52 protein-coding genes and 1 pseudogene (1 of these 53 running past the window's edge) are annotated in these 56,438 nt (G+C 62.1%); 26 read left to right on the top strand and 27 right to left on the bottom strand.

The window, feature by feature from the left end:
* The 6 genes from QD408_RS15530 to QD408_RS15505 all read right to left on the bottom strand — a co-directional run.
* A protein-coding gene (locus QD408_RS15530) for a gamma-aminobutyraldehyde dehydrogenase (protein WP_414139930.1) crosses the window boundary here: on the bottom strand, positions 1 to 1,364 show its 5' portion. 64 nt of this gene lie to the left of the window's left edge; the window shows 1,364 of its 1,428 coding nt (coding positions 1–1,364); it begins with the start codon at positions 1,362 to 1,364; the stop codon falls past the left edge of the window.
* Positions 1,365 to 1,377: 13 nt separating this feature from the next.
* A complete protein-coding gene (locus tag QD408_RS15525; protein WP_088681638.1) occupies positions 1,378 to 2,190 on the bottom strand; it encodes an ABC transporter permease in 813 nt (270 codons plus the stop codon).
* The gene (locus tag QD408_RS15520) at positions 2,180 to 3,142 is read right to left on the bottom strand and encodes an ABC transporter permease (protein ID WP_414139929.1); all 963 of its coding nucleotides are present in this window, start codon (positions 3,140 to 3,142) and stop codon (positions 2,180 to 2,182) included. Before QD408_RS15520 ends, QD408_RS15525 begins: the two co-directional genes overlap by 11 nt.
* On the bottom strand, positions 3,139 to 4,125 hold the full coding sequence (locus QD408_RS15515; protein ID WP_414139928.1) for an ABC transporter ATP-binding protein: 987 nt from the start codon (positions 4,123 to 4,125) through the stop codon (positions 3,139 to 3,141). The genes QD408_RS15520 and QD408_RS15515 overlap by 4 nt, the downstream gene beginning before the upstream one ends.
* Before the next feature lie 216 nt (positions 4,126 to 4,341).
* On the bottom strand, positions 4,342 to 5,502 hold the full coding sequence (locus QD408_RS15510; protein WP_414139927.1) for an ABC transporter substrate-binding protein: 1,161 nt from the start codon (positions 5,500 to 5,502) through the stop codon (positions 4,342 to 4,344).
* Positions 5,503 to 5,621: 119 nt separating this feature from the next.
* A complete protein-coding gene (locus QD408_RS15505) occupies positions 5,622 to 6,530 on the bottom strand; it encodes a LysR family transcriptional regulator (RefSeq protein WP_088681642.1) in 909 nt (302 codons plus the stop codon).
* 180 nt (positions 6,531 to 6,710) lie between these two features.
* Here QD408_RS15505 and QD408_RS15500 point away from each other — a divergent pair, with 180 nt between their 5' ends.
* Entirely contained in the window at positions 6,711 to 7,457 is a 747-nt protein-coding gene (locus QD408_RS15500; RefSeq protein ID WP_088681643.1) for a hypothetical protein, read from the top strand.
* A 67-nt stretch (positions 7,458 to 7,524) separates the two neighbouring features.
* Here QD408_RS15500 and lysS read toward each other — a convergent pair whose 3' ends face one another.
* The 5 genes from lysS to QD408_RS15475 all read right to left on the bottom strand — a co-directional run bounded on the left by lysS (position 7,525) and on the right by QD408_RS15475 (position 13,432).
* Positions 7,525 to 9,018, bottom strand: a complete 1,494-nt coding sequence (gene lysS / locus QD408_RS15495; protein WP_414139926.1) for a lysine--tRNA ligase — start codon at positions 9,016 to 9,018, stop codon at positions 7,525 to 7,527.
* A 110-nt stretch (positions 9,019 to 9,128) separates the two neighbouring features.
* Positions 9,129 to 10,595, bottom strand: coding sequence for a glutamate--tRNA ligase (gltX, locus tag QD408_RS15490; protein WP_414139925.1), 1,467 nt, complete (start codon positions 10,593 to 10,595; stop codon positions 9,129 to 9,131).
* 243 nt (positions 10,596 to 10,838) lie between these two features.
* On the bottom strand, positions 10,839 to 11,588 hold the full coding sequence (locus QD408_RS15485) for a TerC family protein (protein ID WP_088681646.1): 750 nt from the start codon (positions 11,586 to 11,588) through the stop codon (positions 10,839 to 10,841).
* A gap of 218 nt (positions 11,589 to 11,806) precedes the next feature.
* A complete protein-coding gene (locus QD408_RS15480; protein ID WP_414139924.1) occupies positions 11,807 to 12,646 on the bottom strand; it encodes an AraC family transcriptional regulator in 840 nt (279 codons plus the stop codon).
* A gap of 105 nt (positions 12,647 to 12,751) precedes the next feature.
* On the bottom strand, positions 12,752 to 13,432 hold the full coding sequence (locus tag QD408_RS15475) for a TetR/AcrR family transcriptional regulator (RefSeq protein WP_414139923.1): 681 nt from the start codon (positions 13,430 to 13,432) through the stop codon (positions 12,752 to 12,754).
* 150 nt (positions 13,433 to 13,582) lie between these two features.
* On the opposite strand from QD408_RS15475, the gene QD408_RS15470 reads away from it, so the two are divergent.
* From QD408_RS15470 to xylA, 5 genes are all read left to right on the top strand, one after another.
* The gene (locus tag QD408_RS15470) at positions 13,583 to 14,791 is read left to right on the top strand and encodes an HlyD family secretion protein (RefSeq protein ID WP_088681649.1); all 1,209 of its coding nucleotides are present in this window, start codon (positions 13,583 to 13,585) and stop codon (positions 14,789 to 14,791) included.
* A gap of 87 nt (positions 14,792 to 14,878) precedes the next feature.
* A complete protein-coding gene (locus tag QD408_RS15465) occupies positions 14,879 to 16,480 on the top strand; it encodes a DHA2 family efflux MFS transporter permease subunit (RefSeq protein ID WP_414139922.1) in 1,602 nt (533 codons plus the stop codon).
* Between the two features lie 207 nt (positions 16,481 to 16,687).
* Positions 16,688 to 17,713: a LacI family DNA-binding transcriptional regulator gene (locus QD408_RS15460; RefSeq protein WP_088681651.1), complete on the top strand. Its 1,026-nt coding sequence runs from the start codon at positions 16,688 to 16,690 to the stop codon at positions 17,711 to 17,713.
* Between the two features lie 19 nt (positions 17,714 to 17,732).
* The gene (gene xylB, locus QD408_RS15455; protein WP_414139921.1) at positions 17,733 to 19,187 is read left to right on the top strand and encodes a xylulokinase; all 1,455 of its coding nucleotides are present in this window, start codon (positions 17,733 to 17,735) and stop codon (positions 19,185 to 19,187) included.
* A gap of 203 nt (positions 19,188 to 19,390) precedes the next feature.
* Positions 19,391 to 20,701: a xylose isomerase gene (gene xylA / locus QD408_RS15450; protein WP_414139920.1), complete on the top strand. Its 1,311-nt coding sequence runs from the start codon at positions 19,391 to 19,393 to the stop codon at positions 20,699 to 20,701.
* Positions 20,702 to 20,763: 62 nt separating this feature from the next.
* Here the strand turns inward: xylA and QD408_RS15445 are convergent, their stop codons facing one another.
* Positions 20,764 to 21,795, bottom strand: a complete 1,032-nt coding sequence (locus QD408_RS15445; RefSeq protein WP_088681654.1) for a LacI family DNA-binding transcriptional regulator — start codon at positions 21,793 to 21,795, stop codon at positions 20,764 to 20,766.
* A 272-nt stretch (positions 21,796 to 22,067) separates the two neighbouring features.
* Between QD408_RS15445 and QD408_RS15440 the strand changes: the two genes are divergently transcribed.
* The 5 genes from QD408_RS15440 (at position 22,068) to QD408_RS15420 (ending at position 28,409) form a co-directional block, all read left to right on the top strand.
* Positions 22,068 to 23,594 (top strand): sugar ABC transporter ATP-binding protein, encoded by a 1,527-nt coding sequence (locus QD408_RS15440; RefSeq protein WP_088681726.1) that lies wholly within the window; start codon positions 22,068 to 22,070, stop codon positions 23,592 to 23,594.
* Between the two features lie 77 nt (positions 23,595 to 23,671).
* Positions 23,672 to 24,676 carry an ABC transporter permease gene (locus QD408_RS15435; RefSeq protein WP_088681655.1) on the top strand — a complete coding sequence of 335 codons (1,005 nt, stop codon included), beginning with the start codon at positions 23,672 to 23,674 and terminating at the stop codon, positions 24,674 to 24,676.
* An 85-nt stretch (positions 24,677 to 24,761) separates the two neighbouring features.
* Complete coding sequence (locus tag QD408_RS15430) at positions 24,762 to 25,709, top strand: substrate-binding domain-containing protein (RefSeq protein ID WP_414139919.1); 948 nt, start codon at positions 24,762 to 24,764, stop codon at positions 25,707 to 25,709.
* Positions 25,710 to 25,945: 236 nt separating this feature from the next.
* Positions 25,946 to 26,998, top strand: a complete 1,053-nt coding sequence (locus tag QD408_RS15425) for a sugar phosphate isomerase/epimerase family protein (RefSeq protein WP_414139918.1) — start codon at positions 25,946 to 25,948, stop codon at positions 26,996 to 26,998.
* A gap of 223 nt (positions 26,999 to 27,221) precedes the next feature.
* On the top strand, positions 27,222 to 28,409 hold the full coding sequence (locus tag QD408_RS15420) for a Gfo/Idh/MocA family protein (protein ID WP_414139917.1): 1,188 nt from the start codon (positions 27,222 to 27,224) through the stop codon (positions 28,407 to 28,409).
* Positions 28,410 to 28,493: 84 nt separating this feature from the next.
* On the opposite strand, the gene QD408_RS15415 is transcribed toward QD408_RS15420, so the two are convergent.
* The gene (locus QD408_RS15415) at positions 28,494 to 28,895 is read right to left on the bottom strand and encodes a DoxX family protein (protein ID WP_088681658.1); all 402 of its coding nucleotides are present in this window, start codon (positions 28,893 to 28,895) and stop codon (positions 28,494 to 28,496) included.
* Positions 28,896 to 29,146: 251 nt separating this feature from the next.
* On the opposite strand from QD408_RS15415, the gene QD408_RS15410 reads away from it, so the two are divergent.
* Together QD408_RS15410 and QD408_RS15405 are read left to right on the top strand one after the other, a co-directional pair.
* On the top strand, positions 29,147 to 30,520 hold the full coding sequence (locus tag QD408_RS15410; RefSeq protein ID WP_414139916.1) for a GH1 family beta-glucosidase: 1,374 nt from the start codon (positions 29,147 to 29,149) through the stop codon (positions 30,518 to 30,520).
* A 96-nt stretch (positions 30,521 to 30,616) separates the two neighbouring features.
* Positions 30,617 to 32,830: a putative bifunctional diguanylate cyclase/phosphodiesterase gene (locus tag QD408_RS15405; RefSeq protein WP_414139915.1), complete on the top strand. Its 2,214-nt coding sequence runs from the start codon at positions 30,617 to 30,619 to the stop codon at positions 32,828 to 32,830.
* Between the two features lie 12 nt (positions 32,831 to 32,842).
* Here QD408_RS15405 and QD408_RS15400 read toward each other — a convergent pair whose 3' ends face one another.
* The 4 genes from QD408_RS15400 to QD408_RS15385 all read right to left on the bottom strand — a co-directional run bounded on the left by QD408_RS15400 (position 32,843) and on the right by QD408_RS15385 (position 35,799).
* Positions 32,843 to 33,772 (bottom strand): rhodanese-related sulfurtransferase, encoded by a 930-nt coding sequence (locus tag QD408_RS15400; protein WP_414139914.1) that lies wholly within the window; start codon positions 33,770 to 33,772, stop codon positions 32,843 to 32,845.
* A 69-nt stretch (positions 33,773 to 33,841) separates the two neighbouring features.
* Entirely contained in the window at positions 33,842 to 34,318 is a 477-nt protein-coding gene (locus QD408_RS15395; RefSeq protein WP_414139913.1) for a VOC family protein, read from the bottom strand.
* A gap of 106 nt (positions 34,319 to 34,424) precedes the next feature.
* Positions 34,425 to 35,333, bottom strand: a complete 909-nt coding sequence (locus QD408_RS15390) for a CHAD domain-containing protein (RefSeq protein ID WP_088681663.1) — start codon at positions 35,331 to 35,333, stop codon at positions 34,425 to 34,427.
* Complete coding sequence (locus QD408_RS15385; protein ID WP_414139912.1) at positions 35,311 to 35,799, bottom strand: CYTH domain-containing protein; 489 nt, start codon at positions 35,797 to 35,799, stop codon at positions 35,311 to 35,313. The genes QD408_RS15390 and QD408_RS15385 overlap by 23 nt, the downstream gene beginning before the upstream one ends.
* A 153-nt stretch (positions 35,800 to 35,952) precedes the next feature.
* Between QD408_RS15385 and QD408_RS15380 the strand changes: the two genes are divergently transcribed.
* The 4 genes from QD408_RS15380 (at position 35,953) to QD408_RS15365 (ending at position 38,399) form a co-directional block, all read left to right on the top strand.
* On the top strand, positions 35,953 to 36,591 hold the full coding sequence (locus QD408_RS15380) for a 2-dehydro-3-deoxy-phosphogluconate aldolase (RefSeq protein ID WP_414139911.1): 639 nt from the start codon (positions 35,953 to 35,955) through the stop codon (positions 36,589 to 36,591).
* Positions 36,592 to 36,704: 113 nt separating this feature from the next.
* Positions 36,705 to 37,424, top strand: coding sequence for a tellurite resistance TerB family protein (locus tag QD408_RS15375; protein ID WP_414139910.1), 720 nt, complete (start codon positions 36,705 to 36,707; stop codon positions 37,422 to 37,424).
* 76 nt (positions 37,425 to 37,500) lie between these two features.
* The gene (locus QD408_RS15370) at positions 37,501 to 38,196 is read left to right on the top strand and encodes a GNAT family N-acetyltransferase (RefSeq protein ID WP_414139909.1); all 696 of its coding nucleotides are present in this window, start codon (positions 37,501 to 37,503) and stop codon (positions 38,194 to 38,196) included.
* Positions 38,193 to 38,399, top strand: a complete 207-nt coding sequence (locus tag QD408_RS15365) for a hypothetical protein (RefSeq protein ID WP_088681667.1) — start codon at positions 38,193 to 38,195, stop codon at positions 38,397 to 38,399. Before QD408_RS15370 ends, QD408_RS15365 begins: the two co-directional genes overlap by 4 nt.
* A gap of 1 nt (position 38,400) precedes the next feature.
* Here QD408_RS15365 and QD408_RS15360 read toward each other — a convergent pair whose 3' ends face one another.
* The 3 genes from QD408_RS15360 to QD408_RS15350 form a co-directional block, all read right to left on the bottom strand.
* On the bottom strand, positions 38,401 to 39,477 hold the full coding sequence (locus QD408_RS15360) for a nickel/cobalt transporter (RefSeq protein WP_414139908.1): 1,077 nt from the start codon (positions 39,475 to 39,477) through the stop codon (positions 38,401 to 38,403).
* The gene (locus tag QD408_RS15355; protein WP_414139907.1) at positions 39,471 to 40,112 is read right to left on the bottom strand and encodes a DUF1007 family protein; all 642 of its coding nucleotides are present in this window, start codon (positions 40,110 to 40,112) and stop codon (positions 39,471 to 39,473) included. The genes QD408_RS15360 and QD408_RS15355 overlap by 7 nt, the downstream gene beginning before the upstream one ends.
* A gap of 90 nt (positions 40,113 to 40,202) precedes the next feature.
* Positions 40,203 to 41,096 (bottom strand): LysR family transcriptional regulator, encoded by an 894-nt coding sequence (locus QD408_RS15350; protein WP_414139906.1) that lies wholly within the window; start codon positions 41,094 to 41,096, stop codon positions 40,203 to 40,205.
* Between the two features lie 529 nt (positions 41,097 to 41,625).
* Between QD408_RS15350 and odc2 the strand changes: the two genes are divergently transcribed.
* The 5 genes from odc2 to QD408_RS15325 all read left to right on the top strand — a co-directional run bounded on the left by odc2 (position 41,626) and on the right by QD408_RS15325 (position 47,081).
* A complete protein-coding gene (odc2, locus tag QD408_RS15345; RefSeq protein ID WP_088681671.1) occupies positions 41,626 to 42,759 on the top strand; it encodes an ornithine/lysine decarboxylase in 1,134 nt (377 codons plus the stop codon).
* 94 nt (positions 42,760 to 42,853) lie between these two features.
* Positions 42,854 to 43,444 carry a GNAT family N-acetyltransferase gene (locus QD408_RS15340; RefSeq protein WP_414139905.1) on the top strand — a complete coding sequence of 197 codons (591 nt, stop codon included), beginning with the start codon at positions 42,854 to 42,856 and terminating at the stop codon, positions 43,442 to 43,444.
* Positions 43,445 to 43,657: 213 nt separating this feature from the next.
* A complete protein-coding gene (locus QD408_RS15335) occupies positions 43,658 to 44,683 on the top strand; it encodes a serine hydrolase domain-containing protein (RefSeq protein ID WP_414139989.1) in 1,026 nt (341 codons plus the stop codon).
* Positions 44,684 to 44,804: 121 nt separating this feature from the next.
* Positions 44,805 to 45,959: a GGDEF domain-containing protein gene (locus tag QD408_RS15330; protein WP_414139904.1), complete on the top strand. Its 1,155-nt coding sequence runs from the start codon at positions 44,805 to 44,807 to the stop codon at positions 45,957 to 45,959.
* Between the two features lie 144 nt (positions 45,960 to 46,103).
* A complete protein-coding gene (locus tag QD408_RS15325; protein WP_414139903.1) occupies positions 46,104 to 47,081 on the top strand; it encodes a phosphodiester glycosidase family protein in 978 nt (325 codons plus the stop codon).
* Between the two features lie 96 nt (positions 47,082 to 47,177).
* On the opposite strand, the gene cysE is transcribed toward QD408_RS15325, so the two are convergent.
* From cysE to QD408_RS15300, 5 genes and pseudogenes are all read right to left on the bottom strand, one after another.
* A complete protein-coding gene (cysE, locus tag QD408_RS15320) occupies positions 47,178 to 47,996 on the bottom strand; it encodes a serine O-acetyltransferase (RefSeq protein ID WP_414139902.1) in 819 nt (272 codons plus the stop codon).
* Between the two features lie 86 nt (positions 47,997 to 48,082).
* Positions 48,083 to 48,178: pseudogene (locus QD408_RS15315) on the bottom strand (GNAT family N-acetyltransferase); the annotation flags it as partial.
* Between the two features lie 49 nt (positions 48,179 to 48,227).
* A complete protein-coding gene (locus QD408_RS15310) occupies positions 48,228 to 49,217 on the bottom strand; it encodes a WD40 repeat domain-containing protein (RefSeq protein ID WP_414139901.1) in 990 nt (329 codons plus the stop codon).
* Positions 49,217 to 50,317 (bottom strand): CobW family GTP-binding protein, encoded by a 1,101-nt coding sequence (locus tag QD408_RS15305; RefSeq protein WP_088681678.1) that lies wholly within the window; start codon positions 50,315 to 50,317, stop codon positions 49,217 to 49,219. The genes QD408_RS15310 and QD408_RS15305 overlap by 1 nt, the downstream gene beginning before the upstream one ends.
* A 146-nt stretch (positions 50,318 to 50,463) precedes the next feature.
* Complete coding sequence (locus QD408_RS15300) at positions 50,464 to 51,246, bottom strand: creatininase family protein (protein WP_414139900.1); 783 nt, start codon at positions 51,244 to 51,246, stop codon at positions 50,464 to 50,466.
* A gap of 85 nt (positions 51,247 to 51,331) precedes the next feature.
* Here QD408_RS15300 and QD408_RS15295 point away from each other — a divergent pair, with 85 nt between their 5' ends.
* The 3 genes from QD408_RS15295 (at position 51,332) to QD408_RS15285 (ending at position 53,973) form a co-directional block, all read left to right on the top strand.
* Entirely contained in the window at positions 51,332 to 51,844 is a 513-nt protein-coding gene (locus tag QD408_RS15295; RefSeq protein ID WP_414139988.1) for a MarR family winged helix-turn-helix transcriptional regulator, read from the top strand.
* A gap of 120 nt (positions 51,845 to 51,964) precedes the next feature.
* Positions 51,965 to 52,987 (top strand): LacI family DNA-binding transcriptional regulator, encoded by a 1,023-nt coding sequence (locus tag QD408_RS15290; RefSeq protein ID WP_088681681.1) that lies wholly within the window; start codon positions 51,965 to 51,967, stop codon positions 52,985 to 52,987.
* 29 nt (positions 52,988 to 53,016) lie between these two features.
* A complete protein-coding gene (locus tag QD408_RS15285; RefSeq protein ID WP_414139899.1) occupies positions 53,017 to 53,973 on the top strand; it encodes a 2-hydroxyacid dehydrogenase in 957 nt (318 codons plus the stop codon).
* A gap of 36 nt (positions 53,974 to 54,009) precedes the next feature.
* Here QD408_RS15285 and QD408_RS15280 read toward each other — a convergent pair whose 3' ends face one another.
* Positions 54,010 to 54,789, bottom strand: coding sequence for a gamma-glutamyl-gamma-aminobutyrate hydrolase family protein (locus QD408_RS15280; protein ID WP_088681683.1), 780 nt, complete (start codon positions 54,787 to 54,789; stop codon positions 54,010 to 54,012).
* A 292-nt stretch (positions 54,790 to 55,081) separates the two neighbouring features.
* Between QD408_RS15280 and QD408_RS15275 the strand changes: the two genes are divergently transcribed.
* Positions 55,082 to 56,188, top strand: coding sequence for a TRAP transporter substrate-binding protein (locus QD408_RS15275; protein WP_088681684.1), 1,107 nt, complete (start codon positions 55,082 to 55,084; stop codon positions 56,186 to 56,188).
* A 74-nt stretch (positions 56,189 to 56,262) separates the two neighbouring features.
* Here the strand turns inward: QD408_RS15275 and QD408_RS15270 are convergent.
* The coding region (locus QD408_RS15270; RefSeq protein ID WP_414139987.1) for an IS3 family transposase at positions 56,263 to 56,438 on the bottom strand (176 nt) is incomplete at its 5' end.

The raw sequence follows: 56,438 nt of genomic DNA, 5'->3' as shown, positions 1-56,438 counted from the left end.
TCCTTGCCGTAGCCCGATTGCTTGAGGCCGCCATGCGGCATCTCGTTGACCAGCATGAAATGCGTGTTGATCCAGGTGCAGCCATATTGCAGGCGGGCGGCGGTCTTCATGCCGCGGCCGATATCCTTGGTCCAGACCGAGGATGCGAGACCGTAATCGCTGTCATTCGCCCAGGCGATGGCTTCATCGGCTTGGGAGAAGCGGGTGACCGAGACGACGGGGCCGAAGACCTCGCGGCGGACGATCTCGTCGTCCTGAAGAGCGCCCGCAATGACGGTCGGGGTGAAGAAGAAGCCCTTGTCGCCGGAGACCGAGCCGCCGGTGGTGATTTCCATGTGCTTGTGTTCGGAAGCACGGGCGACGAAGCTTTCGACGCGGTCGCGCTGGCGCCTGGAGATCAGCGGGCCGATCTCGTTTTCGGTATCGTCGGCTTGGTTGAAGCGGATGCTCGATACGGCAGAGGAGAGATCGGCGACGAAATTGTCATAGACCTTGGCGTCGGCATAGATGCGGCAGGCGGCGGTGCAGTCCTGGCCGGCATTGTAGTAGCCGAAGGTGCGGATGCCTGACACGACGGCGTCGATATCGGCATCGTCGAAGACGATGACCGGGGCCTTGCCGCCGAGTTCGAGATGGGTGCGCTTGACGGTCTTGGCGGCGGCTTGGAGCACCTTCTTGCCGGTCGCGACGTCGCCTGTGATCGAGACCATGCCGATCTTGGCATGATTGATGAGCGCGTTGCCGACGCTTTCGCCGCGGCCGAGGATGACGTTGACGACGCCTTCGGGAAGAATGTCGGAAAGCAGTTTCGCCATCTTCAGCGCCGTCAGCGGCGTCTGTTCCGACGGCTTGAAGACGACGGTATTGCCGCCGGCGATCGCCGGCGCAAGCTTCCAGGCCATCATCATCAGCGGATAGTTCCAAGGCGCGATCGAGCCGACGACGCCGATCGGATCGCGGCGGATCATCGAGGTATGGCCGGGCAGGTATTCGCCCGCGGCCGGTCCGTGCAGGTTGCGCACCGCGCCCGCGAAAAAGCGATAACAATCGACGATCGCCGGGATTTCGTCGTTCAGCACTGAATTGATCGGCTTGCCGCAGTTCAGCGCCTCCAGCGCGGCGAAACCGGCGGCATCTTTTTCGATGGAGTCGGCAATCTTCAGGAGATAGCCGGAGCGCTCGGCGGGCGTCGTCTGCGACCAGCTTGCAAAGGCCTTTTCGGCGGCATCGACGGCGGCGTCGACCTGGGAGAGCGAAGCTTCGGGAAGGTCGACTACCGTCTCGCCGGTCTTCGGGTTCAGGATGTGCTCCTCCGTCTCCGTGCCCTTTTCGAAGCGGGAACCGATCAGCATTTGGGTGTCCATGATGTTCTCCCTGTTATTTGCCGGCGCCGGCGATCTGGTCGCCGTCGCGGGTAAGGTAGTAGGCTGCCAGGATCGGCAGGAAGGTGACGAGCACCACGACCATGGCCACTACATTGGTGACGGGGCGCTGGCGCGGGCGGATGAGTTCTTCGAGCATCCAGATCGGCAGGGTCGATTGCTGGCCGCCGGTGAAGGTGGTGACGATGACCTCGTCGAAGGAAAGGGCGAAAGCCAGCATGCCGCCGGCCAGGAGGGCGGTGCCGATATTCGGCAGGATGACATGGCGGAAGGTCTGGAAGCCGTCGGCGCCGAGATCCATCGAAGCCTCGATCAGCGAGCCTGACGTGCGGCGGAAGCGGGCGACCGCATTGTTGTAGACGACGACCACGCAGAAGGTGGCGTGGCCGAGCACGATCGTCCAGACCGAAAAGGGAATGTCGAAAAGGCTGAAGGCGGAGCGCAGCGCAATGCCGGTGATGATGCCGGGAAGGGCGATCGGCAGGATGACCAGCAATGAGATCGCTTCGCGGCCGAAGAATTTGGTCTGGCTGACGGCGGCTGCGCAGAGCGTGCCGAGGACGAGCGCGATCGCGGTGGCGATGACGGCGACCTGCACGGAAAGGCCGAGCGCCGACCAGACATCCGGCCGGTTCCAGGCGACGGCGAACCATTGCAGCGTCAGCCCCGGTGGTGGCCACTGGTAGCTCTTCTCTTCCGTCGTGAAGGCATAGACGAAGATCAGCAGGATCGGCAGGTGCAGGAAGAGCAGGCCGATTCCGGCGGCGATCTTCAGGGGCAGCGGCGCCGTCTTGAGGTCAGAGCGCATCGAAGGCTCCCTGTTTCTTGGCGATCCACAGATAGAGCGCCATGATGACGATCGGCACGACCGAGAAAGCGGCCGCCAGCGGCACGTTGCCGGCCGTTCCCTGCTGGGCATAGACGGCCTGGCCGATGAAGAGCCTGGAGGAGCCGATGATCTGCGGGATGATGTAATCGCCCAATGTCAGCGAGAAGGTGAAGATCGAACCGGCGACGATGCCGGGGAGCGCCAGCGGCAGCAGCACGGTGCGGAAGGTCTGGCGCGGCGTGGCGCCGAGATCCGCCGAAGCTTCGATCAGGTTGCCGGGCACGCGCTCGAGCGCCGCCTGGGTCGGCAGGATCATATAAGGCAGCCAGATATAGACGAAGACGATGAAGGTGCCGAGGTAGCTCACCGAGAGCGAATTGCCGCCGACGACGGGCAGGTTCAGGATGCCGTCGAGCAGCCAGGAGAGATGGAGCTTCTCGAAGATCCAGGTGAGGATGCCTTCCTTGGCGAGGATCAGCTTCCAGGCGTAGATCTTGACGAGATAGCTCGACCACAGCGGCAGCATGACGCCGAGATAAAACAATGCCTTCCATTTGCCCTGCGCATACCGCGCCGCGTAATAGGCGATCGGGAAAGCGATCAGCGCCGAGGCGATGGTGACGAGGGCTGCCATCACGACGGTGCGGACGATGATGTCGAAATTCGTCGGGCTCAGGAGCTGGGCATAGGTCGCGAGCGTGAATTCGTAATTCACCAGCCCGGAAAAATCGTCGATCGAGAAAAAGCTCTGCAGAAGCAGGGCGATCAGCGAGCCGATATAGATGATGCCGAGCCAGAGCAGTGGCGGCGTCAGCATCAGGAAGAGTAGGAGCTTCGGATGCCGCCAGAAGGCGTCGGACATCAGGCCGAAGAACCCGCCGCGTCGCGGAAGGATCGATGTCTTGCCGCCTGACATGGTGAGCGCCGTCATGCCGCGTCGTCCATGTAGTGGATATCGGCAGGCTGCCAGGCAAGCCGGATGCCGGCGCCGACATCGGGCACGGATGCGCCGGCCGGCAGCATGACATGCAGCCGGCTGCCCTTGAGATCAACGCTGAGGCGCGTCGCCGCACCGAGGAAACTTGCATTTTCGACTTTCGCCTCGATGCCGTCGCTTGCGAGCCGGATCGCTTCGGGGCGCAGGCTCGCCCAGCGCTTCTCGCCGCCGAGTGACGCCATCAGATCAGGCGCGATCACGTTGGACGAGCCGACGAAATCGGCGACGAAGCGGGTCTTCGGGCAGCGGTAGATATCCTGCGGCGTGCCGTGCTGGACGATGTTGCCATTGTTGAAGACGGCGACGCGATCGGCCATGGACAGCGCCTCGCCCTGATCATGGGTGACGAAGACGAAGGTTATGCCGAGCGCCCGCTGCAGGCTCTTCAACTCCTCCTGCATCTGCTCGCGCAGCTTCAGGTCCAATGCTCCAAGAGGTTCGTCGAGCAGCAGCACTTTCGGCTTGTTGACGAGCGCGCGGGCGAGCGCCACGCGCTGGCGCTGGCCGCCCGACAGCTGGCCGGGGCGGCGGGCGCCGTAACCCGGCAGCTTGACGAGTTCGAGAGCGTCATTCGCGGCCTTCATCCGTTCCGTCTTGCCGACGCCCTTGACCATCAGCCCGTAGGCGACATTGTCGAGGATGTTGAGGTGCGGGAAGAGCGCATAGTCCTGGAACACCGTGTTGACGTTGCGCCGATAGGGCGGAACACCATCGGCCGTCTCACCGAAGATCTGGATATGGCCCGCGGTCGGCTGCTCGAATCCGGCGATCAGCCTGAGGCAGGTCGTCTTGCCGGAGCCGGACGGGCCAAGCATGGCGAAGAATTCGCCCGGCGCGATGTCTAGATCGACACCATCGACGGCGCGAACCTGGCCGAAATGGCGTGATACCTGCTGGAAACGGACGGCTGACGTCATGGAAGGGCTCCGGGTCTTGCATGTTAGAGAGGGCTTTGGTCCTGGCCAATAAAGACCCCGCCCCAAACCCCTCCCCACAAGGGGGAGGGGCTTAACTTGCCGTACCCTTTCGCAAATACCTTGGTGTTTCGGCAGGATTCGGCGGCGCCACTCTTAGCCCCTCCCCCTTGTGGGGAGGGGTTGGGGAGGGGATTTTACGCATAGGAGCGGATCGGCTCACCGCCCGCCGATCACGCCGATATAATCCGAGACCCAGCGGTGATAGGGTACGCATTCGCCCTGCGTCGTGCATTTGGCGACCGGGGTCTTCCAGAACTTGATCTTGTCGAAGTGATCGAAGCCGTTTGTGGTGCAGCCGGCGTCGCCCATCAGTTCATTGCCCTTGCAGGCAGCGGGAACGGAGGGCACGGCGCCGAACCAGGCGGCGGCATCACCCTGGACCTTGGCCTTCAGCGAATGTTCCATCCACATATAGGCGCAGTTCGGATGTTCGCTGTCGGTGTGCAGCATTGTCGTGTCGGCCCAGCCGGTGACGCCTTCATCCGGGAAGGTGGAGGCGATCTTCTGCTTGTCGGCCTGGAGCAGGTTCACCTGGAAGGGCCAGGAGCCGGAGGCGACGACACCTTCGTTCTTGAAGTCGTCGATCTGGATCATTGCATCGTGCCAGTAGCGGGAGACGAGCTTGCGCTGGCCGCGCAGCAGGTCGAGGGCCGCCTTATACTGGTCTTCGGTCAGTTCGTAGGGGTCCTTGATGCCGAGATCCGGCTTGTGAGCCATCAGATACATGGCAGCGTCGGCGATGTAGATCGCGCCGTCATAGGCTTGGACGCGGCCCTTGTTCGACTTGCCGTCGGGCAGGATCTGCTCTTCGAAGACGACGTTCCAACTGGTCGGCGCCTTGTCCTTGAAGGCATCGGTATTATACATCAGCACATTCGGCCCCCAGAGATAGGGCACGCCGTAATGCACGCCGCCGACCGTGTACCATGGGCCGTTCTGCAGGCGCTCGTCGACATTCTTGAAGCTCGGGATCAGATCGGTGTTGATCGGCTGGACACGCTTGCCGGCAATGAGGCGGAGCGACGCGTCGCCCGAGGCGGTGACGAGATCGAAGCCGCCCTCGTTCATCAGCGAGACCATTTCATCGGAGGTGGCGGCGGTCTTGACGGAAACCTTGCAGCCGGTCTCCTTTTCGAAATCGGTGACCCAGTCATAGTTCTTGTCGGTTTCGCCGCGTTCGATGTAACCGGCCCAGGCGACGATGCTGACCGCGCCTTCGCCCTTGCCGAGCGCCTTCAGCGGTTCGGCGGCGACCACCTGCGTCGCGAAGCTCAGGCTGGCAAGCGCTGCCGTGCAGGATTTCAAGAGATTCGTCATCATCCGTCTCCCGGTTTGGTGCCACTTCTGTGGCTGTTCGTTCCCAGTTAAGAAGGTGACGCCAAAATGCCGCTTTCGCAAATTCATTTAACAGAAGGGCGATATCGGAAATTCCGATATCAACGGACGCGGCCCGACCGCATGCTTTCGGCAATACCGACGAAATCGCGCGCCGCCTGCGGCAGGCTGGAACCCTTGCGCCAGACCATGCCGACCTGCACGACCGGCAGCGAGCCGGAGACGTCCCGGCTCTCGATGCGGTCGCCTTCCAGCGACCAGGGGCGATAGACGAGATCGGGAAGCAGCGCGACGCCGGCGCCCGTCGCAACGAGGCTGCGCACCGCTTCCACCGAGCGGGTGCGGAAGGCGACATGCGGGCGGGCGCCGAGCGCGGAAAGCAGCTTGCCGGTGTTCTCCTCGATTTCGTCGACCGTCAGCATGATCAGCGGTTCGCGGGCGATATCGGCGACCGAGATGATATCGGCCGACACCAGCGGATGGCCCATCGGCAGCCATAGCCGGTAGGGCGAGGTTTCGAGGATTTCCGCCTGCAGCGCCATGCGGTCGCGCAGGTTCGATATGACCATGACGGCGACATCGAGTTCGCCCCCGACCAACAGGTGTTCGAGATAGCCGCCATTGTCCTCGATGGCGCTGACCTCGATGCCCGGGCAGGCGCGCCGGTATCGCGCCAGGAGATCGGAGAGCACGTAGCCGGCGACGAGCGAGGTGACGCCGATGTTCAGCGTGCCGGAAAGAGCGCTTTGCTGGCCGGAGAAGCTAGTGCGCGCATCGGAGACGGAAGCTAGGATCTTCGTCGCGTGACGCAGGAATTGGTGGCCGTTATGGGTGATCGTCAGCCCGCGCGGATGGCGCTCGAAGAGCGCCACTCCAAGGTCCGTTTCGAGTTCCTTCAGCGCTTCCGTCACCGAAGATTGCGAGATTGAAAGGTTCTGTGCGGCCCGCGTCACTGAACCTTGTTCGGCGACGGCGACGAAATACTGGATCTGGCGAAGCGTGAAGGCCATGGGCGTGTTTAGAGCATGGCGGAATGTGCCGTGGCAAGCAGCCGAAAAATTCAGACCTTTTTTGGGATTTTCCTGAAATGGGGCGCGCTTGGCGTGTCCACTTAAACTTTCCGAAACGTCATTTCTCTAGCATCTCGGCACTTGTCCTGCGTTGGAGTTTCAGATGGCGGAGCAGTTGGCGTGAAGGCCTTACTGCGGATATTCCGGCCTTCCCGGAAATTGACGATCATCATCGGCGGAGTCGCTCTTCTGGCGGGCGTTTCCGGCGGCGCGGCAGTCTATGTCGGCAAGGACAGGCTGATCGGCTCCTCCGACAGGGTCTATGGGCTCGAATGCAGCGACGTCAACCTGGTGACGATCAAGAAGCAGGATCATGTCTGGGTCCGGAAATATATCAAAACCGAACCGACGGACGGGATGACGCGGGTCAGGACCGCGCTTCGCGTCGCCCAGGCCGTCTATGCAGCGCAGAAGCCGGACCTGGTGCAGGTGGTGGTGCTCGACGAGAACGGCCCGACGCTGCGCGCGGACATTCGCGGCCGGGCAATCGGCGCCGACGTCATCTATATCCCGCATCCCGACAAGACCGTTCCGGGCCTCGACGACAAGACCTATACTGCCCGTTACTATGACGGTGAGGCCAGCGAAAACGGGCTGTTCTTCGGCGAGCGCATCGAACTGCCGACCGATGAGATCGCGATGATCAGCGGCGCTTTCAAAGATCCCGAGGATTGCGTCGATCCGGTCGCGGTCGGCTCGACGAAGAACGAGGAAAAAGGCAAGGAGAAGAAGGCCGAAGGCGGCGGGCATGGCGCAGCGCCGGCCGCCGAGAGCGAAGCCGCGCCCGCTGAGGAGGGCAACGGCGCCGAGGTGGTGGCCGAGGCGCCGGCCGAAGAGCCGCCGGCGGAAGCTGCCAAGACCCACTGAACCAACGGCATGAAAAAAGCGGAGCGCCGGCCGGCACTCCGCTTTGTTTTTGCTGCAATTCTTCCTGTCAGTCGGCCTTGTTGCGGCGAGCCGGGAAGAGAATGACGTCGCGGATCGACGGCGCGTTGGTCAGAAGCATGATCAGGCGGTCGACGCCGATGCCGAGACCGCCTGCAGGCGGCATGCCCTGGTCGATCGCATCGAGGAATTCTTCGTCCAGCTGCTTTTCCTTTTCGCCGCGGGCATGGGCCTGCTCGAGCTGCTCGACCATGCGGCGGCGCTGCTCTTCGGGATCGTTGAGTTCCGAAAAGGCGTTGCCGAGTTCCCAGGCGTTGCAATAGGTCTCGAAGCGCTCGACGAGGCGCGGTTCGCCCGGCACTTCCTTGGCGAAGGGCGAGATGTCCTTCGGGAAATGCGTGACGTGAGACGGCTGGATCAGGGTGGCTTCAACCTTTTCCTCGAAGATGAAGGCGAGGCATTCGCCCCAGGTCCAATCCTTCTCGACTTCGAAACCGGCACCCTTGGCGGCAGCACGGGCTTCTTCGTCGGTCTTCATCGCCAGGAAGTCGATGCCGGTGGCTTCCTTGACCGCGTCAGGCATCGGAACGCGCTTGAACGGACCCTTGAAGGAGAGCCGCTTGTCGCCGAAGTCGAATTCCGTCGTGCCGTGAATGGAGAGCGCCAGGCCCTCGAACAGCCGCTCGACGAGGTCCATCATGTCCTCGTAGTCGGCATAGGCCCAATAGCACTCCATCATCGTGAATTCCGGATTGTGCCGGGTGGAGACGCCTTCGTTGCGGAAGTTCCGGTTGATTTCGAAGACCTTGTCGGTGAGGCCGGAGACCAGCGTGCGCTTCAGGAACAGTTCCGGCGCGATGCGCAGGTACATGTCGAGCTTCAGCGTGTTGTGATGCGTCTTGAACGGCTCGGCGGTGGCGCCGCCATAGATCGATTGCAGCATCGGTGTCTCGACTTCCATGAAGCCGTCATTTTCCATGAAGCGGCGGATGCCGGAGACGATCTTCGAGCGCTGCTGGAAACGAAGCTTCGAATCCTCATTGGTCATGATGTCGAGATGGCGCTTGCGATAGCGCAGCTCAATGTCGGAGAGGCCGTGCCACTTCTCGGGCATCGGCAGCAGCGACTTGGTCAGCATTTCGATCTTCTGCGCGTTGATCGTCAGCTCGCCGCGCTTGGTGCGGCGCACGATGCCGGTGACGCCGATGATGTCGCCGATGTCGATCATCGGCAGCAGGGCGCGGGCCTCTTCCGGCGTCGTGTCCTTGTGGCTGAAGATCTGGATCTTGCCGGAAGCGTCGCGGATATCCATGAACATGCCGGAGTTGCGCGAGGAATAGACGCGGCCGGCGACGGTCACGACATCCTGCGTCTCGACGTCGGGTTCCAGAGATTCATACTTGGCGCCAAGCTCGGCATTGGTCAGCGTCCGGTGGAAATGCGCCGGATAGACCTCGCCGATCTGTTCGCGCAGCAGCTTCAGCTTCTGGGCGCGCACTTCGGTCGCGTCGGAGGAAAGGGTGTTTTCGGTCTTGTCGTTCATGTCTTTTGCCTCATCGATGCGGCATGAATTCTAAAATCAGCGTTCGTGGCCCGAAGCGCGGCGTCTGGCTCTGCGCTAACCCTCCCCACAAGGGAGAGGGGCTTCCGCTGTCATTTCGAGCCGACGAGGGCGGCGACCGCCTGGGCGGCGAGCTTCAGGCGCTGGCGCACGACGGAGCGTCCGAGGATCGCCATGGAATCGAAGAGCGGCAGCGAGCGCGACGAGCCGGAGACGGCGACGAAGAGCGGCGAGACCACGACCTTCAGCTTCTTGCCCATGCGATCGGAAATCGCTCGCAGCTCCGCTTCGATGGTCTCGACATTCCATTCCAGGATCTTTTCGAGATCCGGCTGGACGGTGTTGAGGATCTCCAGAATCTCTTCCGGCGGCGACTTGATCTTGGCGAAGTCGGAAGGCTGCAGGCCGAGATCTGATTTCAGCAGGAAGCCGGCGAGATCGGGCAGTTCGCCGAGCTTGGAAATGCGCGTCTGCGACAGGCGCAGGCCCGCCATCAGGCGGTCGTTTTCCATCGCCCAGGTCAGCACGCGGGCCTGGAATTCTTCTTCGGAAAGCTTCTCGCGGATCCAGCGGCCGTTCAGCCAGTCGAGCTTCTGGATGTCGAAGATCGCGCCTGCTTTGGAGAGGTTTTCCGGATCGAATTTTTCGGAGAGCTCGTCCATATCAAGAAGCTCTTCGCCTTCGGCGATCTGCATGAAGAACAGGCCGAGGAAGTTCATCAGCGCTTCGGGGATGTAACCGAGCGCGGAGTAATAGGAGATCGAGGTCGGGTTCTTGCGCTTCGACAGCTTCGACTTGTCGGCATTGCGCATCAGCGACAGATGCATGAAGACCGGCTGGTCCCAGCCGAAATAGCGATAGAGCAGGATGTGCTTCGGCACCGAAGCCAGCCATTCCTCGCCGCGCGCCACATGAGTGATCTTCATCAGATGGTCGTCGATGACGTTGGCCATGTGATAGGTCGGCATGCCGTCGGCCTTGATGAGGACCTGCATGTCGACCGAATCCCACGGGATGCTGACATCGCCGTAGACGCCGTCGGTGAAGTCGCAGGAGCCTTCGGCCGGGATCTTCATGCGGATGACCGAGGCTTCGCCGGCGGCCGTGCGCGAGGTCACTTCCTCCGCGGTCAGGCTGAGGCAGAGACCGTCATATTTCGGCGGCTTGCCGGCGGCGCGCTGCGCCTCGCGCATCTGCTCCAGGCGCTGGGGCGTGCAGAAACAGCGGAAGGCATGGCCGTTGTCCAGCAATTCCTGTGCGTAGGGCTGGTACATCGGCTTGCGGTCGGACTGGCGATAGGGGCCGTAGGGGCCGCCGATATCGGGGCCTTCCTTCCATTCCAGCCCGCACCATTTCAGCGCGTCCAGCACCTTCGTTTCGAATTCCGGGGTCGAGCGCGTCGCATCGGTATCCTCGATGCGCAGGATGAACTCGCCACCGTGCTTCTTGGCGAAGAGGTAGTTGAAGAGAGCGATGTAAGCGGTGCCGACATGCGGCTCGCCGGTCGGCGAGGGAGCGATGCGGACGCGGACGCCGGTAGCTGTCCCGGAAACTGTCATTGTATGTGCCCGTCAATGAATGCCGGACGGTATTCGCGGGAAAGCGAGGTTCGGCCGGAAGGATGCAGATATCTTCATCGGCAAACCGGCCGAAAAAGGGCATTCGCCCGCACCATTCGCCGATCGTCCGTTCGGCTGGCCTTAGGCCATATTCAACCGGGCGCGTCAAGAAAAACCGCGTCCGCAGAGGCTTGCCGGCGCTGGGAGGGCGCACCGGTTGCAGCGCGCCCTCCCATATCAGCCTCAATGCGCGCCTTCGCGTTTCCGCTTGCGGGCGTTGCGCGCGAACATGTTCAGCACCTCGACCAGCGCCGAGAAGGCCATGGCGGCGTAGACGTAACCCTTCGGCACATGGAAGCCCATGCCTTCGGCGATCAGCGTCGTGCCGATCATCAGCAGGAAGGCCAGCGCCAGCATCACGATCGTCGGGTTCCTCTCGATGAAGTTGGCGAGCGGGTTTGCAGCAACCAGCATGACGGTGACGGCGGCGATGACGGCGATCACCATGATCGGCAGATGCGGCGTCATGCCGACGGCGGTGATGATGCTGTCGACGGAGAAGACCAGGTCGAGCAGCAGGATCTGGCCGATAGCCGACGCAAAGCCCGTCGTGACGGATTTCGCGATGAAATCCTCCTGATGATCCACCGGATCGACCGTGTGGTGAATTTCCTTGGTGGCTTTCCAGACCAGGAACAGGCCGCCGGCGATCAGGATCAGATCCTTCCAAGAGAAGCCGTGTCCGAAGGCCTCAAACAGCGGCTCGGTCAGCTGCACGATCCAGGCGACGGTGCCGAGCAGCGCCAGGCGCATGACGAGGGCCAGACCGATGCCGATCTTACGGGCTTTCTCCCGGTGCTCGGGGGGCAGTTTGTTGGTGAGAATGGAAATGAAGATCAGGTTGTCGATCCCGAGAACGACTTCCATCACCACCAGCGTGATGAGCGCCACCCAGGCGGCCGGATCCTGAATGAGCGTCATAATTTCCTGCATCAGCGTATATCCCCTTTGCGTCACGTGAGCGATGACGCCCGCAATGTAGTGTCCGCGGTCTGCTGCGCAAGCACCGCAAGGGGATATACGAAATCGATGTGACTTTTATTCCCTAGAACAGGATGATTTAAGGCCGGGTCGGCCTTAAATTTGAATCCTGTTCTAAATTAAAAGGTTAGAGCATGATGTCGCCCGAAAACCGCTCACACTTTTCGGCATCATGCTCTGATAGGTAGCCAGATTTCGGTGACGCCCATGCCGGTATAGGGATCGAAGCGGTCGTCGTAACGTTCGAACATGTCGGGCATGTCGCCGTGCTCCAAGCCCGATGTCGGCCACCACGCGCCGAAAATCCGGTTCATGGTCGAGGAAATGCCGGAGACATGGCCGCGATGGGTGAAGACGGCGTAGCGCTGGCCCGGAAGCCTGAGCGTCGTAAAATCCGGCGGCAGGTCGCCGGCATCGGAGATCTCGACGCCGGCCATGTAGCGGAACTTCTCCGCTTCGCCGTCGATATGCGTGCAGACGCCGTAGGCGACATTGCCCTTCTGGCCGGAGATATGGCCGAAATGGGCATTGAACTTCTGCCAGAGGGAGGGAATGGCGGCATTGCCGCCATAGGCGTAAATCTCCTGCAGGCCGGCAAGAAGCATCGGCTGAAGGGTTTCGAAGCGGGGCGGTTCGAGGTCGTTGAGGTGGGCGGGTTCCATTCTGATCGGCTCCAACAAGACAAGATTGCGGGCGTGCCCCTGTTTGCGCACCGCATCCGGCGTCATGCCGAACTGGTCGCGGAAGGCACGGGTGAAAGCCTCGTGCGAGCCGTAGCCCGCGCAAAGCGCAACCTCGAGAATGGTGGATGAACCGTCGACAAGCGTGGGCACGGCGCGGCTGAGACGCCGCCCCCTGATATAGCCGCTGATCGAGTGGCCGGTGACGAGCCCGAAGACGCGCGACAGATGGTAGCGCGACAATCCGGCGGCTTCCGATATCTCTTCCAGCGATATATCGCTTTCGAAATGGCTCTCTATGAACCATATCGCCCGTGCGATGGCGCTCATCCTCGTTCCCCTAGTTGCGGCTTCTTCCTTAGAGAAAAGCCGGCAGCCGGGTTTGATCGTTCTTGCGGAGTTTTGGCCGGTGCGCGGCGGCAGTCAAGGATGCGGTCAGGCGGTCTCGTGCCGGCGTACGCTGTAGGCGGCCATGAAGACCCGGATCGCGCCGCGGATGACGCGCTCGATTTCGTCGCGATGCGGCGGCTCCTCCATGGTTCCGAACAGGCGCAGCTTGAAGAAACTGCCGCTGGCGAGGTCCAGGAACTGGCCGGCGGCGAGATCGATGTCCTCAATCTTGAGCGTGCCTTCGGCGACATGCCGTTCCAGGAAGTCGCGCATGATGGTGCGCAGATTGACCGGACCCTTGAAGAAGCGCTGACAGAGCACCGGCATGCGCTCGCGCACGCCGAGAACGGTGCGCATCGCGTTGATGACCTTTTCGTCGGTCATATGGGTGACGAAGCTTATCCCGAATTCATACAGGCCGGCCTCGGGATCGTCATGTTCGGCAAGCGCCGTACGCACGGCCGCCACGAAGGCGGCGCGCTCGGTCTCGATCATCGCCGAGAACAATTCTTCCTTGTTGGTGAAATAGACGTAGAGCGTTCCTTTGGAGACACCGGCCTCGCGCGTCACGTCGTTCATGCTGGCGGCGTCGAAGCCCATCTTCATGAAGACACGTTTTGCGCCGGCAAGAATCTGCTGGCGCTTGGCCGGATCTTCGCCCGCGGCAAATCTGCCTCCGGCGGCGGGAGGGCTGAAGACGGCGGCGTCGTCGGGTTTTAGCGTCATGTCTCCTTAACCGTGTTTACGGTTTCGCATTTTGCTTAAAGAAATCGAACCGATTGGTTCTATACATCTTGATATGACGATAAAACAGGTTTATGTCAACTGAACCGAACCGTTCAGTTCGATGAATTACTCCAAGATCGGTAAGTGGCCATGTCGAGCAACCAGAAAAGCAACGTCGCGCGGATCGTCAGCGAAAACGCCGAAGCCGAAGAGGCAAAGGCCGAGATCGTGACCGTTGCGGAGGCTCCAACGGCCGAAGCCCTGGAAAAGCCGTCTGCCCCGGCGCAGTCGGCTCCGGTTGCCGCACCTGCGGCCGCGAAGAAGCGCCGCAGCCCGGTGCTGCCGATCGTCGTGCTCGCTCTTCTGGCGGGCGGCGGCTGGTATGGTTACGAATGGTGGACGAACGGCCGCTTCATGGTGTCGACCGACGATGCCTATATCGAAGGCGATATCGCAACGATTTCGCCGAAGGTCACGGGCTACGTCGCGAAGGTGAATGTGGTCGCCAACCAGGAAGTCAAAGCGGGCGACGTGCTTGCCACGCTTGATAACGGCGACTATCAGAACGCCCTCGATCAGGCGCAGGCCCAGATCGCCACCGAACAGCTTTCGCTCCAGCGCATCGACGCGCAGATCGAAGGCGCCAATGCCAGCCTCGTGCAGGCGCAGGCGCAGAAGGTGGCACTCGAAGCGGCCGTTCGCGGTGCCGAGATCACCCAGAAGCGCCAAAGCGAGCTCCAGGCGAAGTCGGTCGGCACGGCCGCCGATCTAGACAGCGCCAATATCGCGCTCGACCAGGCCAAGGCCAACCTTGCCGGCGGCGATGCCAATATCACCGCTGCGCAGGCCAACATCACCATTCTTCAGGCGCAGCGCAAAGAGGCCGAAGGCTCGGTCCGATCGCTGGAAATCTCACGCGACAAGGCCGCCCGCGACCTCTCCTTCACCGTGCTCAAGGCGCCCTATGACGGTATCGTCGGCAACCGCTCGGTCCAGGAAGGCGATCTCGTTTCGCCCGGTCAGCGGCTGATGGCGCTCGTTCCTGTGCGCGAGCTCTATATCGACGCCAATTTCAAGGAAACGCAGATCCAGCATCTCGTTTCGGGCTCGAAGGTCAACGTCCATGTCGACGCCTATGACGACCATCCGATCGTCGGCACCGTCGAATCGATCTCGCCGGCTTCCGGCTCGGTCTTCTCGCTGCTGCCGCCGGAGAATGCGACGGGTAATTTCACCAAGGTTATCCAGCGCGTGCCGGTGCGCATCGCGCTGCCAAAGGATGCGCTCGACAGCGGGCGTCTGCGCGCGGGCTTGAGCGTCGTCGTCGACGTCGACACCCGCACGGCGCCGAGCAAGTAAGCCTTTAGAGCAATTCCAGCAAAAGTGTGCAGCGGTTTTGCGTCCGGAATTGCGTAACAATTGCTCTGGAAAGGCGGAGGTGGTCCGATGGCCGGAAGCGCGACAGCAACAGCAGGGACGATTCCGGCAGCGCCCGCCCACGCCGACGAGCGCATGGATCCGAAGAAGCTCATCGCCTTCTTCGCGATGGTGCTCGGCATGTTCATGTCGATCCTCGACATCCAGATCGTCTCGGCCTCGCTGGCCGAAATCCAGGCCGGCCTTTCGGCCGGCAGCGACGAAATCGGCTGGGTGCAGACCGCCTATCTGATCGCCGAAGTGATCATGATCCCGCTGTCGGGCACGCTGGCGCGCATCATCTCGACGCGTTATCTCTTCGCGATCTCGGCCGCCGGCTTCACCATGGCGAGCGCGCTCGCGGCGACGGCGACGAATATCGACCAGATGATCGTCTACCGCGCCATCCAAGGCTTCATCGGCGGCGGCATGATCCCGTCGGTCTTCGCGGCCGCCTTCACCATCTTCCCGCCGTCGAAGCGCAGCATCGTCTCGCCGATCATCGGGTTGATCGCGACGCTGGCGCCAACCATCGGCCCGACCGTCGGCGGCTATCTCAGCCACGCCTTCTCCTGGCATTGGCTGTTCCTCGTCAATATCGTTCCCGGCATCATCGTCACGATCGTCACCTGGAACTTCATCGATTTCGACAAGCCGGAACTGTCGCTCTTCAAGAAGTTCGACTGGTGGGGGCTGATCTCGATGGGCGTCTTCCTCGGCACGCTGGAATATGTGCTCGAAGAGGGCAATTCGAACGACTGGTTCAACGACAGCTCGATCGCCATTGCGGCCGTCGCTTCCGGCGTCGCAGCGATCGTCTTCTTCTACCGCGCCTTTTCGGTGGAATTCCCTGTCGTCGATCTCAAGGCCTTTGCGAACCGGAATTTTTCCTTCGGCTCGGTGTTCTCCTTCGTCATGGGGATCGGTCTTTACGGCCTCACCTATATCTATCCCGTCTATCTCGGGCGTATCCGCGGCTATGACTCGCTGATGATCGGCGAGACGATGTTCGTCTCGGGGCTTGCGATGTTCTTCACCGCGCCGATCGCCGGCCGGCTGTCGACCAAGGTGGACCTGCGCCTGATGATGGTGATCGGCTTCATCAGCTTCGCCGCCGGCACCTACATCATGATACACCTGACGGCGGATTGGGATTTCTACGAGCTGTTCATCCCGCAGATCCTGCGCGGCTTCGGGCTGATGATGTGCATGGTGCCGATCAACAATATCGCGCTCGGCACGATGCCGCCCTCGCGCATTCGCGGCGCGTCCGGCCTGTTCAATCTGACCAGAAACCTTGGCGGCGCCGTCGGTCTCGCGGTCATCAACACCGTGCTCACCAACCGGCAGGACGTGCATTACGAGCGGCTGCGGGAGAACATGGACTGGGGCAATCCGGCAGCGATCGACCAGATGAACAACATGGCCGCCAATTTCAACACCTACGGCATGGACGGGACGTCGGTCGCGATCAAGCAGATGGTCGGCCTTGCTACCAAGCAGGCGGTCATCCTCTCCTTCAGCGACGTGTTCCTGATCCTGACCGCGCTTTTCGTTGCGATGATCCTCGGTGTTGCGATGATCAAGAAACCCGCGCCGCAAGGCGGGGGAGGAGGTGGCGGCGGCCACTGACCTCCGGCCCCGCCCCTCGAAAAGGCCCTCTCCGGAGGGCCTTTTTATTTGCCGTTTTCCAGCCTCTGTGTCATCAGCTGCTTGACCGCTTGTCGAATCGATGTCAGCGGGCCGGCAATGCCGGAAAAATAATGCGGAAATCGCTCCGTTCGATTTTTTGATTTACGTACATCAAATTTGGCGCTAATGGTCTCGTCAGGAGGAATGATGAGGCCAACCGTTCACGATATCGCCGCTGCGGCGGGCGTCAGTCTCGCGACTGTCGACCGGGTTCTCAATCAGCGTCCCGGCGTGCGCCACGTCACGCGGGAGAAGGTCGAGACCGCAATCCGCGAGCTCGGTTATATCAGGGACGTCGCCGCCGCCAATCTCGCCAAAGGCCGCACCTATCCGCTGGTCTTCATCCTGCCGGCCAGCGACAATTCCTTCATGCACGGGCTCAATGCCGAGATCCGGCAGGCGATCCTCCGCTCGTCGGCGGAGCGCACCGATATCCGCACCATCGAAGTATCCGCCTTCGACCCGGCGGCGCTCGTCTCGGTGCTCGAAGGGCTTTCCCAGGAGAAGCGTTGCGGCATAGCGATGGTCGCGACCGATGCGCCTGAGGTACGCGATGTCGTCGACAGGCTGGTGCGGGCGGGATTTTCGATCGTCACCCTGGTTTCCGATCTGACGGGGTCGCTGCGCCATCACTATGCCGGCATCGACAACATTGCGGCCGGCCGTACGGCCGCCCGCCTGCTCGGCCGGTTTCTCGGAGCCAGAAAAGGCGAGATCGCCGTGCTTGCCGGCTCCATGCTGGTGCGCGACCATCGCGAGCGGCTGGAGGGCTTCACTTCCGTCATCGCCGAGGAATTTCCCGATCTTGCGATCCTGCCGGTTCTCGAAGGCCGCGACGATCCCGAGGTCGCCCATATGCTCGTTGCCGACGCCCTGTCGAGGAATGCCGGTATCGTCGGCGTCTACAGCCTCGGCGCCGGCAATCGCGGCCTCGTCCGGGCGCTGAAGGAAAAGGCCGTCGACCGGACGCTGACCGTCATCGCCCACGAACTGACCGTGCATACGCGTGCGGCGCTCATCGACCATACGATCGATGCGATCCTCAACCAGGATGCCGGTCATGAGGTGCGCAGCGCCATCCGCGTGCTGAAAGCCAAGGCGGACGGGCTCGCGGTCATCGAAGCGCAGGAACGCATCCGTCTCGACATATTCCTGAAAGACAATCTGCCGTAACGGCAAAGGAGAATACCAGATGTATCTCGGTCTCGATCTCGGAACCTCCGGCGTCAAGGCGATGCTGATCGATGGCGATCAGAAGATCGTCGGCTCTGCCAATGGTTCGCTCGACGTCTCGCGCCCGCATTCCGGCTGGTCGGAGCAGGAGCCGGCCCATTGGGTGCGCGCCACGGAAGAGGCCGTCGCCGGGCTCAAGGCGAAACATCCGAACGAGCTTGCCGCGGTCAAGGGCATCGGCCTTTCCGGACAAATGCACGGTGCGACGCTGATCGATGCGAGCGACAAGGTGCTGCGTCCCTGCATCCTCTGGAACGACACGCGCAGCCATGTCGAGGCCGCGGCACTCGATGCCGATCCGCGTTTCCGCGCGCTGACCGGCAATATCGTCTTCCCCGGCTTTACGGCGCCGAAGCTTGCCTGGGTGGAGAAGCATGAACCCGATGTCTTCGCCAAGATCGCCAAGGTACTGCTGCCGAAGGATTATCTGCGCCTCTGGCTGACCGGCGAATATATCTCGGAAATGTCGGATTCGGCCGGCACCTCCTGGCTCGATACCGGCAAGCGCGGCTGGTCGTCCGAACTGCTTGCCGCCACCAACCTGACCAAAGAGCAGATGCCGGCGCTCGTCGAAGGCACTGAGCAGGCCGGAAAGCTGCGGCCCGAGCTGGCGGCGCAATGGGGCATATCAGGCACTGTCGTCGTGGCCGGCGGCGCAGGCGACAATGCGGCATCGGCCTGCGGCATGGGCACGGTCAGCGACGGCGCGGCCTTCGTCTCGCTCGGCACTTCGGGCGTTCTCTTCGCCGCCAACGGCTCCTATCTGCCGAAGCCGGAAAGCGCCGTACACGCCTTCTGCCACGCACTGCCCAACACCTGGCACCAGATGGGCGTCATCCTGTCGGCCACCGATGCGCTCAACTGGCATTCCGGTGTCACAGGCAAATCGGCCGCTGATCTCACCGGCGAACTCGGCGAAACGCTGAAGACGCCGACCGGCGTCACCTTCCTGCCCTATCTCTCCGGCGAGCGCACGCCGCATAACGACGCCGTCATCCGCGGCGCCTTCATCGGCCTCGGGCACGAAAGCAGCCGCGCGGTGCTGACCCAGGCCGTGCTCGAAGGTGTATCCTTTGCGATCCGCGACAATCTCGAAGCGCTGCGTTCGGCCGGTACCGGCATCTCGCGCGTGACGGCAATCGGCGGCGGTTCGCGCTCGCATTACTGGCTGGCGTCGATCGCCACCGCGCTCGGCGTTCCGGTCGACCTGCCGGCCGACGGTGATTTCGGCGCGGCTTTCGGTGCGGCCCGCCTCGGCCTGATCGCGGCAACGGGGGCAGATCCGATTGCCGTCTGCACGCCGCCGGTAACGGCGGGCACGATCGAGCCGGTCGCGGCGCTGAAGGGCGCTTATGAGGATGCTTACAAGCGCTATCGCGCACTCTATCCGGCGATCAAGTCGCTGGCGCATTGAGAACTGGAGCCGGCGGCCCCCTCACCCTACCCTCTCCCCGAGGGGAGAGGGGGAGCCCGTAGCGATGGCTTTGAAAGAACTGCAACGTTGCGGCAAGTCCCTTCTCCCCTCGGGGAGAAGGTGCCGGTAGGCGGATGAGGGGCCGCCTTCGCAGACAAGAATTTACAACTGCTAAGAGATACGAACCCAAGGAGACCTCCAACATGAGCACCGGATTTTTCGGCGATATCCAGAAAATCAAATATGAAGGCCCAGACAGCACCAATCCGCTGGCCTTCCGCTATTACCAGCCGGACGAGATCGTTCTCGGCAAGCGCATGGAAGACCATCTGCGTTTTGCGGTGGCCTATTGGCACACCTTCACCTGGCCAGGCGGCGATCCCTTCGGCGGCCAGACCTTCCTGCGCCCCTGGTTCGAAGACACGATGAAGGCTGCCAAGCTGAAGGCCGACGTCGCTTTCGAATTCTTCTCGCTGCTCGGTGCACCCTACTACTGCTTCCACGACGCCGACGTGCGCCCGGAAGGCAAGAACTTTGCCGAGAACACCAAGAACCTCAACGAGATCGTCGACTATTTCGCCGAGAAGCAGGCTGCCACCGGCACCAAGCTGCTCTGGGGCACGGCGAACCTCTTCTCCAACCGCCGCTATATGTCGGGTGCGGCGACCAATCCCGATCCAGACGTCTTTGCTTTCGCCGCGGCGACGGTCAAGACCTGCATCGACGCCACGCAGAAGCTCGGCGGCGAGAACTACGTGCTCTGGGGCGGCCGCGAAGGCTACGAGACGTTGCTCAACACCGATCTCAAGCGCGAGCTCGACCAGCTCGGCCGCTTCCTCAACCTCGTCGTCGAATACAAGCACAAGATCGGCTTCAAGGGCACGATCCTGATCGAGCCGAAGCCGCAGGAGCCGACCAAGCACCAGTATGATTACGATGTCGCGACCGTCTATGGCTTCCTCAAGAAGCACGGTCTCGAAGACGAGGTGAAGGTCAATATCGAACAGGGCCATGCGATCCTTGCCGGCCACTCCTTCGAGCACGAGCTGGCGCTTGCCAATGCTCTCGGCATCTTTGGCTCGATCGATATGAACCGCAACGACTACCAGTCCGGCTGGGACACCGACCAGTTCCCCAACAACGTTCCGGAAATGGCGCTTGCCTATTACCACGTTCTGGCAGGCGGCGGCTTCAAGACCGGCGGCACCAACTTCGATGCGAAGTTGCGCCGCCAGTCGCTCGATCCGGCAGACCTCTTGATCGGTCATATCGGCGGCATGGATTGCTGCGCCCGCGGTCTCAAGGCAGCTGCCAAGATGATCGAGGACAAGGCGCTGTCGCAGCCGCTCGCCGACCGTTATGCCGGTTGGGAATCGGCCGAGGCGCAGAAGCTCTTCCGCGGCGAGTATTCGCTGGATGAGATCACGAGCTGGGTCGAGAGCAAGGACGTCAACCCGCAGCCGAAATCCGGCAAGCAGGAACTGCTCGAAAACGTCGTCAACCGTTACGTCTGATGACAGGCGCCGGCGGCCATCGGTCGCCGGCGCATTTTTTTAGCCGGCTATTCCATCTCCGTTCAGCGCTTCAGCCAGTTGCGCGACGGTGCGGAGACGGAGTTTCGAACCACCAGATCCGGCCTTAGCAGAATTTCCGTCTCGGCCGGCCGTCCATCGGACAGAAGTTCCAGCAGCAGCGCCATCGCCTGCTTGCCGATCGCCGTTCTCGGCTGGCGGATCGTCGTCAGCGCCGGGGATATGAAGACGGCCTGCGGCACGTCGTCGAAGCCGGTTACCGAGAAATCCCGTGGAATGTCGTAGCCTCGCGCGCCGAGCCCGATCATGACGCCGATCGCCGTCTGGTCGTTGACGCACATGAAGGCCGTGGGAAGCGTGTCGCGCATGAAAAGCTGCTCGACCGCATGCCGGCCGCTTTCGATCGTGCCGTCGCCTTCGAGCACGATCCGCAAGTCGGGCGGAACGCCGGCGGCATCGAGGCCGGCATCGTAGCCCATGCGGCGCCTGGTATAGGCAAGCCGGGTGCGGGAATCGCCGATGAAGGCGATCTTGCGATGGCCTTCGGCCAGCAGCAGATCCACCGCCTTTCGCGCGCCCTCGGTATCGTCGACGCCGACATAGGGAATGCCGCCGTTGAAGACAGGCTCGAAAACGCCGACGCTCGGCGGCAGCCGCGCCGTCATCGTCTGGTGCCCGAAGGGCAGGATGCCGGTGAAGAGGATCAGCCCGGCCGCCTGGTTGGAGTTGAAGAATTTCAGATATTCGAGGCCGCGCTGAGCATCGTTTTGCGTGTGGCCGATCAGGACGCCGTAGCCATGCGCGCGCGCCTCGTTCTCCAGGCCGACGAGGATGTTGGAGAAATTGGGGTCGCCGATATCGGGCGCCACGACGAGGATCATGTTGGAGCGGCCGAGCCTCAGGCTGCGCGCCATGGCATTGGTGGTGTAGCCGGTGACAGCGATCGCCTGGTTGACCTTGAGCCGCGTCGAGTTGGCGACCTTCTCCGGCGTGTGGATCGCCCGCGAAACCGTCGCGATGGAGACCTCGGCGATCCGGGCGACGTCTTCGATGGTTGCGGGCGTGGAATTCGACACTGCGCTCTGCCTTGGGGCTGTCTTCGCCGCGACACTACACAGACTTGCCGAGAGGTCAAAGGCAAGCTTCAACTCATCTGTGTTAATCCACGATGTAAACCTTTACATGCCTGATGTAAAGGTTTACATTAGGCTCTAAGCGGACGGGAGCCGCATGCGCATGCCTGTTGAGGACCCGATACGGTTTTCAGATGGAAAATGTGCGCTAGTTCAGGTGATGGAGCGTTGCCGGTGCATGATGCCGGGTGCGCGGCGCTCCAGGGGAGGGCATGATGACCGTGGAGATCGCCGACGCCGCGCCTGTGGTGCTGTCCGCCAGACGCATATGCAAATCCTTCAGTGGCGTGCAGGTCCTCTTCAGCGTCAATTTCGATCTCCGCGCCGGCGAGATCCATGCGCTCATGGGCGAAAACGGTGCCGGCAAATCCACGCTCGTCAAGGTGCTTTCGGGCTTCGAACAGCCGAGTTCCGGCGAAATCCTGCTCGACGGTAAGCCTTTGGTGCTGCCGCCGAATGGTGCCGCGGAAGCGCTCGGCATCGTCATCATCCATCAGGAATTCAATCTGGCCGACCATCTGACCGTGACCGAGAGCCTTTTCCTAGGGCGCGAGGTGACGCATTTCGGCGTGCTCGACCGCAAATACATGCGTGCCGAGACGCGCAAGGTCCTCGACGTGCTCGGTTCGCATGTCGATGAGAATGCGTTGATCAGCACGCTTTCCATCGCCGACAAGCAGATGGTCGAGATCGCCAAGGCGATCAGCCGCGATGCGCGTGTGGTGTTCATGGATGAGCCGACCGCGGTGCTGTCGCGGGAAGAGACCAATATGCTCTTCAAGCAGGTCCGCAAGCTTCGCGACCAGGGCACGAGCTTCGTCTTCGTGTCCCATAAGCTCGACGAGGTGATGGAGCTGACCGATCGGGTGACGGTGCTGCGCGACGGCCAGTGGATCAAGACGTCGCCGACCTCCATTCTGGATGGGGAATCGATCGCGCAACTGATGGTCGGCCGCGAACTTTCCAGCCTCTACCCCGCCAAGGTCGAGCCCGATGTCGACGAGGAGGTCGTCTTGAGCGTCTCTTCGGTCTCGACGGGCTATGTCCAGGATGCGAGCTTCGAGGTTCGCAAGGGCGAGATCATCGGTTTTTCCGGCCTGATCGGCTCCGGCCGTACCGAGTTGATGGAGGCGATTGCCGGGCTGCGGCCCCGCCTCGAGGGCGAGGTGGTCATCAAGGGGCAATCGGTCCCCTCCGGCGACGTGCATGCGGCCAATCGCTGCGGCCTCGCCTATATGACTAAGGACCGCAAGTCGAAGGGGCTGCTGCTGCGCTCCGGCATGGCGACCAATCTGACGCTGCAATCGCTCGGAAGGCATTCGCGTCACGGCTATCTCAGCCCAGGCAGCGAGGCGGCTGCGCTGGCGAAAGCCAAGCGCCGTTTCGACATCAGGGTTCGTGACACCAATATCGTCGCCGGCCGCATGTCGGGCGGAAACCAGCAAAAGCTGCTGCTCGCCAAGGTCATGGAGACCGATCCCGACATCATCATCATCGACGAGCCGACGCGCGGCATCGATGTCGGCACCAAGCAGCAGATCTATCATTTCATTTCGGCGCTCGCCCGGGACGGCCGCTCGATCATCGTCGTTTCGTCGGAAATGCCTGAAGTCATCGGGCTCTGCACGAGAGTGGCCGTCATGCGCGAGGGGCGGATCGTCGGCGTGCTGGAGGGAGACGAGATTTCCGAGCAGGAGATCATGCGTTACGCCGCCGGGCTCAAGAAGAAGGCGGCCGCGTGAGGGCGGAGCGGGACTTCGCCCACGCGGACAATAGATAAGATGCCCAGGCGGTCTGGGACGGGAGGTTGGTTTTGGACATGAGTATTAACGAGGACACCAGGGAGATCCGGCGCAGGTCCTGGCGTGACGTTGATCTGCGCGCGGTTGCGCCGTTTGCCGCCTTGGCCCTGCTCCTGATCGTCGGCGCATTGGTCAACCCGAATTTCATCGGCATCACCAATCTCGCCAATGTCGCGACACGCTGCGCTTTCATTGCCATCATCGCGGTCGGCGCGACTTTCGTGATCTCGGCCGGAGACCTCGATCTTTCCGTCGGCTCGATGGTCGCCTTCGTCGCCAGTCTGATGATCCTGCTCATCAATTCGGGCGTCATTGCCGATCCGGTGCTGATGCTGACGGCTGCCGTGGTCTTTACGGTGATTGCCGGGGCTCTCTGCGGTCTGGCAAACGGCCTCATCACCACCGTCGGAAAGATCGAGCCGTTCATCGCCACGCTTGGCACGATGGGCATTTATCGCGGCCTGACCACCTGGCTGTCGCAGGGCGGCGCGATCACCTTGCGTTCGAGCGAAATCCAGACGCTCTACCGTCCGGCCTATTTCGGCAATATTCTCGGCATCCCCGTGCCGATCGTGGTGATCCTCGTGGTGACCGCGATTGCAGCCTTTATCCTGTACCGCACCCGTTACGGCCGCCATGTCGTGGCTGTGGGTTCGAACAGCGACGTCGCGCGCTATTCGGGCATTGCCGTCAACCGTGTGCGCACCATTGCCTTCGTCATCCAGGGGCTCTGCGTGGCGATCGCCGTGCTGCTCTATGTGCCGCGTCTCGGTTCCACCTCGGCAACGACCGGTATCCTGTGGGAGTTGCAGGCCATCACCGCCGTCGTCGTCGGCGGCACGGCTCTCAAGGGCGGCGCCGGCCGGGTCTGGGGCACGATCTGCGGCGCCTTCATTCTCGAACTCGTCGGCAACATCATGCTGCTGTCGAATTTCATCAGCGAGTATCTCATCGGCGCGATCCAGGGTGCGATCATCATCATCGCCATGCTGGTGCAGCGGTCGCTGGTTCGCAAATCCTAGACAAACGGCTTCTCGGATTGGCCGGGCTTCACAGGGCACCCGGCTCGGATTGGACAAGTCCCTGATATTTTTGGGAGGAAATAGCATGCGCAAGCTCATGTTGGGTCTGGCGGTTGCGGGGATGGCTTTTGCCGGCGCAGCCTATGCCCAGGACAAGAACTACACGATCGGCGTCTCCATTCCGGCCGCCGACCACGGCTGGACCGCGGGGGTCGTGTTCCATGCCGAGCGCGTTGCCAAGAAGCTGATGGCGGAACATCCGGGCCTGAACGTCATCGTCAAGACCTCGCCGGATGCCGCGACGCAGGCAAACGCCGTGCAGGACCTCGATACGCAGGGCATCGATGCGCTCGTCATCCTGCCGTCGGATCCGGATCCGCTCGTCAACGCCATCAAGGAAGTCAAGGACAAGGGCAAGTTCGTCGCGCTCGTCGACCGTGCGCCTTCGAATAACGACAATTCCGTGCGCGATCTCTATGTGGCCGGCAACAATCCGGCGCTGGGCGAAGTCGCCGGCAAGTACATTGCCGAAAAGACACCGGAAGCCGAGGTTGTCGTCATCCGCGGCCTGCCGATCCCGATCGATCAGCAGCGCCAGGACGGTTTCGACAAGGGTATCGCCGGCTCCAAGGTGAAGATTCTTGACCGCCAATACGGCAACTGGAACCGCGACGACGCCTTCAAGGTCATGCAGGACTATCTGACGAAGTATCCGAAGATCGACGTCGTCTGGTGCCAGGACGACGACATGGCCGTCGGCGTTCTCCAGGCCATCGAGCAGGCCAAGCGCACCGACATTCAATATGTCGTCGCCGGCGCCGGCTCCAAGGACATGGTCAAGAAGGTCATGGATGGCGACAAGCTGATCCCGGTCGACGTTCTCTATCCGCCGGCGATGGTCGGCACGGCGATGGAACTGACGGCGGCTGCCCTCTACGATCAGGTTCCCGTTCACGGCAATTACATCCTCGACGCGACGCTCGTCACCAAGGAGAACGCCAAGAACTTCTACTTCCCGGATTCCCCGTTCTGATCCGGCGCCCGAAAGACGCGCCCGTTCGAAAGGACGGGCGCGTTTTTATGCGCGCATGCGGCGCGTCGCCGAAAATGCTGCACGTACCTCTTGCCCGCCAATGCCCATCATGATTAGCTCGCGATCCTATCGCGCCAAATCCGCGAGCCAATGCAAGGAAGCGCCTTGCACCCGCCAAATTGCGTGCTACAAGTTTTCAGAAACGTTTACGGTCGATATTCAGGGAGGAATCTGACATGAAGACGATCAAGGGTCCCGGCCTTTTCCTTGGCCAGTTCGCGGGCGATACCGCGCCTTTCAATTCCTGGGACGCGATCACCAAATGGGCGGCCGACATCGGTTACAAGGGCGTCCAGGTGCCGACCTGGGCAAGCCAGCTGATCGATCTGAAGAAGGCCGCGACGTCGAAGGATTATTGCGACGAATTCGCCGGCAAGGCCCGCGAAAACGGCATCGAGATCACCGAACTTTCGACCCATCTGCAGGGCCAGCTCGTCGCCGTTCACCCGGCCTATGACGAGGCTTTCGACGGCTTTGCGGCGCCGGAGGTGCGCGGCAATCCGAAAGCCCGCCAGGAATGGGCGGTCGAGCAGGTCAAGATGGCGCTGACGGCATCGAAAAACCTCGGCCTCAAGGCGCATGCGACCTTCTCCGGCGCGCTTGCCTGGCCCTTCATCTATCCCTGGCCGCAGCGTCCCGCCGGTCTGGTCGAGACCGCCTTCGACGAACTTGCCCGCCGCTGGACGCCGATCCTCAACCATGCCGATGAAAACGGCATCGACGTCTGCTACGAGATCCACCCCGGCGAGGACCTGCATGACGGCATCACCTTCGAGATGTTCCTGGAGCGGGTGAAGAACCATCCGCGCGCCAACATGCTCTACGACCCCTCGCATTACGTCCTGCAGTGCCTCGATTATCTCGACAACATCGACATCTACAAGGACCGCATCAAGATGTTCCACGTCAAGGATGCGGAGTTCAATCCGACCGGGCGCCAGGGCGCCTACGGTGGCTATCAGGGCTGGGTGGAACGCGCCGGCCGCTTCCGCTCGCTCGGCGACGGCCAGGTCGATTTCGGCGCGGTCTTCTCGAAGATGACCGCCAATAATTTCGACGGCTGGGCCGTGGTCGAATGGGAATGTGCGCTGAAGCATCCGGAGGACGGCGCCCGCGAGGGAGCTGAATTCGTGGCGGCTCACATCATCCGCGTCACCGAGAAGGCTTTCGACGATTTCGCCGGCAGCGGCACGGACCAGGCCGCCAATCGGCGGATGCTGGGGCTTTAAGTTTCATTTTCCCTTCTCCCCAGCGGGGAGAAGATGCCCGTTAGGGCAGATGAGGGGGATGAGGAGCGATAGCGACGAATGCCTTGAGCGACAAGCGAAAGGCAACTGCCGCGAAGCCCCCTCATCCGACCCTTCGGGCCACCGACCAGGGTCGAGCCACAGGTCTCGACCCGTCCTTCGAACCCCCGCTGGGGAGAAGGGAAGAAAGATTGAGGAGGAATCAATGGCAATCGAAGCATCATCCGAACAGACCCGCGAGCCGCGCATCCGGCTCGGCATGGTGGGCGGCGGCGCGGGCGCGTTCATCGGTGCGGTGCACCGTATCGCGGCGCGCATCGACGATCAGTACGACCTCATCGCCGGTGCATTGTCGTCGACGCCTGAGAAGGCCGTTCAGTCCGGTCGCGACCTCGGTCTCGACCCGTCGCGGACCTATTCCAGCTACCGCGAAATGGCGATCCGCGAGGCGAAGCTGAAGAACGGCATCGAGGCTGTGGCGATCGTCACGCCGAACCATGTGCATTACGACGCGGCCAAGGAATTTCTGAAGCGCGGCATTCATGTCATCTGCGACAAGCCGCTGACATCGAACCTCGCCGACGCGAAGAAGCTGAAGAAGGTGGCCGATGAAAGCGGCGCGCTCTTCGTGCTGACACATAATTACACCGGCTATCCGATGGTCCGCCAGGCGCGCGAGATGATCGCGAACGGCGAACTCGGCGATATAAGAGTGGTCCAGGCCGAATATCCGCAGGATTGGCTGACGGAAGCGGTCGAGCAGACCGGCCAGAAGCAGGCGGCCTGGCGCACCGATCCGGCGCAGTCCGGTGTCGGCGGGTCCACAGGCGATATCGGCACACATGCCTATAATCTTGCCTCCTTCATCACCGGGCTGGAGCTCGACAGTCTCGCTGCCGATCTCGACAGCTTCGTTCCCGGCCGCCGGCTGGACGATAACGCCCATGTCATGCTGCGCTTCAAGGCGAAGGGCTCGGAAAAGCCGGCTAAGGGCATGCTCTGGTGCAGCCAGGTGGCGCCCGGCCATGAGAACGGCCTGATGGTGCGCGTCTACGGCACCAAGGGCGGGCTGGAATGGACCCAGAAGGACCCGAACTACCTCTGGTACACGCCTTTCGGCGAGCCGAAGCGGCTGATCACCCGTGGCGGCGCCGGCGCCGGAGCGGCCGCGGGCCGTGTGTCGCGCGTGCCCTCAGGGCATCCGGAAGGTTATCTCGAAGCCTTTGCGACGATCTATACGGAAGCCGCACATGCGATCAACGCCCGCAAGAGGGGCAAGGACGTGGACAAGGCGGTGGTCTATCCCACCGTCGACGACGGCGTGAAGGGTGTCGCCTTCGTCGAGGCTTGTGTTGCCTCGTCCAAGAAAAACGGCGCCTGGGTCAAGGTCTGATCTTTGGTGATCCGCGCCTCGCATGGAGCGGAGTTGCTGGAAATGCCGAGGCAGCCCAAGGCCGCCTCGGCTTAGCGTCATGTCTCAGGCCACAGCGCGGTTGCGCTTCATGAGGCCGTCGACGCTGAGCGGCCCGGCGCCTGCCGCCACCAGATAGAGAAACACGAAGCAGAACAGGATCGCGGCGACGCCGCCGTTCTGCGCGGGATAAAAGCTCTTTCCCGCATGGCCGATGAAATAGGCGAAAGCCATCAGGCCCGAGAGCACGAAGGCTGCGATGCGGGTCTGGAATCCCACCAGGACGAGGAAGCCGAGGATGAGTTCGATCAGCCCGGCAATCCAGGAGAGCGAGCCCATCGGCGGCACGCTTGCGGCGGCGGGAAAGTGCAGAATCTTCTGTGTTCCGTAGCTGAAAAGCACGAGCGAGGAGACGATGCGCAGCAGGCTCAGCAGATGCGGTTGCAGCAGATGGATCGAAGACGGCATGGGATTCCTTTCATGTTCGCGATGTCTTCGCTGTGTAGTGATCATGGGCTCGGCAGCAAGTCACGACTGCTGACATTCGCGTTATGAGAGCGGTGGGGGCGGAAAGCATGCGACGAAACGATGCCGTCACAGCCGCTCTTTCGTTCTTACTGCAACGTTGCAGTTTTTCTTCCCGGGGACCTATACTTTGCTTTCCGGCTTGGCTAAATCCGGCCAACGTCAGTCCACATGCCGAGAGACGGGGATTACAGATGATCGATGCGAAGACGCTTGCAAGCCGCTTTCCCGGTGATTTCACCTTCGGCGTTGCCACCGCCGCCTTCCAGATCGAAGGCGCCAGCAAGGCCGATGGCCGCAAGCCGTCCATCTGGGATGCCTTCTGCAACATGCCGGGCCGCGTCTATAATCGCGATAACGGCGACATTGCCTGCGACCACTACAACTGCTTGGAGCAGGATCTCGATCTCATCAAGGATATGGGCGTCGAAGCCTATCGGTTTTCCATTGCATGGCCGCGCATCATTCCCGATGGCACAGGCCCGGTGAACGAGGCGGGTCTCGATTTCTACGATCGGCTGGTCGATGGCTGCAAGGCGCGCGGGATCAAGACCTTCGCGACGCTTTACCATTGGGACCTGCCCCTGCTGCTTGCCGGCGACGGCGGCTGGACGGCGCGTTCGACCGCCTATGCCTATCAGCGTTACGCCAAGACGGTGATGAACCGCCTCGGCGACCGTCTCGACGCCGTGGCGACCTTCAACGAACCCTGGTGCATCGTCTGGCTGAGCCACCTTTATGGCATCCATGCTCCCGGCGAGCGCAATATGCAGGCCGCCCTTCACGCCATGCATTACGTGAACCTCGCCCATGGCCTCGGCGTCGAGGCAATCCGCTCGGAAGCTCCCAATGTGCCGGTCGGACTCGTGCTCAACGCCGCCTCGGTCATCCCGGGCTCCGACAGCCCGGCCGATCAGGCAGCCGCCGAGCGGGCGCATCAATTCCACAACGGCGCCTTCTTCGATCCTGTCTTCAAGGGCGAGTATCCGAAGGAATTCGTCGAGGCGCTCGGCGATCGCATGCCCGTCATCGAGGATGGCGATATGAAGCTCATCAGCCAGAAGCTCGACTGGTGGGGTCTGAATTACTACACGCCCGAGCGGGTCACCGACGATGCCGAACGCAAGGGTGATTTCCCCTGGACGGTGAAAGCGCCGCCGGCAAGCGACGTCAAGACCGATATCGGCTGGGAAATCTATGCGCCGGCATTGAAGCTCCTGGTCGAGGACCTCTATCGCCGCTACGAACTGCCGGAATGCTACATCACCGAGAACGGCGCCTGCGACAATACCGATGTCGCCGACGGCGAGGTCGACGATACGATGCGGCTCGACTATGTCGGCGACCATCTCGATGTCGTGGCCGGCCTCATCAAGGACGGCTATCCCCTGCGCGGCTATTTCGCCTGGAGCCTGATGGACAATTTCGAATGGGCGGAAGGTTATCGGATGCGCTTCGGTCTCGTCCATGTCGATTACGAAACCCAGGTCCGCACGGTGAAGAAAAGCGGCAAGTGGTACAGCGAACTCGCGGCGCAATTCCCCAAGGGGAATCACAAAGCGGGTTGATCGTTGCCCTTGGGGCCGCGGACACAAAGATCTGCAGTGTTTGCTTAAACGTTTTTGAACGCTTGACTGGCAAAGTCCGGCGGTCAGGGAGCCGTGATGCAGACAGTCGGGAAGTCGCAGAGCAAGGGATCGGGAATAGGCCGTCACGCGACCGTCACCGGCGTGCTTTTCTCCTTCGCAGTCATCGTCGCAGTCGTCGCCATCATGGTGCTGACGGCGCTCGAGCGCGTGGCTGGAAATGCCAATCTTCTCGATGACGAGCGCTCGCGCGAAACGACGATCGGCGCGGTGAAGACCTTCGAGGATCAGCTCGGTGCGACGCTCGACGATTATGCCGCCTGGGACGATGCCGCCGCCAACGTCTACGCGCCCGACGGCATGGCCTGGACGGTCAGCAATTACGGCGAGATGTCGGTCAACAGCCCGCTTTTCGACATGGCGATCGTCATCGATGATGAGAAGAATGCGATCATCGCCTATCGCGACGGTCAGCCGATGGAGGAGCCGCTCACGGATTTCTTCGCGCCCTCGCTCTGGACGCTGTTCGACAGGGTAAAGGCGGCAGGTCCAGCCGACCGTCCTCAGGCGGTCGGCTTCGTTACCACCAAACGCGGTATCGCCGCAGTGGGCGTGGCATTGGTGCGGAAAAAATCCGGTGCGCTGGATGTGCCTGCCGGCCAGCATCGCTATCTCGTTTTTGCCCGCCATCTCGACAGCGAAAAGGTGGCAGCGCTCGGCCAGACCTATGTCATCGGCGGGTTGAAGCTGGCGCCGCCGGCTTTCGAAGCCGGCTATTCCGTACCGATCGCCGATCCGGCGGGGACAACGCTCGGCAAGCTCGTCTGGACTTCACGTCTTCCCGGCGATGTCGCTTATGCGCAGGTGTGGCCCATGGTCATCCAGGCGCTCGGGTTGATCGGGCTGTTCTTCATCGTGCTGCTGGTCATCGGCTGGCTTGCCGGCCGCCGGCTGAAGGGTGAGGAAAACAGCGCCCGCGAGGAGGCGCTGCGCGATAGGCTGAGCGGGCTCTCCAACCGCGATGGTCTCGGTCTCGCCGTCGATCGCTTCGTCGCCGAAGCACTCCATACCAAGCGCAATGTGCTGCTCCTCTATCTCGATCTCGACGGCTTCAAGGAAGTCAACGACAGTTATGGCCATGGCACCGGCGATCAATTGATCCGCGCGGTCGCGGCCGGCCTCGATGTGCTCATTCCGCAAGGCGCGGTTCTTGCCCGCATCGGCGGAGACGAATTTGCGATCGCCTTTCTCTCCGACGGCGAACATGCCGCTGCCCTGCAGCTTTCCGAACAGATTCTCGATTTTCTTGCCGATCCGCTGGAGATCGGTCGCCGCGTCGTGGTCGTCGGGGCGAGCATCGGCATCGCCATGTCGCCCGCCGGCGCAATCGGCCGCGAAGAGCTGGTGCGGCGCTCAGACCTTGCCATGTACAAGGCGAAGGAGGCCGGCCGCGCGCGCATGACGCTCTACGATCCGTCGATGGACGCCGACCGGGAACAGCGCAATGCGCTGGAGATCGATCTCAGGGTTGCGATCGAAAGCGGCGACCTGACGCTCGCCTACCAGCCGCTGGTCGATGCGGGAACACATGCGCTGACCGGCGTCGAGGCACTGGTGCGCTGGAATCGCCCGGGTCATGGCCCCGTTTCACCTGATGTCTTCATCCCGATCGCCGAGACCAGCGGGCTCATCGAATCGCTCGGCCTGTTCGTGCTGCGCAAGGCCTGCGAAACGGCCAAGCAATGGCCGGGGCTCGCCATCTCGGTCAACGTCTCTCCCGGCCAGTTCCGCAATCCCGCCTTCACCGATTATGTGCGTTACGTGCTGAAGCAGACGGAGATCGAAGCCGGCCGCGTCACGCTCGAGATCACCGAAGGCTACATGATCCAGAATCCGCAGCGCACCCGCCAGTCGATCGAAAGGCTGAAGGGGCTGGGGGTCAAGGTGGCGCTCGACGATTTCGGTTCCGGCTTCTCCTCGATCGGCTATCTCAGGCAGTTCGGCTTCGACCGCATCAAGATCGATCGCTCGCTGGTCATGGGCGTCGACGAGGACAAACGGCAGCGCGAGATGCTGCAGGCGACGGTGGCGCTTGCCCGCTCGCTCGACATTCCCGTTACGGCCGAAGGCATCGAGACCGAGGCCCAGGCCGTCGCCATGCGCCTTTTCGGCTGCGATTGCCTGCAGGGTTATTTGTTCGGGAAACCAATGACGGCCGACCACATCAGCGCAATGCTGAACGAACGGCGTCTAGGCGAACCGGCAGCGCAGCGCCGTCTTGGTGCGGCCTGACCGGCATTGAATTCAGCTGCCGATGTGGCGCTGGCCGCGTTTCTTTGCGAGCGCGATCTGATGCTGGCGCTGACGGTAACGCAGCCGGTCTTCTTCCGTACGGGTGTGATAGCAGTGGCTGCAGGAAACGCCTTCTTCATAGAGCGGTGAGGTGATTTCCTCTGATGTGATCGGGTTGCGGCAAGCGTGGCATAGCTTGTGTTCGCCTTCCTTCAATCCGTGCTCGACGGAGACGCGTTCGTCGAAGACGAAGCAGGCGCCGTCCCAGAGGCTTTCCTCCTGCGGCACTTCCTCCAGATATTTCAGGATGCCGCCCTTCAGGTGATAAACCTCGTCGAAGCCCTCAGCCTTCATGAAAGCGGTGGCCTTCTCGCAGCGTATGCCGCCGGTGCAGTACATGGCGATCTTCGGTTTGTTGTGCAGGCCGGTATTCTGCCGCACCCAATCGGGAAATTCGCGGAACGTCTTCGTCTTGGGGTCGAGCGCACCGCGAAAGGTGCCGATCGCCGTCTCGTAATCGTTGCGGGTGTCGATGACGATCGTATCGGGATCGGAAATCAGCGCGTTCCAGTCCTTCGCCGCCACATAGGTGCCGACCACCTTGTTGGGGTCGATGTCCTCGACGCCCATGGTGACGATTTCCTTCTTCAGCTTCACCTTCATGCGCAGGAAAGGCATTTTGGAGGCGCGGCTCTCCTTGTGCTCCAGGCCGGAAAATTCAGGCTGGGCGCGCAGGAAGGAAAGCACGGCGCCGATGCCGGCATCCGGGCCGGCAATCGTGCCGTTGATGCCCTCATGCGCCAGAAGCAGCGTTCCCTTGACGCCGTTCTCCTCGCACAGCGCCTGCAGCGGAGCCTGCAGGCTTGCAAAGCGCGGTACGGAAACGAAATGGTAAAGCGCCGCCACGAGGAACGGGCTGGTGTGTGTCAGGCTGTCGGTCATGGGCCGGAAATACAGAAAATCGGCGGGCCGCGCAATTGCCTTCCCCGATGGCAGTCTTGAGTGGCGAGATTACGCTCGCTCGCGCCATTCGGAAAACGGCCGGATGCCGAAGCTTCGGTCGGGCGCGTCGTCGAGAATGCCGATGAATTCGATCGAGTGCCCGTCCGGATCCTTGAAATAGATCGACAGTGCCGGCATCCAGCCGAAAACCACCGGTTCCGTTGCCGGTTCGCCGCCAAAGCCGAGAGGTTCAACGCCCTTTGCCTTGAGAATGGCGGGTGCCTCCAGCACGCCGTCGATGGTCATACGGAAAGCGATATGCAGCCGCATCTTCAACGGACCGGTTCCTGTTTCCCAAAGGCCGAGCATGCCGGTCTTCCTGTCGTCCACCCAGAGGAAGGCGACCTTGCGCTCCTCGAACGAGGCAGCCGGTTCGAGCCCGACGACATCGCGGTAGAAATCGACGGAGGTCTTGAGATCGGCAACGGTCAGATGGGTCTCGTAGAGCCCGAGCACCTTCGGCATCACGGCATTTTCGGCGGTCATTACTTCCTCGCGGTCAGATCTTTGTTGGTCGACCGTTGGAGGCTAGGACCTCAAGATTGGTTGAGGTCAATGAGCTTTCACGATATTTTTCCGGATGTGCCGTTTCTCAGTTCGCGACCGCCAGCCAGAGAAGTTCGATGCGCTGTGCTTCCTCGTCGGGATCGTCGGCGAAGACGGCCTCGGCTTTGACGAGCGCTTGCCGCCGGTCTTCCTGCTGGCGGAAGATGATGGCATCGAGCAGATGGGCCAGATCGTCATTACGGGTGAAGAGCTGCGGTTCGGCTTCGACCAGTTCGGAAAGCACGGCGAGATCGTGAATGTGGCCGAGATCTTCGACGAGCTCCTTGGCCGCGTCGCGTTTGGCCTTCATCGCACCGGGCCAGACATCGCGCAACAGCGCGTGGTAAAGCCGATAATCATAGGTACGTTTGCGCAGTTCGTGAAAATCGTCGGCCGATGCGTCGCCGTGGCAGGCTACGAGCGCGGCCTTGGCTTTCCGCGCCGTGCGGCGCCAGCTCTTCGCCAGCATGCGGGCATTCTTGCGATGGCTGCCGTCGAAGGAGGCCGTGTCCAGCGCGGTTGTTGCCTCCTTCAGAATGCCTGTCGTTTCCGTCAGCCGCTCTTCCAAGCCTCGCTCGGCTTCCATCATCCAGTCGCGGCGTCCTTCGAGAATGGTGACGATGCGCCCAAGCGCTTCGCTTTCCTCTTCGTCCCGGGCGGTCTGCCGCAGATATTGCGCGGTGCCGATGAGGGCGGCGGCGTCACGGATGGCCGAAAGCGATCGTGCGGCATCGCGCAGCCGCGCATTTTCATGCGCCTGGAAGTCCGGCACCTCGCGGCTCACGAGCCGGTAGAGCGAGCGCAGACGCTTCAGGTTCTTGCGGAAGGAATGGATCGCCTCATGCGCACCGTCCGGCCGTTCATCGAGAATCGTGACGGCGTGTTCCAGCTGCTCCGTCGCGACGCTGCGGAACTCCTCGGTGAAATCGGCGTCAGGCCGTATGCGATAGGCCATGCCTGTCATGCCCATATTCTGTGGCAAGGGCCTGGTTGGAATAGCGGAAATCGCCGGTCACTTCACGGCCGAGCCAGGCGGGCAGGGCCGGCTTGTCGGTTTCGGCGGTCATTTCCACCTCGGCGATGACCAGGCCGCGATGTTCGCCGGCAAAGACGTCGACCTCCCAGACGAAACCTTCGTGCGGAACGCGGTAACGCGTTTTCTCGATGACGATGCCGATCGCGTTCTGCAACAGCTCTTCGGCGTCGGCGACGGGGATATCGTATTCGAATTCGTCGCGGGTGATGGCGCTGCGGCCGATCTTGATCGTCAGCCTCGCTTTCCTGCCGTCGAGGATGCGCACCCGGACGGAACGGTCGTCCATCGAAGCGATGTAACCCTGCCTCAGAACGGACTTGGTCTCGACGGCGGAACGCCATCCATCGCTGCGTACCAGGAACTTCCGTTCGATCTCTTTCGCCATGCCGATGAACCTTTTGTGACGATCCTGGCACGGTAGCCCAATTTCCACGCCTTTCCTACCCATCTTGTCATATGAGCTGGTTTTATCTCGACAAGCCTCAGTGAGGGCGTTATTCCGGGTCGAATTCAATCGTTTCAAGGAAGTCGCACGACCATGGGCGAGAAAACAGAGAAGCTCCTTTCCATCCTGAAACTCCAGCCGGTCGTTCCAGTGCTGATCGTCGACGACGCGAAGTCGGCCGTATCGCTGGCGCGCGCACTTGTGGCCGGCGGCCTGAGGGCGATCGAGATCACCATGCGCACGCCGGCGGCACTCGAGGCCGTGCGCGCGGTTGCCGCCGAGGTCGAAGGGGCGGAGGTCGGCGCCGGTACGATCCTGAACGCTGCGCATTGGGAAGCTGCCGTTCAGGCCGGTTCGAAATTCATCGTCAGCCCGGGCACGACGCAGGAACTGCTGGATGCCGCCGCCGATTCCGACGTGCCGCTGCTGCCTGGAGCCGCGACCGCCAGCGAAGTCATGGCGCTGCGCGAAGAAGGCTATCAGGTGCTGAAGTTCTTCCCCGCCGAGCAGGCCGGGGGTGCTGCCTATCTCAAGGCGCTCTCTTCGCCGCTCGCCGGCACGCTGTTCTGCCCGACAGGCAGCATTTCGCTGAAGAACGCCAGGGATTATCTGTCGCTGCCGAACGTCGTCTGCGTCGGCGGTTCGTGGGTTGCGCCGAGGGAGCTGGTCGCAGCCGGCGACTGGGCCGGCATTACCAGGCTTGCGGCGGAGGCCGCGGCACTGAAGGCCTGAGGTCGGATGGGCCGGGGATGAGCGTCAGGCACAATCCCCGCACCCTCTTATTTGTATTTCAGCCGTCGCAAACCTATGTTCTCCTCCGGCCTCAAACACGGAGATGACGAGGAATGTTCGACGCAAAGAAGCTTCTCGACCAATTCTTGGGTTCGCAGGTGCCGGGTCTCGGCGGCTCGGTCCGCGACAGGGCGGGCGAGGCCGTACAGACGGCAAAGAACAATCCGATGAAGACCGGTGCGATCGCAGCCGTGCTTCTCGGCACCAAGACGGGCCGCAGCATTGCCGGCAATGCGCTGGCAATCGGCGGTCTTGCCGCTATCGCCGGCCTTGGCTACCAGGCCTACAAGAATTACCAGGCGGGCCAAGCGCCCGCAGCCCCCTCGGATGCGCCGTCGGCAAACAATCCGGTTCTCCTGCCGCCGCCTGCCGAATCCGGTTTCGGGCCGGCATCGCCTGCCGGCAGCAATGAATTCGTGCTGGTGCTGATCCGTGCGATGATCGCCGCCGCCAAGGCCGACGGTCACATCGACGACGCCGAACGCGCCCTCATCATGGACAAAATCAAGGCCGCCGACGTCAGCGGCGAGGCTGCGGCCTTCATCGAGAAAGAACTCGCTTCGCCGACGGACATCGATGCGCTCGTCGCGGCAGCGGTGACGGAAGAACAGCGCGTCGAACTTTACACCGCTTCGCGGCTCACCATTGAGCCGGATTCGCGCGCCGAGCGCGGTTATCTCGATCTGCTGGCAGGCCGGCTCGGCCTTGCCGATCAGCTGGTCGACCATATCGAGGCGACGGTATCCTCCGCCAAAGTTACCTTGTCACAGTAGCATCCAGGCCGGTTGCCTTTGTCGGGCGGCTGGCCTATCCACTCCCCGGGAAAGGCTCTAGAAAAGGGGAGTGAAGATGCGCGATCTTGCAAATTTCAAGGGCTGCCCGGCGCCGAAGCCGGTCACGCTGAAAGGCCGTTTCGTCACGGTCGAACCCTATCGGCGCGCGGAACATCTAGAGGCGCTGTGGGACGGGCTGGGCGGCATGGGGATCAACCCGCTCCTTCTTTATTTCGCGCAGGACGATTTCTCCGGCATCGAGGATTTCGCCAACTGGCTGGAAAACGTCTATACCAAGTCCGGCTGGCTCACCCATATCTTCCGTGACAACGCCACCGGCAAGATTGTCGGCATGGCGAATTACATGCGCGCCGATCCGGCAAACGGCGTCATCGAAATCGGCGGGGTGGCGCATGGTCCCGACATGAAGCGCTCGCCGCTTTCCACCGAAGCGCACTACCTGATGGCCAAGCACGTCTTCGAGGATCTCGGCTACCGTCGCTACGAATGGAAATGCGACAACAAGAACGAGGCGAGCAAGACGACGGCTCTGCGCTACGGCTTCAGCTTCGAGGGCGTCTTCCGCCAGCACATGATCTCCAAGCACCGCAACCGCGACACCGCCTGGTTCTCGATGATCGACAATGAATGGCCGCTGATCAACGAGGCCTTCGAAGCATGGCTGTCGCCCGGGAATTTCGACGATGCCGGCAGCCAGATCCGCCGTCTGGAGGATATCCGCGCCGATTTGGAAAAGGAGCGGCTCATATGAGCCCGGAAAGCCGCTCGCAGGCAGTTGCCGCCGCCATCATCCTGCTCGGCGCCGGCCTCGTTTTCTATTTCCTGCCGACCATTGTTCTGTGGATCGGCAATTTCTCGCCGACGCTCGGGATACTCGTCGGCATCTGCCTGATCATGGCGTTTTTCGCGGTCTTCTGGCTGCGGGCGCGCTATCAGCGGGGCAGGGGAAAATAGCCTAACCTTGCAGCGAGGCACCGAGCAGCAGGGCGCCCATCAGGATGACGAGCACGGCGCCGAGGATTTCGATGGCGTTGCCGACCCAGACCGAGGCCGTCGAGCCGCGTCCTGAGAGGCGCACGGCCGCACCCTTGGCGGTGACGGCAAGCGTCGCGAGCAGCGATACGGTGATCGCCGTGCCGAGCGACATGGCGGCGACCGAAAGCACGCCGCCGAGATAAAGGCCGTTCAGCAGCGAGAAGGTCATCACCAGCAGCGCGCCGGAGCAGGGGCGGAGGCCGACGGCGACGATTGCCGACCATGCCTCGCGGGCGCTGAACCTGTCGCCGCCGAGCAGCGCCGGATCGGGCACATGGGCGTTGCCGCAGGTTTCGCAGACCATGCCGGGAACGAAGGTATGGCCGGCTTCCACGGCCTGAGCCTTGCCGTTGAAGGCATAGGCCTGGCGCTCAGTCGCATTGTCCTTCCAGTCGAGCATCATGCTGACCGGACCGGCCGGCGTTGCCATCAGGCGGCGGCGCGGCAGATTGCCTATCATCGAGCGCAGTTTGCGAAAGAGCAGCCAGCCGCCGAAGAGGATGACCATGACGAAGCTGGCGATCTCCATCGCATGGGTCGCGGCCGTCAGCGTGATGCCGGTGCCGCGCAGCACCAGCCAGGCGCCGCCGACCAGCGCCACTGCCACCACGCCCTGGACGAAGGCCGAGATGAAGGAGATCACCACGCCGCGCTTCAGCTCGACCTCGTTGGCGATCATATAGGAGGAAATCACCGCCTTGCCGTGGCCCGGGCCGGCGGCATGGAAGACGCCATAGGCGAAGGAAAGGCCGATCAGCGAGGCAAGCTGCCAGGGATCTTCACGCATCGCCTTCAAGGCGCCGGTCAGCGCGCGGTAGAAGGCCTGCTGCTCGTAGTTCACATAGAGCAGCAGCGGGGCGAGCGGACCGCCGGTCGGCTGGAAGCTCGGCTCCGCCGTGCCGATGCCGAGCGGCGATTGCGCATGGGCGAGGCTTGCCGCCGTCAGGAGCATGAGGCCCGTCGCGGAAAGGATCAGGGGCAGGCGTTTCGTTAGCATGTGACCTCCAGCCGGGTGGCGAAGAGTTTGGACATGTTGGTGCCGGTGGGATCGTTGAAGAAGGCGTCCGTCAGCGACTGCTTGTTTTGCGAGATCACCTGGTCGGCATCCGGCCGCACCACTTGATGCTTGCAGGCCTTGAAGCCATCGCCGACCATTGAAAGTTCGTTGTCTGTCGGAAAATCGATCGAGGTATAGAGCGTCGGGTCGTAGACGCCGAAGGTCAGCCTGCCCTTGAGCGGCATCTTCTCGACCGGCTTGACCGCGAAGAACATCAGCAGCTGGCCGTCCTTGTAGTCGACATGGATGATGTCAGGCTTCTGGACGGTGATGTTCTTTCCGTTGATCGTCAGGTTCATGTAGTAGTCATAATCGGCAAGCGACTGCTTCACCGTCTTTCCGACCTCGGCGAGTTCGTTCGGCTCCAGCTTCAGATCGGTGTTCTTGTCGAAATCCATGACGACGGAGGAGGAGAAGACCTCGTCGAAGCGCCAGACATTGCGCAGTTCCTCGACGCTGCCGTCCTTGCCGGCCACGACTTCGAGACGCGCCTCGACGAAAATGTGCGGATGTGCAAAGGCGGCGGCCGGCGCGAGGGAAAGAAGCGCGGCCATCAGTATCGTCGAATGTTTCATCTATTCCGCTGCCGTTTCGGTGCCCGTGACTTCTCGCCAGAAAATGGGACGGAATTGGGACCGGATTCCGCCGCTCCCGCAAGCGCCGCCCTAAGGATGCTTCTTGAACCAGTTGTGCAGGTAATCGACGAAGATCCTCACCTTGGCCGGCAGGTAGCGCCGGTGCGGATAGACGGCATAGATGCCGCGATCGGTCGGGATGTAGTCGTTGAACAGCGTCACCAGCTCGCCGCTCTCGATCGACTTGCGCGCGATGAAATCCGGAACGAGGGCGATGCCGATGCCGGCGAGCGCTGCGCGTAATGTCGCATGCGGGCTGTTGACCTCCATCGGCCCGGAAACGGCGACCGCGAAAGTCGTGTTATCGGGATTGTAGAAACGGATGCTCGCCTGGGTGCGGGAATTTGTGTCGACGATGAAGGGGACGTTGGAAATATCGCTGGGATGCTCGAGATCGGGATGGCGCTCGAGGAATTCGGGCGTGGCGCAGATGTGAACGCGGAAATCGGAGATCTTGCGGGCGATCATGCCGGAATCCTCGAGCTTGGTGATGCGGATCGCCACGTCGAAGCCCTCCTCGATCAGATCGACGAAGCGATCGTCGGCCGCGATCTCCAGCGAAAGGTCGGGGTTCTCCCTGGCAAAATCGATCAGCGACTGGCCGACGTCGGCATCGACGAAGGTGCGCGGCACCGAGACGCGAAGGCGCCCTTTCAGCTGTGCATTGTTCTCGCGCACGAGATCGGCGAGATTGTCGATTTCCTTCAGGATATCGGAAGCGGTGCGGTAATAGGTATGGCCGGCCTCCGTCATGGAGAACTGCCGGGTGGTGCGGTTGAGCAGCAAGGCGCCGAGCTCATCTTCCAATTCGCGCACATATTTGGAAAGCAGTGCCTTCGAGCGGCCGGTGCGGCGCGCCGCGGCGGAAAAGCCCTCAGCCTCGACGACATCGATGAAGGCGCGTATGCGGGTCAAGGTGTCCATGAAATCCTCACGGCTGTTTTGGAATGTTGAACAAATCGGGCCGTTTTGTTCAATTATTTTTTTGACCCCAAGATCAAAAAAACGCTTGATTATGAAGGCGAATATTCTTATTTCCCACTCAGCCCAAAGTCGCACGTGCCCATGGGTGTCCGCCGAACCCTCGAATTGGTGAGGAAATCGGTAAGGTACCTGGAATTAACCCCTCCAGTCGCTATTCCGGCCAACCGGAAAATGCGAGGACGCCTGAAGCAACGACGGTGCGGGCCTTTTTGTTCTCTCCCTGCTTTCCATCAGCGGGGGTTACTGAAGAGGCACACCATCATTGCCGGAAGTGCGGTTGGGATTCTCCCTCCAATCCATGGCAGACAAAGCCGAACTTACACCGCGTCCGCGGCGTTGGTTCACTATCCGCGCATCGAGCGCTTGCTATGGTTCCGGGGTCTCCACCGGCTGGTTCCAAGGCGAGTTCTCGTATGCCCTTTGTCCTCCGGTTGACGCCGGAGCTCTGGAACTGGAAGAGGGAACTGATATGACCACCCAGCGCATCCGCGACTTTCTCGCAACCCGACGTCCCGACGGTCCCTGCCTCGTGGTCGACCTCGATGTCATCAGAGATAATTTCCACGCCTTCCGTCACGCCATGCCGGACAGCGCCATCTACTACGCCGTCAAGGCCAACCCGGCTCCGGAAGTGCTGAAGCTGCTCGCGGGCCTCGGCTCCAATTTCGATTGCGCATCCGTTGCCGAAATCGAAATGGCGCTCGAAGCCGGTGCGACCGCTGCCCGCATTTCCTACGGCAACACGATCAAGAAGGAGCGTGATGTCGCTCGCGCGCATGCGCTCGGCGTCAGCCTCTTTGCAGTCGACAGCCACGAGGAAGTCGAGAAGATCTCGCGCGCCGCTCCCGGCGCCCGCGTCTTCTGCCGCGTGCTCACCGATGGCGAGGGCGCCGAATGGCCGCTGTCGCGCAAGTTCGGCTGCGTTCCGCAGATGGCCGTCGACGTTCTCGTCTACGCTCATCAGCTCGGCCTGCAGTCCTACGGCGTCTCGTTCCATGTCGGTTCGCAGATGACCAAGGTCGATGCCTGGGATTCGGCGCTCGCCGATGCCAAGCGCGTCTTCGTATCGCTTGCCAAGCAGGGCATCCACCTGCAGATGGTCAACATGGGCGGCGGCTTCCCGACCAAGTACCTGCGCGACGTTCCGTCCGCGGAAGCTTACGGCAAGTCGATCTACCAGGCGCTGCGCACGCATTTCGGCAACCAGATCCCGCAGACGATCATCGAGCCGGGCCGCGGCATGGTCGGCAATGCCGGCGTCATCAAGGCTGAGGTCGTGCTGATCTCGAAGAAGTCGGACAATGACGATGCGCGCTGGGTTTTCCTCGATATCGGCAAGTTCGGCGGTCTCGCCGAGACGATGGACGAAGCCATCCGCTATCCGATCCGCACGGAGCATGACGGCGATGAGATGGAGCCCTGCGTCATTGCCGGCCCGACCTGCGATTCGGCCGACGTGCTCTACGAGAAGAACCTCTATCCGCTGCCGATCTCCCTTTCGATCGGCGACGAGGTTCTGATCGAGGGCACCGGCGCCTATACGACGACCTATTCGGCAGTCGCTTTCAACGGTTTCGAACCGCTGAAGGCCTACGTCATCTAAGGTCGTTTCCGCCGGCCCCGTAACCAGCCGGGGCGGCAACTTCACAATTTTCCTTCATCGCCGCTGATAACGGTATTGGGTACGGGAGGCCAAGATGGCCGCTGTTCTTGATTCTGTCCGCGCATTCTTTGCGCCCACCACCTTCACCATCGATGCCGAAAATCCTTCGGACGTCGTTGCCCGCGAAAACCTGCTCGACCGTGTCATGGGTCCGGGCCGCCGGAAGAAGTCGTCCGAGAAGATCCGCCGCAACCGCGTTCCGGCCGAGGGTCTTGCGCTCGTTGCGCGTGATCGCGACGGCCATCTCATCGGCTCGGTGCGGCTCTGGAACATCGAGGCCGGCGTCAATGCGGAGGGCACGCCGATCAACGCGCTGCTGCTCGGCCCGCTCGCCGTCGATTCCCGTCACGGCGGCAAGGGCATCGGCTCTGCGCTGATGCGGGCGGCGATCCTCGAAGCGAAGAACCGCGGACATGGCGCCGTCCTGCTCGTCGGCGATGCAGCCTATTACGAGCGTTTCGGGTTCTTTGCCGAAAAGGCTCGTCACCTTGTCATGCCGGGTCCGTTCGAACGCTCGCGCTTTCTCGCGCTCGAGCTCACGGAAGGTTGGCTTGACGGCGCGGCCGGCATGATCGTCCCTTCGGGGCGCATGCTGGCCAGCGCGCCGGTTCGCCGCGCAGCTTGATGCTGCGCGCCTGCCGGGCGGGCGGGAAATCTTTCCCCCGGCCGGCAATATCCGCGCCGCTGATCATGCAGGCAGGCGGGCCTGCCGTGGTTGCGGCGCGGATTGCCATCCATGCCAAAGCGTGAGCCGTGATCGGCTCACCAGCAGACACAATCGCGTGAAAAGTGCTGCCGGCACGCGCGCATATCGCGGCGATATCCTATCTTGCGCCGCATGATCCGCCTTATCCCATGTCTCTTTTTCCTGTGCCTGTCGCTTGTTGCAACAGGCCCGGCGGCAGCCCAGAGTACGGCGTCCGCCGCCGGGCTTGGTCCGCGCCTCGACCAGGCGGCGAGCGATCCGGCGCTGCGGCCGCTCAAGACGGTGATCGTGGCCCGTGACGGACGCGTGCTTGCCGAACGCGGCTTCCGGGGTCATTCCCCGTCGGAATCGACCAATATCAAATCCGCTTCGAAATCGATCATTTCGGCGCTGGTCGGCATCGCGATCGGCAAAGGACTGCTGGATGGGCCGGACCAGAAGATCGCACCGATCCTGAAGGCCGATCTTCCCTCATCGCCCGATCCCCGCCTCAACGACATCACCATCGGCAACCTCCTCTCGATGCAGACAGGGCTCGGCCGCATGTCGGGGGCGAACTACGGCCGCTGGGTCTCCTCGCGTAACTGGGTGCGCTTTGCGCTCTCGCAGCCCTTCGTCGATCGGCCCGGCGGGGAGATGCTCTATTCCACCGCGTCCACGCATCTGCTTTCGGCCATTCTGACCAAGGTCAGCGGCCGGTCGACCCTGGCGCTCGCCCGCGAATGGCTCGGCCCGGTCGAGGGTTTCCGCATCGGCGCATGGGAGCGCGACCCGCAGGGGATCTATCTCGGCGGCAACCAGATGGCGATGAGCGCCCGCTCCCTGCTTGCCTTCGGCGAGCTCTATCGCAATGGCGGGCGCGCGGCGGACGGAGTGCAGGTGGTGCCTGCCGACTGGATCGTGCAATCGTGGCAACACCGCACCAATTCACGCTTCTCCGGCGACGAATATGGCTATGGCTGGTTCACGCGTGAGATCGGCGGCGAGCGGGTGCATTTCGCCTGGGGTTATGGCGGGCAGATGCTCTACATCGTGCCGTCGCTCGATCTGACTGTCGTCATGACCTCGGAAGAGAGTGGCCCCTCGGCCCGAAACGGCTATCGGGACCTGCTGCACGGTCTGCTGGCTGATATCATCGGCACGGTGCGGGCCGCTTGATTCCAGCGCCGCGCCGTTTCAGACGCGCAAAATCCGGCGATCGTTCAATTTTTAACGAAGGCTCCAATCAAACCGCAAAATGCTTGCTGTAGGTTCCGCAACCAGAACCTCGGAAAGCCCCATGCTGCTGGATCTCAGGACGATCTATTTCATTGTTGCCGTGAGCTGCTTCGTGCTGGGCATTCTCCAGCTTGCAGCCTATGCAACCGGCCGCTTCGAGAGGTGGCCGCTTTGGTGGGGCTTGAGCAACCTCTTCGTCGGCGTCGGCTCCTTCCTCGTCGCGCTGCGCAATTTCGTTCCCTACGCGGTTTCGGTCGACGGCGGTAACGTCGTCACCATTGCCGGCTATATGCTGATGTTTTTTGCCGTGCGCATCTTTTCAGGACGGGTTCTCGATCAGCGCATTTTCTGGCTTGCCATCTTTCTCGTCAGCGTTCCCGTCCTGCTGATCGTCAGCGATCCCTCGGCGGTCTCGGCAAGGCTTCTTTACGTCTCCGTCATCTGCTGCTTCTGCGATCTTGCGGTCGCAAGGGAGGCGATGAGCATCGTCCGCCGCGAGAAGCTCTATTCAGCCGGTCTGCTCGTCGGCCTCTATGCCTGCACCGCCATGATCTTTGCGGTCCGCAGCATTCTCGCGGCGACCGGCGAAATCGGCGGTCCGGATCCCTTCGGCGGCAGTGCGGTTCATAACTGGATGGCGGTGTCGGCGGTCGCTTTCATAATGCTGCGCAGTATGGCCATGGTGCTGATGGCGGCCGAGCGCAGCCGAAATCAGCTGACGGAACTCGCTCATCACGATCCGCTGACCGGCGCGCTCAATCGGGGCGGTCTTGCCCAGCACGTGCCCGCTTTCGCTTCTCAGCCGATATCGCTGCTGATCATCGACATCGACCATTTCAAGCAGCTGAACGACAGGCATGGCCACGCTGCCGGCGACGAGATCCTGCGGCTCTTCGCCGACGTTTCGAGAGGCATCGTGCGCTCAGGCGATCTGCTCGCCCGGCAAGGCGGGGACGAATTCCTGGCGGTGCTGAAAAATGTCTCCCGGGAAGATGCGATGGCGATTGCCGAGCGCCTCCGTCTCGACTTCGCCGCCGCCGTCATGCAGCGGCCGGATCTCGCCGTCTTCCCGACGCTGAGCATCGGGGTCGCCGCACGGGAAAGCGGCGGAGAGTTCGAACGGCTCGTGCACAAGGCCGATGAGGCGCTTTATCGCTCGAAGCGCGAAGGGCGCAACCGGGTTGAAGCTTTCGGAGAAAATCAGCAGGCTGCCTAAGGGCCGTATTTATCGGCGAAGCCTCAGGGGCCGCCGTTGATGTATTTGGACGTCGTAGAAAAGCCTCACTTGAAATCGCATTTGCGCAGGGCGAACGCATCGCGTCGCATACTGAACCTAACTATTTGCTCATAGAGAATTTTGATGTCGGTAATTCGCAAGCTCCTATTCGGGCTGGCCGCAGCTTTGGTCGTTATGATTGTTGTCGGTGCCGGTTGGCTTTGGCAGGTCGCCGGCGTTTATGGGTTCAACACGATATTGCGCCGTGGCGGAACCTACTGGATCACCGTGAAGCCTGACGATGAGCGGCTGTCGGCCTCGATGCAACTGGCGCTGAAGAGCCCAGTCCCGGCCGCGCAGCCGGGGGCGCTGGTCTGGCAAGAACCTGAGGTTGGCTTCGAGGTGGCGGAGCTGCCGGTGCTTGCCGATGGTCGCGAAGTCGATCGCATTTTCCTCAGCAGGATCGATCCCACGCGCTTCCGCTTCGTCGTCCACAATGCGCACAGGGGTGATAGGGGCATTGACGAATGGGAGCATGCCTTGCCCCAGGCCGTGCTGATCGTCAACGGCAGCTACTACGACATGCATGGCCGGCCCGACACGCCCTTCATCAGTGAGGGTGTAGCAATGGGTCCCCAGCAGTATGATGCGAAGGCCGGCGCCTTTGTCGCGGACGCTGCCTCCGCCGACATCCGTGACCTGACCCATCAAGATTGGGGAAGCGCCTTTGCCGGGGCGACCAATGCGATGGTTTCTTATCCGCTCCTTATCGGCGACGATGGTCAGACTCATGTGAATGTGAAAAGCCGCTGGCTGGCCAATCGAACCTTTGTCGCTAGGGATGGCTCAGGTCGCATCGTGATCGGCACGACGAAGGAGGCGTTCTTTTCTCTCGATCGGTTGGCGGAATTTCTCAAGGCGTCGCCGCTGGATCTCAAGGTAGCCCTTAACCTCGACGGCGGACCCCTTGCGCACCGCAGCGTCCGGCTGAACGGGTATAGCCAGAAATTTCATGCGCGATGGGAGGCGCAGGTCGAGGATGACAACGTCAAATTGCTACGTTGGCCGCTTCCAGAGGCCACTTGGGCCATGCCGATGGTTTTGACGGTCGAGCGGAGATAGTTTGAGGTCGAAGCCGCAAGTCTAATACTTGTCGTCTCCGCCGACATTCGAGCTCCGTCGTCACATCGCAATCGATCATCGATCGGAGGATTGGCTCTAAATATTCTGATCCATCGTCTCGGCCGGGATCTCATCGCCGCGGTGGATGCGCACGACAGTGGCCGGAACGCCGGCGACCGTGCAATGTTCGGGAACCGGCTTCAGCACGACACTGCCGGCGGCGATTTTGCTGAAGGCGCCGATTTCGATATTGCCGAGGATCTTGGCGCCGGCGCCGATCATGACGCCGTGGCGGATCTTCGGATGACGGTCGCCCGTTTCTTTGCCCGTGCCGCCGAGCGTGACGTTCTGCAGGATCGATACTTCGTCCTCGATCACAGCCGTTTCGCCGATGACGATGCCCGAGCCATGGTCGAGCATGATGGAAGCGCCGATCCGTGCTGCCGGATGGATATCCGGACCGAAGACCAGCGAGGCGAGATTGGCGAGCCAGGTGGCAATCTCCGGGCGGCCGGCGCTCCAGAGCGCATGGGCGATGCGATGCGTCTGCAGCGCATGAAAGCCTTTGAGATTTAGGAGCGCGTGCAGAAATGTCGTGCAGGCCGGGTCGCGCTCGCGCACGGCGGCGAGATCGGCCTCGACTTTCCGCATGATATCGTCATCAAGCGTGGACAGGATGAGATCGAACAGATCGCCCGTTTCAACCTGGGCCGCCGAGAGCCGCGCGGCCAGCACGCGGGCAAGGATCTCATGGCTGCCGGCCGCGTCCGTCACCTGCTCGGCAAGCAGCCGCTGCAATATCGGCTCGCGCGCCGCAAGCTCGCCCGCCTCGGCGCGGATCACGGCCCAGACGGATACGCCGCCCAAGGACTGCGGCTGTTGCTCGGCCAGACCGAGGCCGGTCGATTTCGGCATTGACGTTTCCTTTGTCAGTCACCGCCCAGCGGTCGCTGCGTGGGTTTATGTTTCGCCCGGCCAAGGCATTTGGCAAGCCCGATCTTCTAGCCGGACGGTTTCAGGCTGAGCGTCGGTTCGGGAAGGCGGCGCCAATGATAGAGCACGTCGGGCTCTCTTTCCTCGTTGCCGGCGCCGGGCGTTACGAGCTCGGGTTCCGTCAAGGCGCCATCCATTGCTGACAACGCGGCCTCAAGCCGAAATGTCGACGACACCGCAATCGCCGGCTTCCGAGGCGAAGGCAAGCAGCTTGCCGTCCCTGCTCCAGCTCATCGCGGTGATCGCGCCCTTGCCGGGGCGGCGCAGCAGCGCTTCCTTGTTGTCGGCAACGCGCACGGCGAGGATCATGCCGTCGATGAAGCCGATGGCGAGGATATCCTCCAGCGGATGGAACTTCACCGAGGTCGCCATGATGTTGGCGCGGGTGCCGAGCTCCAACGGCGCCTTGCCCATCGGGCCGTCCTTGCCCTGGAACGGCCAGACGATGGCAGCCGGCGCGCCCGAGGAGGCGAGCCATTTGCCCTTGACCGACCAGGAGAGGGATTTCACCTTGGAGGGATAGCCGGTCATGCGCATATGCCGGGCTTCCGCGCCGGGTTTGCTGTCGAGCTTCCAGCCATGCAGGGCGTTTTCCTGCATAGAGGTGACGAGGAAATTGCCATCGGGCGAGAAGGTGACGGCCGTATGCGCGCCCTTCCATTCGAGATCGACCGGTTTGGCGCTCATGCCGACCCAATGCAGCGACACGCCGTTGTAACGGGCAGCCGCGATGCGCAGACCCTTCGGCGCGAAGGCAAGGCCTTCGACGGTGCGCTCCTCCGGAAATTCCTTAGTCGTGCCGTCGGCAAGGCGCACGAGCGAACTCTTGCCGTAGGAATAGGCGATGGCGCCCTGCGGTCCGGCCGCGACCTGCGAGATCCATTTGCGCGGCGCACTCGCCAGTTCGCTGACGCTGCCGTCGGCTGTAATGCGCAGGACCTTGCCGTCTTCGCCGCCCGAGATCAGGCTTTCGCTGTAGGGATCGCGGATCGCGGTGAGCATGCCCTGATGGGCTTCTGAAACCCTCTCGCCGCCGTCCAGCCGGTGAAACGTGCCGTTGGCGCTTGCGAAGAAGGGAACATCACCTAAAAATTCGACGGCCAGAACGTGGCCGTCGAGATCAAGCGGTGCAACTGTCGGCATCAGGCGGCTGCCTCGCAGGCCTTGAAGGAAGACTCGAGCTTTTCACGGTCGAGATCGCGGCCGATGAAGACGAGACGGCTTTCATGCTTCTCGCCGTCCTTCCATGGACGCTGGTGATCGCCCTCGATGATCATGTGCACGCCCTGGACGACGTAACGCTGGGGGTCGTCCTTGAAGGCGATGATGCCCTTGAGGCGAAGAATGTTCGGGCCCTGCACCTGGGTAACTTTCTGAATCCACGGAAAGAAGCGCTCCGGGTTCATCTCGCCGCCGCGCAGCGACACCGACTGCACCGTCACGTCATGGATCGCCGACATCGCGCCATGATGATGGTCGTGTCCATGATGATCGTGATCATGGCCATGATGGTGGTGGTCGTGATCATGATCGTGGTGATGATGATCGCAATCCGGGCCGCAGACGTGGTCGTCATGGCCGTGTTCCAGGAAATGCGGATCGTTTTCGAGCGCGCGCTCCAGGTTGAAGGCGCCCTGATCGAGCACGCGGGCGAGATCGACGCCGGAGCGGCTGGTTTTGTAGACGCGGGCGGCCGGGTTGATGGCGCGGACGATGTCTTCGATCACGTCCAGTTCGTCCGGGGTTACGAGGTCGCTCTTGTTGATGACGACGACGTCGGCGAAGGCGATCTGGTCTTCGGCCTCGCGGCTGTCCTTCAGGCGCAGCGGCAGGTGCTTGGCGTCGACGAGGGCGATGACGGCGTCGAGCTCGGTCTTGGCGCGCACGTCGTCGTCCATGAAGAAAGTCTGAGCGACCGGCACGGGATCGGCAAGGCCCGTGGTCTCGACGATGATGCCGTCGAAACGGCCGGGGCGGCGCATCAGGCCTTCGACGACGCGGATCAGGTCGCCGCGCACCGTGCAACAGACGCAGCCGTTGTTCATCTCGTAGATCTCCTCGTCGGACTCGACGATCAGATCGTTGTCGATGCCGATTTCGCCGAACTCGTTGACGATGACCGCATATTTCTTACCGTGGTTTTCGGAGAGGATGCGGTTGAGCAGCGTCGTCTTGCCGGCGCCGAGATAACCGGTGAGCACGGTGACGGGAATGGGCTTCTGTGTGGAGATCGCGTCGGTCATGAGAACCTCTAGGATTAGGCGTGCGGCCGAACGGCTGGGGATCGGCTGCTTGAACGGTTGGTCTCATATAATGGCATGGGCACGGCAGTTCAAAGGATTTTATATGTTATAAGATCACGTCGCCGCCCGATACAGATGATCCCTCCTCAACGGAGCGCGCTGACGTCGAAGGCACCGACATCCTCCAGCAATTCCACCAGTCCCTTCACCGCATGCGCAATCAGCGCCTCGCCCTTTTCAGCCGTTGCGGCCGCGGCATTGCCTGCGACGCCCGATCCATTGAGATCGGACATTTGCCAACCGAAGGCGTGCGGACCGTAGGCGCGCAGGTGCTTGAAGCGAGCGGCGAATTCCGTCTGCCGCGAGGGAAAATCCTTTGCCTTCGCCATATCGACCTTATCAGGATGAAGCGCCAGCATCACCGAGGTCTCGATATCGCCGCCATGGATGCCGATCGCCTTTTCTTCCGGCGCGATCACGCCATCGGGCAACCCGAAGCGGCTCCAGCTCGTCGCCACCGCCAGCATGGCAAAGCGGACCCGCGCCTCGGTCGCGACGATCGTCATCAGAGGCGAATTGCCGCCATGGGCGTTCAGCATCACGAATTTGCGGGTTCCCTGCTTCGCGAGCCCTTCGGCGACGGCGAGCCAGCGGTTGACCGCTTCGTCGAAGGCGAGCGTCTTCGTTCCTTCAACATCCATATGCTCTATGGAGTAGCCGACCGATTCGGCGGGCAGGAAGGTGACGGGCAGGCCGGCGGGCAGGGCCGCCTTCAATCGCCCGGCGATGCCTTCGGCAATCAGAGTGTCGGTCTCGAAGGGCAGGTGAGGGCCGTGCTGCTCGTGAGCGCCGAGCGGCAGCACGGCGATCGGGTGACGCCGGTGAGGGGCCGGGTCGCGGCCCTCGAAGCGGGGCGAAGGCGTCATCATCCTGTGGTTGCCTCTTGTTTATGACGAGATCCTGGGCAATGTCATATCGCAGCGGCGCCAGGGCTTAAAGATCAAAGGGATGGCTATGGGAAAGAAGCACAAGGACGGCAAGAAGAACAAGTCCAAGAAGAAGGACCAGACCGAGTATACGCTCGTCGACCTTTCTCCGGCGCTGACCCAGGCGGCTCGTTCCATGCGCACGGTGCTTTCGCGCAACCTGCTCGAAAGCGGGCTTTATGCCGGCCAGGACGGCGTCATCCTCTCGCTTGCCGAAAGCGACGGCATGACGGCCGGCGGCCTCGCCCAGAAGCTCGGCGTCAAGGCGCCGACGATGACGCGCACCATCGGCCGCATGGAGGCGCAGGGCTTCCTCGAGCGCAAGCCCGATGCCGAGGATGCGCGCCTCACCAAGGTCTATCTCACCGAACTTGGCCGTGACAGCGTGGAGGCGATCGAGATGGCGGCTTCCGCCTGCGACAGGCTGGCGACGCTGGAATTTTCCGAAAAGGAAATCCGCAATCTCGTCCGGCTGCTAAAGGCGATCGATGCCAATCTGCAGGCCGAAGCCCTTCATATCGAAGAACCGGACGAAGACTGAAATTTCTCCTGAAAGACGAATTGCTTCCGCCGATTAAATCTTTTAATTAAACATTTTAAGGGGTCGCGCCGGTTTGCCGGTGCGGTCTTGCTGTCTTGCGTGCTGCCTGGAGGAGGACACGTGGCCCAGAAGATCAAGCTTTCGACAATCGCCGAAACGCTCGGCATTTCAACGGCGACCGTATCGCTCGCCTTACGCGACAGTCCGCTCGTTGCCGGCAATACGCGGGAGAAAATCAAGGAGCAGGCGCGCGCGCTCGGCTATATCTACAATCGCCGCGCCGCCAGCCTTCGGACCTCGCGCTCCGGCATCATCGGCGTCGTCGTGCACGACATCATGAACCCCTTCTACGGCGAGATCCTGAAAGCGATCGAAAGCGAGCTCGATCGCAGCCGCCACACCTTCATCCTGTCCAACCATTACGACAACGTCGAGAAGCAGCGCACCTTCATCGAGACGCTTCTGCAGCTCGGCGGCGACGGCGTCATCATGTCGCCGGCGATCGGTACGCCGCCTGAGGACGTGCAACTGGCGGAAGAAAACGGCATGCCGGCGATCCTGGTCGCCCGCTCGATGGAAGGGCAGGACCTGCCGACCTATCGCGGCGACGACAGCTACGGCATTTCGCTTGCCACCAACCACCTGATCGGCCTCGGCCATCGCTCGATCGCCATGATCGGCGGCACGGACCAGACATCCACCGGCCGCGACCGTTACCAGGGTTATGTCAATGCGCTGCGCAAGGCCGGCATCGAGGTTGATCCGAACCTGCGCATTCCCGGCCCGCGCTCGAAACAGGGCGGTTTCGAGGCCGCGGTGCATTTCCTCTCGCTGCCGCAGAAGCCGACGGCGGCGGTCTGCTGGAACGATCTCGTCGCGATCGGGTTGATGAACGGTATTGCGCGCGCCGGCCTGGTGCCGGGCCGAGACATTTCCGTCACCGGTTATGACGATCTCGAGGAAGCTTCGATCGCCACGCCGGCGCTGACGACCGTCTGGAACGGCCAGACCGAGGTCGGCCGCCTGGCTGCCCGGGCGCTGCTCGATCGCCTTGCCGGCAGCCACGAGCCCGACGGCATGCATCTCATCAAGCCGGAAATGCGCATTCGCCAGTCCACCAGTCCCCATCGCCCCCGCGACTGAACCCAGACCGTCACCCAAGAGGAAAAGCCATGTCCCGCATCGCCATTCTCGTTCCCGGGAAGATACACGATCGTGTTCTCGAAAGGCTGAAGGATCGTTTTGAGATTGTCACCGTCCCACGCGGGGAAAGGCTTGCTCTCGACGGCGAGACCGCCGGCCGCATCCGCGGCGTCGCGGTCTCCGGCGCTTTTCCCGGCGCCTGGATGGACCAGCTGCCGAACGTCGAGGTGATCGCCAGCTTCGGCGTCGGTTATGACGGCATGGATGTGAAGCGTGCCGCCGAAAAGGGCATCATCGTCACCAATACGCCTGATGTTCTGAACGACGAGGTCGCCGACACGACGATCGGCCTGCTCTTGAACACGATCCGCGAGTTGCCGCGGGCCGAAGCCTGGCTGCGTGACGGCAATTGGAAGCCCGGCACGGCCTACCCGCTGTCACGCTTCTCGCTCAAGGGCCGCCATGTCGGGCTCTACGGCCTCGGCCGCATCGGGCTCGAAATCGCCAAGCGGCTGGAGCCGTTCAAGGTGAAGATCAGCTACCACACCCGATCGCACCATGCGGACGTATCCTACGACTATTACCCGACACTGAAGGGACTGGCGGAAGCGGTGGATACGCTGATCGCCATCGTTCCGAAGACGCCGCAGACGCATAAGACGATCAATGCCGATATTCTGGCCGCCCTCGGTTCGGACGGTATTCTCGTCAATGTCGGCCGTGGCTGGACGGTGGACGAGGAGGCGCTCGGCGCTGCGCTGGCATCCGGCGCGCTCGGGGCAGCGGGTCTCGACGTCTTTTACGAGGAGCCGATCGTGCCGGCCGATTTGCTTGCGGCCGAGAATGCCGTGCTGCTGCCGCATGTCGCCTCGGCGTCGGTGCCGACGCGCAATGCCATGGCGGATCTCGTCGCCGACAATCTGATCGCCTGGTTCGAGAAGGGGTCGGCGCTGACGCCGGTGCCGGAGACGCCGCAGAAGGCTTAGAGCGCTACGCGTCCTTTCGGCCGCACGAAGGATGCGCTAGGCGGTCGCCTGCGCCGAAACCGTCGGCAGCTTGCCGGCGGCATAGGTGCGAACGGCATCGCCGAAGGCGGCGAAGAGCTGGTTCGAGGGCTTGTCGGTTTCGGCCCAGTATTCCGGATGCCATTGCACGCCGACGGCAAAGGCCTTGGCATCGACGACGGAGACCGCTTCGACCGTGCCGTCTTCGGCGATGGCTTCCACCTGCAGGCGGGGCGCCGTCCTGGCGATCGCCTGGCGATGGAGCGAATTCACGCGGACTTCACCCGGGCCGAGAATGCCTGCAATGCAGGAGCCCTCCTTGATGTGGACAGTCTGGCGAATGGCGTACATGCCGTCGCGGTCGACGCCGTCCGGCCGGCGGTGATCCCACATGCCGGGCTGTTCCTGTATCTCGCTTGCGAGCGAACCGCCGAGAGCGACGTTCAGTTCCTGGATGCCGCGGCAAATGGCAAGCAGAGGGATGGCGCGCTCGATGGCGCGGCGGATGAGCGGCAGGCTGGTGGCGTCGCGGGCGGGGTCGAAGGGGCCATCCCTTTCGGTGGCCTCGGCGCCGTAGAGGGAGGGATGCACGTTGCTGGCCGAGCCGGAAACCAGAAGGCCGTCGACGCGGTCGAGGATCGCGTCGGTGTCGTAACCTTCCTCGAAGGCTGGAATGATGAAGGCCGTGACGCCGGCCGCATTCAACGCGGCACGGAGATATTGATGCTGCACGGCATGCCAGGTGGCGCCGTCGAAGCTGCGGATATCGGCGGGGATGGCAACGATCGGTTTCGTCATGTTCGGCCCGGTGAAAGCTTTCTGTTTGCCGTTTTGCCGTCAGAACGGCCGGCAAGTCAACGCTTGGCCGTATCCGATGGCCAAATTGCGGCGGAAGCGGTTTGGGCGCCCGCCCGATCTGCCGCTAAGCTGCTGATTTTGATTGATGTGCTCGGCTTGTCTTATTGTCGTCTTGATGCCAAAGGCTAATAGACTAAAGCTTGAATCGCGGCCTTCGCCATGCTTAGCTCTGCCCTCGCTGCGGGTAGGGGTGAAGATCACCGCGCAGTGCCATCTATATGGGAGGTTTTTGATGGATCGTCGTTCGTTTTTCAAGAAGGCGGGGACCGCCGGCGCCGGAGCGGTTGCCGCAACGGCATTGGCAGCGCCTGCGATCGCGCAGGAGAATCCGAAGATCGCATGGCGCATGACGTCGTCGTTTCCGAAGAGCCTGGACACGATCTATGGCGGCGCCGAGGACATATCGAAACATGTCGCCGCCGCTACCGACGGCAATTTCACGATCCAGCCTTTTGCAGCCGGTGAAATCGTGCCCGGCCTGCAGGCCGTCGACGCGGTGGCCGCCGGCACGGTCGAGGCAGCGCACACCACTTCCTATTATTTCGTCGGCAAGGACCCGGCCTATGCCTTCGGAACGGCCATTCCCTTCGGACTGAACAGCCGCCTGACCAATGCCTGGTTCTTCGAGGGCAATGGCAACAAGCTGATGAACGAGTTCTACGCCACCCAGGGCATGTATGCCCTGCCGGCGGGCAATACCGGGGCGCAGATGGGCGGCTGGTTCCGTAAGGAAATCAACACGCTCGACGATCTGAAGGGCGTCAAGATGCGCATCGCCGGCCTTGCCGGACGCATCATGGAGAAGGTCGGCGTCGTCCCGCAGCAGATCGCCGGCGGCGACATCTATCCGGCGCTCGAAAAGGGCACGATCGATGCGGCTGAATTCGTCGGCCCCTATGACGACCTGAAGCTCGGCTTCCATAAGGTGGCGAAATACTACTATTACCCGGGCTGGTGGGAAGGTGGCCCGACGGTGCACGCCTTCTTCAATCTCGAAAAATGGAGCAACCTGCCGAAGCACTATCAGGCAGCGCTCACCGACGCCTGCGCCTTCGCCAACACCAACATGCTGGCGAAATACGACATGAAGAACCCGACGGCGCTGAAGCAGCTGGTTGCCGAAGGCGCGACTCTGCGTCCGTTCAGCCAGGAGATCATGGAAGCCTGCTTCCAGGCGGCGACCGGCATCTACGGCGAAATCTCCGCCACGAACCAGTATTTCAAGAAGATCTACGAGGACCAGACCGCCTTCAAGCGGGATGCGTATCTCTGGATGCAGCTTTCGGAATACACCTTCGATACGTTCATGATGATCCAGCAGCGGGCCGGCAAGCTCTAAGCTTTTCGCCAGCGTTCAATTTCGGCTGATGAAAAACCCCCGGATTTTGAACTGACCCCGTAAAGTTGGACGGTTTATTGGCTGGGATTATTTAAGGGCTGAGTCCTGTATTGAACAGGGCTCAGCCCTTTGAGTTTTAGCCTGATGCGATCGTTGTTGTAATACCGAATATAGTCCTCGACGCCATCACGGAGGCTTTCGATGCTGTCGAAGTGGTTAGGATGGAAGAACTCGGATTTGAGGGTGGCGA

This window comes from Rhizobium sp. BR 249 (genome assembly GCF_047445895.1).
Taxonomy (GTDB): domain Bacteria; phylum Pseudomonadota; class Alphaproteobacteria; order Rhizobiales; family Rhizobiaceae; genus Rhizobium.
Note: the sequence above shows the minus strand (reverse complement) of the source record. Positions and strands in the feature narration are given on the sequence as shown.

Excerpts from the sequence above, each read along its gene's own strand:
- QD408_RS15505 (WP_088681642.1), bottom strand. The coding sequence starts at position 6,530 with ATGGCCTTCACGCTTCGCCAGATCCAGTATTTCGTCGCCGTCGCCGAA.
- QD408_RS15340 (WP_414139905.1), top strand. The coding sequence starts at position 42,854 with ATGGCCGCTGTTCTTGATTCTGTCCGCGCATTCTTTGCGCCCACCACC.
- QD408_RS15515 (WP_414139928.1), bottom strand. The coding sequence starts at position 4,125 with ATGACGTCAGCCGTCCGTTTCCAGCAGGTATCACGCCATTTCGGCCAG.
- QD408_RS15370 (WP_414139909.1), top strand. The coding sequence starts at position 37,501 with ATGCGCGATCTTGCAAATTTCAAGGGCTGCCCGGCGCCGAAGCCGGTC.
- QD408_RS15300 (WP_414139900.1), bottom strand. The coding sequence starts at position 51,246 with ATGATGACGCCTTCGCCCCGCTTCGAGGGCCGCGACCCGGCCCCTCAC.
- QD408_RS15435 (WP_088681655.1), top strand. The coding sequence starts at position 23,672 with ATGAGTATTAACGAGGACACCAGGGAGATCCGGCGCAGGTCCTGGCGT.
- QD408_RS15485 (WP_088681646.1), bottom strand. The coding sequence starts at position 11,588 with ATGCAGGAAATTATGACGCTCATTCAGGATCCGGCCGCCTGGGTGGCG.
- QD408_RS15335 (WP_414139989.1), top strand. The coding sequence starts at position 43,658 with ATGATCCGCCTTATCCCATGTCTCTTTTTCCTGTGCCTGTCGCTTGTT.
- cysE (WP_414139902.1), bottom strand. The coding sequence starts at position 47,996 with ATGCCGAAATCGACCGGCCTCGGTCTGGCCGAGCAACAGCCGCAGTCC.
- QD408_RS15285 (WP_414139899.1), top strand. The coding sequence starts at position 53,017 with ATGTCCCGCATCGCCATTCTCGTTCCCGGGAAGATACACGATCGTGTT.
- odc2 (WP_088681671.1), top strand. The coding sequence starts at position 41,626 with ATGACCACCCAGCGCATCCGCGACTTTCTCGCAACCCGACGTCCCGAC.
- QD408_RS15425 (WP_414139918.1), top strand. The coding sequence starts at position 25,946 with ATGAAGACGATCAAGGGTCCCGGCCTTTTCCTTGGCCAGTTCGCGGGC.
- QD408_RS15390 (WP_088681663.1), bottom strand. The coding sequence starts at position 35,333 with ATGGCCTATCGCATACGGCCTGACGCCGATTTCACCGAGGAGTTCCGC.
- QD408_RS15525 (WP_088681638.1), bottom strand. The coding sequence starts at position 2,190 with ATGCGCTCTGACCTCAAGACGGCGCCGCTGCCCCTGAAGATCGCCGCC.
- gltX (WP_414139925.1), bottom strand. The coding sequence starts at position 10,595 with ATGACAGTTTCCGGGACAGCTACCGGCGTCCGCGTCCGCATCGCTCCC.
- QD408_RS15400 (WP_414139914.1), bottom strand. The coding sequence starts at position 33,772 with ATGACCGACAGCCTGACACACACCAGCCCGTTCCTCGTGGCGGCGCTT.
- QD408_RS15380 (WP_414139911.1), top strand. The coding sequence starts at position 35,953 with ATGGGCGAGAAAACAGAGAAGCTCCTTTCCATCCTGAAACTCCAGCCG.
- QD408_RS15330 (WP_414139904.1), top strand. The coding sequence starts at position 44,805 with ATGCTGCTGGATCTCAGGACGATCTATTTCATTGTTGCCGTGAGCTGC.
- QD408_RS15385 (WP_414139912.1), bottom strand. The coding sequence starts at position 35,799 with ATGGCGAAAGAGATCGAACGGAAGTTCCTGGTACGCAGCGATGGATGG.
- QD408_RS15420 (WP_414139917.1), top strand. The coding sequence starts at position 27,222 with ATGGCAATCGAAGCATCATCCGAACAGACCCGCGAGCCGCGCATCCGG.
- xylB (WP_414139921.1), top strand. The coding sequence starts at position 17,733 with ATGTATCTCGGTCTCGATCTCGGAACCTCCGGCGTCAAGGCGATGCTG.
- QD408_RS15520 (WP_414139929.1), bottom strand. The coding sequence starts at position 3,142 with ATGACGGCGCTCACCATGTCAGGCGGCAAGACATCGATCCTTCCGCGA.
- QD408_RS15375 (WP_414139910.1), top strand. The coding sequence starts at position 36,705 with ATGTTCGACGCAAAGAAGCTTCTCGACCAATTCTTGGGTTCGCAGGTG.
- QD408_RS15275 (WP_088681684.1), top strand. The coding sequence starts at position 55,082 with ATGGATCGTCGTTCGTTTTTCAAGAAGGCGGGGACCGCCGGCGCCGGA.
- lysS (WP_414139926.1), bottom strand. The coding sequence starts at position 9,018 with ATGAACGACAAGACCGAAAACACCCTTTCCTCCGACGCGACCGAAGTG.
- QD408_RS15405 (WP_414139915.1), top strand. The coding sequence starts at position 30,617 with ATGCAGACAGTCGGGAAGTCGCAGAGCAAGGGATCGGGAATAGGCCGT.
- QD408_RS15295 (WP_414139988.1), top strand. The coding sequence starts at position 51,332 with ATGGGAAAGAAGCACAAGGACGGCAAGAAGAACAAGTCCAAGAAGAAG.
- QD408_RS15355 (WP_414139907.1), bottom strand. The coding sequence starts at position 40,112 with ATGAAACATTCGACGATACTGATGGCCGCGCTTCTTTCCCTCGCGCCG.
- xylA (WP_414139920.1), top strand. The coding sequence starts at position 19,391 with ATGAGCACCGGATTTTTCGGCGATATCCAGAAAATCAAATATGAAGGC.
- QD408_RS15465 (WP_414139922.1), top strand. The coding sequence starts at position 14,879 with ATGGCCGGAAGCGCGACAGCAACAGCAGGGACGATTCCGGCAGCGCCC.
- QD408_RS15305 (WP_088681678.1), bottom strand. The coding sequence starts at position 50,317 with ATGACCGACGCGATCTCCACACAGAAGCCCATTCCCGTCACCGTGCTC.
- QD408_RS15325 (WP_414139903.1), top strand. The coding sequence starts at position 46,104 with ATGTCGGTAATTCGCAAGCTCCTATTCGGGCTGGCCGCAGCTTTGGTC.
- QD408_RS15395 (WP_414139913.1), bottom strand. The coding sequence starts at position 34,318 with ATGACCGCCGAAAATGCCGTGATGCCGAAGGTGCTCGGGCTCTACGAG.
- QD408_RS15475 (WP_414139923.1), bottom strand. The coding sequence starts at position 13,432 with ATGACGCTAAAACCCGACGACGCCGCCGTCTTCAGCCCTCCCGCCGCC.
- QD408_RS15470 (WP_088681649.1), top strand. The coding sequence starts at position 13,583 with ATGTCGAGCAACCAGAAAAGCAACGTCGCGCGGATCGTCAGCGAAAAC.
- QD408_RS15440 (WP_088681726.1), top strand. The coding sequence starts at position 22,068 with ATGACCGTGGAGATCGCCGACGCCGCGCCTGTGGTGCTGTCCGCCAGA.
- QD408_RS15430 (WP_414139919.1), top strand. The coding sequence starts at position 24,762 with ATGCGCAAGCTCATGTTGGGTCTGGCGGTTGCGGGGATGGCTTTTGCC.
- QD408_RS15510 (WP_414139927.1), bottom strand. The coding sequence starts at position 5,502 with ATGACGAATCTCTTGAAATCCTGCACGGCAGCGCTTGCCAGCCTGAGC.
- QD408_RS15460 (WP_088681651.1), top strand. The coding sequence starts at position 16,688 with ATGAGGCCAACCGTTCACGATATCGCCGCTGCGGCGGGCGTCAGTCTC.
- QD408_RS15410 (WP_414139916.1), top strand. The coding sequence starts at position 29,147 with ATGATCGATGCGAAGACGCTTGCAAGCCGCTTTCCCGGTGATTTCACC.
- QD408_RS15365 (WP_088681667.1), top strand. The coding sequence starts at position 38,193 with ATGAGCCCGGAAAGCCGCTCGCAGGCAGTTGCCGCCGCCATCATCCTG.
- QD408_RS15280 (WP_088681683.1), bottom strand. The coding sequence starts at position 54,789 with ATGACGAAACCGATCGTTGCCATCCCCGCCGATATCCGCAGCTTCGAC.
- QD408_RS15415 (WP_088681658.1), bottom strand. The coding sequence starts at position 28,895 with ATGCCGTCTTCGATCCATCTGCTGCAACCGCATCTGCTGAGCCTGCTG.
- QD408_RS15480 (WP_414139924.1), bottom strand. The coding sequence starts at position 12,646 with ATGAGCGCCATCGCACGGGCGATATGGTTCATAGAGAGCCATTTCGAA.
- QD408_RS15360 (WP_414139908.1), bottom strand. The coding sequence starts at position 39,477 with ATGCTAACGAAACGCCTGCCCCTGATCCTTTCCGCGACGGGCCTCATG.
- QD408_RS15350 (WP_414139906.1), bottom strand. The coding sequence starts at position 41,096 with ATGGACACCTTGACCCGCATACGCGCCTTCATCGATGTCGTCGAGGCT.
- QD408_RS15310 (WP_414139901.1), bottom strand. The coding sequence starts at position 49,217 with ATGCCGACAGTTGCACCGCTTGATCTCGACGGCCACGTTCTGGCCGTC.